We start from the raw sequence: 57,333 nt of genomic DNA, 5'->3' as shown, positions 1-57,333 counted from the left end.
CCTCGAGCGGGGCGGGCACGCCGGAGACCAGCCGCGCGGTCCACACCTGGAGCACGTAGCCGGGCGTCAGCGGCCACTCGCCCGGGATGCGCTCCAGGGGCTCCACCTCGACACCCAGCTCCTCGCGGAGTTCACGTACGAGCGCCTGCTCGCCGGTCTCCCCCGGCTCCAGCTTTCCACCGGGCAGCTCCCAGCGACCGGCCAGCTCGGGCGGAGCGCTGCGCCGCGCGGCCAGCAGGCGTCCTTGGTCGTAGACGGCTCCGGCCACCACCACGCGATCGTTCATACGCCGGAGCGTAACTCCCCGGAGACCGCGGTCAGGGGCGCGCGCTCTGCCCCATGCGCTCCACCCAATAGAGCTGCTTGTGGCCTCGGCCGTCGAGTTTGTCGGCGATCTTCTGCGCCTCGTCCTGTGTGGCATACCTGCCGACGCGGTAACGATTGCCGTTGTCGTCCTGCCTTATCACCAGCCAAGGGAGCACGGCCCCACCGTCGCTCATCGTGTCCCTCCCGAGCATGGCACCCCTCCCCTGAACGGCGTGCGCGACTCTAAAGATCCCCAGGAAACCGCAGTACGCATATGCCCGAGCGTACGCCTGACCTTCACGGAACGAGTACGTAATTACACAAAGAGATACCGATCCGGCCATCACGAAGGGGCGCATCGCTCGCGATGCGCCCTATACCCAGAACGAAAGACCCTGGCCAAGGGCTGTCCCGTGACCCCTGGCGAATCAGCGCGCGGTGTCGTATGTGGTGCATCGCAAGACGGAGGAGCGTCCTCATGCGGGGCGTACTCAGCGTTCCGACAACGCAGCGAGATGCCGCAGCTGTCGTCGTGCGCCCGCCAGGATGACGGGACAGCCCTTGGGCTTCCTGTCGGGCCGGCGGCCCGTACGGTCGGGCATCGGCACGGGAACCGGTCCGTCAGCCGGTTCCTTGCGGCAGACGTCCCCGCACTCCGCGTCCGGCGAGCAGCACAGCGAGCAGATCACCCCCGACCGGACGGGGCAGTCGGCGATGTCCGGAGGTTCGCAGGAGGTGTCGCAGACCAAGCAGGTACGGGTGGCGGTGATGTTGAACCCGATGTACCGCAGACTCAGCCCGATCCGCTCGTTGATCACCAGGTCGCCGGCGACGGCCGCGATCCAGGCGATCCCCACGTTCGAGCAGAAGCCCAGCAGCTCACTGAGGGCCGCGAACAGGTTCATCTTCATCAGCGTCAGCGCGATGGCGAGGTTGAGGAAGATATACCAGACTCGGCCCGGGTGTCTGCGAGTGATCCGCGAGAAGAAGTTCGACCAGGACAGCGAGCCGCTGTAGGCATTGGTCTCGGTCTGCGGCGCGATGGGTTCCAGCGCAAAGTTACGGGACCTGAGCAGACGTCAACCCGTCATCCCGGACGCCGGACAGGCCGTCCGAGTATCGGTCACCCGACAGGAAATCCGCGTCCCGAGACCCGAAACGCCTGGCCCGGCACGCGCGGACGCCCGTCCGACATCCGGCACCCGGCACCCGGCACCCGGCACCCGGCACAGCCAGCATTCGGCACAGCCAGCATTCGGCATTCGGCACCGAACGCCGGCGCCTGATCATCTGACAGGAAGGTGGTAGGCGATCCGGTAGCGGTCGGCGGGCACCACCACGTCCGCCGTCTCGACCGGCCGCCCCGATGCGTAGTACGTGCGCCCGATCACCATCACCACATGGCCCGGCACGCCACCGAGCGCCAGGAGCTCCTCCGCCAGCCCCGGGCGCGCGCCGACCTGTTCGACCACGTTGTCCACGACGAGATCGATCGCGGCCATCCGCTCGACCACCCCGCAGCCGCCCAACGGGCCCTCCTCCGGGAGCATCACCGGCGTGCGCCCCGTGATGGCGAGGGGCTCCCAAGAGGTGGAGAGCATCATCGGCTCCCCTGCCTCCCGAAAGATGTATCTCGTACGCATCACCCGGTCACCCGGTTCCACACCGAGGCGTTCGGCGATCTCCGGACTCGCCTCTTCCTGTTCGCTGCGCGACTCCCACGTCCCTCGTACGCCTTCCGCCGTCTGTTCCTGGCGGAACGGGCTCGCTCCGGCGTCCGACCGGTAGCCGGAGCGTGCGATCCGGCGCGGCACCGGGCGCTCTCGCACGTACGTACCCGAACCCGAGCGCCCCTCGACCAGACCCTCCGCCATCAGCACCTTGCGCGCCTCCAGCGCGACGGTGTCCGAGACCCCGTACTCCTCGCGGATACGGGCCTGCGACGGCAGCCGCGTGTGCGGCGGCAGCGAACCATTGACGATCTTCTCTCTGAGATCGCTCGCAACGCGCAGATAGGCGGGCTGCTCACCGAATGTCACAGGGCACTCCCAACAGGTTGACCGTCTGCAACAGCCTGGCAACCGTCGGTTGTGGACCGCAAGCACAGGCCAGAGTTTCACCCGAAGTGATGATCCGGCCCTGCCCTGCGCATATCCCTGCCCGGACCGGCGCAGAAATCCCGATAACCCTCAGCCTCGCCCGGCGCCTCAGAGCCTCGAGATTGCCTTCCATCACCGCAGCCCTCTTGACCCCATTTGGTCCAGACCAATAGTTTCCTCACCACACAGCACGGCTCTCGCACCTCCCAGCGCACTCCACAGGAACGGGCCCCATGCGTCGAAGAACCCTGTCCAGACTGGCCATTGCCGCTTGCGCCCTCTCGCTGGCGGCCGGAATGGCTCCCGCCGCCACCGCGTCCACCTCCCACTCCGGCTCCCACGCCTCCGCGTCCTCCGCCACCTACAAGCGTGTCGGTTACTTCACCCAATGGGGCGTCTACGGACGGGACTTCCAGGTCAAGGACCTGGACACGAGCGGCGCCGCGGCCAAGCTCACCCACATCAACTACGCCTTCGGCAATGTCAGCGCCGACGGCAAGTGCTTCACCGGCAATGTGCCCGGCGAGGCCGACGCCTGGGCGGACTATGTCCGTCCGCTGGACGCCGCAGGATCCGTGGACGGCGTCGCGGACACCGACACCCAGCCACTCGCGGGCAATTTCAACCAGTTGCGCGAGCTGAAGGCCAAGCACCCCGGCCTGAAGGTGCTGATCTCCCTGGGCGGCTGGAGCTGGTCCACCCACTTCTCGGACGCGGCCCGCACCGCCGCCTCCCGCAAGGCGTTCGTCTCCTCCTGCATCGACCTGTACATCAAGGGCAACCTGCCGGTGGACGGGACGCGTGGCGGCGAGGGCGCGGCGGCCGGCCTCTTCGACGGCGTGGACATCGACTGGGAGTGGCCCGGCTCCGCGGGTGACACGGACACGGTCTACCGCCCCGAGGACAAACGGAACTTCACGGCACTGGCGCACGAGTTCCGCACTCAGCTCGACGCCTACGCGAAGAGCACCGCCAAGACCGCGAAGGGACACGGGCACGGCGCCAAGCCCAAGCACTACGAGCTCTCGGCGTTCGTCCCCACCGCCCCGGCCAAGATCGACGCAGGCTTCGACGTCCGCCGCATCATGCGGGACTTCGACTTCGTGAACCTTCAGGGTTACGACTTCCACGTCTCCGGCGAGGCGACCACCGCGCAGCAGTCCGCGCTGTACGCGAAGGGCGACTTCAGCGTCGACCAGACCGTCCGGGAGTGGATCGAGCGCGGCGCCCCTGCCCGCAAGCTGGTGATGGGCATGCCGTTCTACGGTCAGGGCTGGACCGGGGTGACGGGTGGCGGCGACGGGCTCGGCCAGCCGGCCGCGGCCCCCGCCCCCGCCACGTGGGCCGCGGGTTACGAGGACTACAAGGCCCTCAAGAAGCTGGCCGAATCAGGGGCTTACACGATCCACCGGGACGTCAGGAACGGCCACGCGTGGCTGTTCGACGGCACGACCCTGTGGACATACGACGACCCGCAGGTGCTGCGCACCAAGACGGCGTACATCCGTCAGCACGGTCTCGGCGGCGCGATGTTCTGGTCACTGGACGGGGACACGGACGACGGCGAGCTGATGACCGCGGTCGACCAGGGCCTCGGTCAGCGCTAGCGACACACGAACAGCACGATGTGGGGGCGGCCGCCGATGCGGTCGCCCTCACGCGTTCGTCCGGTTCACCACCTCACGGAGGGCTGACGGGCACGCCATCAGAACGGCGGGCGCCAGGAGTTGCCCCTCCCGGTGTCCACCGCAGCGTTGTCGCCGACCCGCAGCGTGTGCCGCCATCCGGTCGATGCCCGCGACGACCTGCGCGGTCGCGCCGGAGCCGCAGTTGGCGAGGATGCGGACGGTGACGGCCCCGGCCCTCTGGGCGAAGCGTACGAGGAGTCGGCCACCGTGCCCGCGACGTGCGTGTCCAGCCCTCATGAGAGGCCATGAGCAGTGCCGGGCCTTCGCCGTTCGCCCGCCGGACGTCTGACATGCTCGCGGGCATGGTCACCTACCTCTGCCCCCAGGACGGTACCCGCGCCGACACCACCACCCTGACCTGGTGCTGCCCGGTCTGCCGCGGACCGTGGGACCTCGACTACGAACCCGTCGGACCACTGTCGCTCAACTCCCTGACCACCCGCGTCAATTCACTGTGGCGTTACGAAGAGGCGCTGCCCCTCTCGTCGCCCGCCACCAGCCTCGGCGAGGGCCGCACACCGCTCGTACCGCTCACCGGCACGGTCTCCGCCAAGCTCGACTTCCTGATGCCGACGCTGTCCTTCAAGGACCGCGGGGCCGTGATGCTCGCCGAACTGGCCCGCCGCCTCTCCCCCGGACGCGTCGTCGCGGACAGCAGCGGCAACGCGGGTACGGCCGTCGCCGCGTACTGCGCGCGGGCCGGGCTGCCCTGCACGGTGTACGTCCCCGAAGGCACCTCCCCGAAGAAGACCGAGCAGATCCGGGCCCACGGCGCCCGCCTGGAGATCGTCCCCGGCGGCCGCGAGGCCACCGCGCTCGCCGCCCGGACCGCCGCCGACGCTCCCGGCACCTTCTATGCCTCGCACGTCTTCAACCCGTACTTTCTGCACGGCACGAAGACCTACGTCTACGAGATGTGGGAAGAGCTCGGCGGCCGCCTCCCCGACGCCATCGCCGTACCGGTCGGCAACGGCACACTGCTCCTCGGTGCGGCGCTGGCGATCACGGAACTCCATGCCCAGGGCCTGATCGACGAACGGCCTGCGCTGATCGCCGTACAGGCCGAGGCCGTGTCGCCGCTGGCCGCCGCGTTCCGCGCCGGGGCGGACGGCCTGCTCGACGATCCCGGTACCGACGGAGCCGCCACCCCCACCCTCGCCGAAGGCATCGCCATCCCCCGACCGCCGCGGGCACGCCAGATCCTGGCTGCGGTACGGGAGTCCGGCGGCACTTTCCTCACGGTGACGGAGTCTCGGATCCGTGAGGCGCAGCTGGACCTGGCGGCCCGCGGCCTCTACGTCGAGACGACCGGCGTCGCCTGCTGGGCGGCGGTCGGCGACTGGGTGGACCGCAGCGTGGTCGTCCCGCTGTGCGGCGCGGGCCTCAAAACGGGCCTGGCGGACTGACACCAGGGCATGCCCCGTACGGCGGCCCGGTCGGACCTGCCGGACCGGTCCGCAATCGGCGATCTCGGATTTGCCGACGCTCTCCTCGGCACTTCACATATCTGCGGTACCGGTTCGAACGACGGGCGCAGTGTCACTCAACCCTCGCGAGGGAAGGAACCCGAGTTGGACCGCTTCGACGCGCCCATGGTCCCTGCGACCCCTTCAGCAGCGACCGATGCGGCACCGGTCAGCGAGCCGAGGCGGATCTGCGGTCCGCCACTCGACCGGCACACGCCCGGCGACCCTGCCGCCGAAGAACCGATCTCCGGAAGGTGACCCGGTGGACGCCATCGAAGTCGCGGCCATCGGGGCCGCGAGCATCGCCGCAGGAACGATGAATGCCGTGGTGGGATCGGGCACCCTCATCACCTTTCCCACGCTGGTCGCCTTCGGCTATCCCCCGGTGCTCGCCAATGTGTCCAACAACGTCGGGCTCGTACCCGGCGTGTTCAGCGCCGCCTACGGCTATCGGCGCGAACTGCGCGGCCAGCGGCGGCGGTTGGTCAAGTTCGGTATCGGCTCACTCATCGGCGGACTGACCGGCGCGCTGCTGCTGCTCCGGCTTCCCGCCGGGGCGTTCGACGCGGTGGTGCCGGTACTCATCCTGGCCTCCTGTGCACTCGTCCTGCTTCAGCCTCTCCTCAACGCGTGGCTGAAGAAGCGCGAGGGGCGCGGCGGCAAGGACGGTGGGGTGCCGGTGTGGTGCGGCGTGCTGTTGACAGGGGTGTACGGCGGCTACTTCGGCGCCGCCCAAGGCGTGCTGCTCATGGGGCTGTTCGGCAGTTTCCTGCGGGACGATCTGCAGCGGCTGAACGCGGCCAAGAATGTTCTCGCCACCCTTGTGAACGGTGCGGCCGCCGTGGTCTTCATCGCCGTCGCCAAGGTCGACTGGACCGCTGCGGCGGTCATCGCCGTGGGCTCGACACTCGGCGGACTGCTCGGCGCCAGGGTGGGCCGCAGACTCCCGCCCGTCGCGCTCCGCACCATCATCGTCGTCGTCGGTGTCACGGCGTCGGTGCTCATGATCGCCTTGTGACCCCCTCCGGCGCGCGCCGGGTGCCGGAGGGACCGGGGTTCCCGCCCCAGCGGGGCCGCACCCGAGGCGTCCGTCGACCACCTGATCCGGCGGTTCCACTCCGCCGCAGTCGCGCCCATCGGTCCCGTCTCGTTCATCAGGCACTCGACCAGCCGCCCGAGCGCGCCGGTCCCGTGGGCCGTCAGTGGCAAACCGGCGCGCATCCGCTTGCGCCTGCCGTCGGGTCGCCGTGCCGCGCTGAACAATCGCCCCGGTCAAGACGTACGGACTGACCTCAGCACACCGAGGGGAACGACCGATGGACAGAACGGCGCATTCGGATCGCAGAGCCCTGCTCGCCGGCGGACTCGCGGTCGCCACGGTCGCGGTCGCGGGGTGCTCGTCGACGAGCGCCACCCCATTGGTGACCAACACTTCACCGGAGGCGCGGCCGACCACGCCCGCCGCGGCGTTCACGAGACTGATGGACGGCAACAAGCGCTGGGTGAGCGGAGACCTGCACCATCCGGACCGGGATCCGACCCGGCGCCAGCTCGTGGCCCAGGAGCAGGAACCCTTCGGATCGGTCCTCTCGTGCATCGATTCCCGGGTGCCACCCGAACTCCTCTTCGACACCGGGCTGGGTGACCTCTACGTGATGCGCACCGGCGGGGAGGCCGTCGGCCCGGTGGTCACGGGTTCCGTGGAGTACGGGCCTCTGACGAGTGGCACTCCGCTCATCGTGGTCCTCGGGCATCAGCGGTGCGGCGCGGTTGCGGCGGCGTACAAGTCCATCCGCGACGGCAAACCGCTGACGGGAAACCTGCAGGCGCTCACCACGGCTCTGCAGCCGGCGTACGACCGGGCGTTCAAGGAAGGCGGCACCGACCCGGTCGAGACCATGGCCCGCGCCCAGGTCGAGCTGACGGCCGCAGATCTGCGCTCCAACCAGGACCTGGCCCCACTCGTGCGAAAGGGCGCCCTTGCCGTGGTCGGCGCGTACTACTCGCTCGACACCGGCAAGGTGGAAGTCCTGGCCGGCGCCCCTTCCTGACCGGTCGGACGAGATGTACGCGCGTCGTCCCCCAGGTCGAGGTCGACACCACGTTCGACAAGCCACCGACGTCGGCCGTGGCCACGCGGGCGGACGGGCCGTCCTCGACCGCCGCCGTGGAGGACAGCGCCGGCGGCTGGCTGCTGCCCGGGGGGAACTGGACCGCCTCGATCGACCTGCGTCATCACCAGAGCGCCTACCGGGAGCCGTGGCCGGCGCCGGGCATTGAAGCGGAATGACCCACGCTCAATCGACGGCCCTGGCGTACAGGCCCGGGGTGGTGCCGATGATCCGCTTGAAGTGCCGGGTGAGGTGGGACTGGTCGTGGAATCCTGCGGCGGCCGCCACCTCGCCCGGCGGCTGTCCGTCGAGCAGGAGACGGCGGGCCAGGTCGACGCGGCGGGACACCACGTACTGGTGCGGAGCGATACCGAAGGCGCCGCTGAAGGCACGCACGAGATGAGCGGGGTGGGCGTGGAGCGTACGCGCGGCCTCGTCCAGGGTGACACCGGCGATCAGTCGTTCGTCGAGGAGGTCGCGCAGGCTCCGGGCGACGCTGCGGCCGGGTGCTGCGCTGCCGATGGTCGCGCTGGGGCGCAAGTGCATGCGCAGTCGCTCGCCGATGAGGGCCAGGCGGCTCTCCGCCTCCAGCTCCTCGCCCCGGTTCGCGAGGACCGTGTGCAGCTGTCCGACGCGTCTGCGCAGGAGAGGGTCGGTGAGGTCCGGACCGTCCACCGCCGGCCCGATGAAACGCTCGTCCAGCTGCGTCATGTCGAGGTAGAGCACGCGCTTGCGGAAACCGTGGGGGGTGGCAGGTGAGCCGTTGTGCGGGACCTGCGGCGGAAGCAGGCTCACCGTGTCCTTCGGAGTGCCGTGCTCGTGGCGGTCCAGGTCGTAGCGGACCGCGCCGTCGTCGACGATGAGCAACGTCCAGGCGTCGTGGACGTGCATGGGGTACGCGTGCTCGGTGAAGTGGGCGTGGAACACCTCCACGACACCCGCGACCGGTGGGCGCCAGGCTGAGATCTCCTGCCTCGGCATCACGCAAAGAACGTACAAGACCGGGAAGCCGTGCACCCGGCAGTCTCACGGCATGAGAATCACGAACGAATCCGAGACCGGCGCCGGCGCCGGAACCGAGGTCGGGCCCGGGACCGGTGCAGGGAACGAGGCCATGCCTGTCCGCTTCGACACCAAGATCGCCGTTCTGCTGCGCGACGACCTTGAGTACTGGCAGCGGCTGAACGTGACCGCCTTCCTGATCAGCGGGCTCGGCACGGTGTCACCCGAGGTGATCGGCGAGCCGTACATGGACGCCGACGGCACCCCGTACCTGCCGATGTTCCGCCAGCCCGTACTGGTCTTCGAGGGAACGAAGGAGACACTGACCGCCGCACACCGTCGTGCGCTGTCCCGCTCGCTCCCCCGTGCCGTGTTCACCTCGGATCTGTTCGCCACAGGCAATGACCGGGACAACCGGGCGGCGGTACGAGCCGTGGGCAAGGACCAGCTCGATCTGGTGGGGATCGCCGTGTACGGGCCGCGCAACGCGGTGGACAAGGTGCTCAAGGGCGCGCGCATGCACCCGTGAGCAACGCGGCCTTTCCACAAAGACTTTGCCTGCGGCCGTCGACCTCCCGGTCGGCGGCCGCAGGTGGTCATCGCAAGCCCACAACCGGGCGGAGGCGGCGACAGGACGCCTCGCCGGTGGGACCGTACGGCTCCACCAGGAAGGCGGGCATTTTGAGGTCAGCCGGCGGCAAGGCCGACCGGCCCGACTCGGATGCGGTCTCCGGCCGGAGCACCTCGTCCACGTGACCGGATGCTGGTCACGCCACTCCCACTTGCAGCAACACGGTTCTGAGAGAACAGAGAGTTCGTCAAAGTCCGACACGCCGATCGCAGTCGTGCCAATCGGGCCGGAGCCGACGCCGCCGCGCCTCGCGGGGCGAGGACTCCACGCGGCCGGACACCCGTGCCCGACCCGCCGACCATCGGGCCGGGCACTTCCTTGATGGATCGTCAGACATCAAGGCGGAACGCCTGACGTGGAACCCCCGTCTGCGGAAACGCTGCCCTGTCGGGTGAGCCCACCTCCCGGCGTCGCGGCCTCGATCGCGGTCCGCGGCGTCCGCGGCATCCACGGCATCCATGGCATAGCGTTCACCGCCAATTCATTGCAATGAACGAGATAAGACGTGTTGCATTAGACGGCAAACCATTGCAACAATTTCACGCCTTTCACCTGCAATGACTGCAATAGTTCGCAACTACTTTGTTGCCAGATCCTTGAATGCAACGTAGCTTTTCCATCATCAGAAACGGCGGGCCGATGGAGGCGCGCTGCAGACAAAGGAGCGCGTGATGCAGAAGTTCGACAGCCCCGCCCCGATCTCCGCCGTCCTCGACATCCCCGCGGGGCGCATCCAGATCATCGCCGCCGACCGGGCCGACACCGCGGTCGAGGTCCGGCCCGCGAACGCCTCGAAGAGCCGCGACGTGAAGACGGCGGAGCAGACCACGGTCGCATACGGCGACGGCGTCCTGCGGATCGAGGTCCCGGCGAAGAACCAGTACCTCGGCCCCTCCGGATCCGTCGAGGTGACCGTCCAACTGCCCGCCGGTTCCCGCGTCGAGGCGAAGGCAGCCAGTGCCGAGTTCCGGGCCGTCGGACGGCTCGGCGACGTCGCCTTCGACGGCGCGTACCACCAGATCAAGATCGACGAGGCCGCGAGCATCCGCCTCACCGCGGTCGACGGCGACGTCGAAGTCGGCCGGCTCAACGGTCCCGCGGAGATCAGCACCGCGAGGGGTGACATCCGGATCGCCGAGGCCGTGCACGGCACGGTCACTCTGCGCACCGAGTCCGGAGACATCTCCGTCACCGCCGCCGCCGGAGTCTCGGCGTCCCTGGACGCCGGTACTACCTACGGCCGCATCAGCAACGACCTCAAGAACGATGGCCCCGCCGGTCTGAGCATCCACGCGACCACCTCCCAGGGCGACATCACCGCCCGCAGCCTGTGACCCGCAGCTTCCAGAAGGAGCACCTCTCATGACCAGCTTGGCCATCGCGGCGAATGGGCTGCGTAAGTCGTACGGCGACAAGACCGTGCTCGACGGCATCGATCTGGCCGTGCCGGCCGGGACGGTGTTCGCGTTGCTCGGCCCGAACGGTGCCGGCAAGACCACCGCCGTGAAGATCCTGTCCACCCTGATCTGCGCCGACGGCGGCCAGGCCCAGGTCGCGGGCCACGACCTGGCCGCCGACCCGCAGGCCGTGCGGGCCGCGATCGGTGTCACCGGCCAGTTCTCCGCCGTCGACGGGCTGATCACCGGCGAGGAGAACATGCTCCTCATGGCGGACCTGCACCACCTGCCCAAGCACGAGGGACGGCGCACAGCCGCCGAACTGCTGGAGCGCTTCGACCTGGCGGAGGCGGCGAAGAAGCCCGCCTCCACCTACTCCGGCGGCATGAAGCGCCGCCTCGACATTGCCATGACCCTGGTCGGCAACCCCCGGATCATCTTCCTCGACGAACCGACCACCGGACTCGACCCGCGCGCCCGCCACACCATGTGGGGCATCATCCGCGAACTCGTCACGGGCGGCGTCACCGTCTTCCTGACCACCCAGTACCTGGACGAGGCCGACGAACTCGCCGACCGCATCGCGCTGCTCAACGACGGCAAGATCGCCGCCGAGGGCACCGCCGAGGAACTCAAGCGGCTCATCCCCGGCGGACACGTCCGGCTCCGCTTCACCGACCCGACCACGTACCAGAGCGCCGCCTCCACGCTGGGTCAGGTGACCCGGGACGACGAAGCCCTCGCCCTGCAGATCCTCAGCGACGGCAGCCAGCGCGACCTGCGCTCCATCCTCGACCGGCTCGACTCGGCCGGCATCGAGGCCGACGAGCTGACCGTGCACACCCCCGACCTCGACGACGTGTTCTTCGCCCTGACCGGCCCGACCACCGTCCCCAACCAACCCAACCAGCCCAACCAGCCCAACCAGCCCAAGGAGAACGTCCGATGAGCACCCTGACCCTCGCCGTGCGCGACTCCTCCACGATGCTGCGCCGCAACCTCCTGCACGCCCGGCGCTACCCGTCCCTGACCCTGAACCTGCTGCTCACCCCGGTCATGCTGCTGCTGCTCTTCGTCTACATCTTCGGCAACACCATGAGCGCCGGCATCGGCGGCTCCGGCCGCTCCGCGTACATCGCCTACATCGTCCCGGGCATCTTGCTGATGACCATCGGCTCCACCGTCATCGGCGCCGCCGTGTCCGTCTCCACCGACATGTCCGAAGGCATCATCGCCCGCTTCCGCACCATGGCCATCCACCGCGGCTCCGTGCTCATCGGACACGTCGTCGGCAGCGTCCTGCAATCGATCGCCAGCGTCGTCCTCGTCGGCGCCGTCGCCGTCGCCATCGGCTTCCGCTCCACCGACGCCACCCTCGTGGAATGGCTCGCGGCATTCGCACTGCTCACGCTCTTCGCCACCGCGCTCACCTGGATCGCCGTCGGCATGGGCATGGCCAGCCCGAACGCCGAGGCCGCCAGCAACAGCGCCATGCCCCTGATCCTCCTGCCCCTCATCTCCAGCGCGTTCACCCCGATCGACGCAATGCCCGGCTGGTTCCAGCCGATCGCCGAATACCAGCCGTTCACCCCCGCCATCGAAACCCTGCGCGGACTGCTGCTCGGCACCGAGATCGGCCACAACGGATGGCTCGCCCTCGCCTGGTCCATCGCCCTGGCCGCGCTCGGCTACCGCTGGTCGGCAGCATCGTTCAACCGCGACCCGAAGTAACCGCCATGAACAAGCGGGCCACCCCCGCACCTCGTCCCACCCAAGGGGCGGCGCACACCGACACCCGTCGGCGTACGCCGCCCCACCGGCGTCCTCAGTCATCTGCCGGGCTCGCCTGCCCCGGCATCGCCCGGCGCGGAACACCCTTGACACGCAGCACCGTTCGGCCGGCACGAGCAACCGCACCACGGAAGGGGCGTCCGCCCGAGCCAGTACTGCGCACCCGGCGCCGCAGCTCCCCTACCGGCCCCACTGGCTCCGGCCGCCCGCCCACGCGTGCGCAGTCACCGCGGTTCCGAGGGTCCTCAGCGCCCAGGAATGCGCATACGGATCAGGGCCGTACAGCGGCCGGGGGCCATCCCAGCGCCATCCCGGCACCGGAAAAGCCAGGGGCCGACCCGCTACGGAATCGGCCCCTTATGAGGCGCACTGTCGCGGAACGAGCCGGACAGCGACCGCCGGCGACACCGCTGTGCAAGCTCCGGCGCGCCGTCCCACGTATGTGGCGCGGCCCGACCGCTTCCGCGGCGCGCATGCGCGTTTCGTGCAGACAGACGCGCGGATCGTGCAGGAGTTCTCGCGGACACCGTTCGCATACTCGGTGGCCAAGCAACCGACGTATCCGGATGACAGACGGAGGCAGAACTCAATGGGGACGTTCGTCTACACATCACATCCCTCGCGGGTGGTGTTCGGTACCGGCGTAGCCGAGCGCCTCCGTGCGGAGGTCGAGCGGCTCGGCTGCTCCCGGGTGCTGCTGCTGTCCAGCCAGTCCCTGGCGGCGGCCTCGTCGCGGGTCCGTGAGGCGCTCGGCGGCCTCGTGGTGGACGAGTTCGACGGCGCGGCCATGCACACACCAGTGGAGGTGACCGAGCGAGCCCTCGACGTGCTCACAAAAGCCAATGCCGACGGCATCGTGGCGGTCGGTGGCGGCTCGACGACGGGCCTGTCGAAGGCACTGGCCCTGCGCACAGACCTCCCGCAGATCATCCTGCCGACCACGTACGCGGGCTCCGAGGTGACCCCTGTACTCGGCGAGACCCGGCACGGGCGCAAGGTGACCCGGTCGTCGCCCGCGATCCTGCCCGAAACCGTCGTCTACGACGTCGACTTCACCCTCACCCTGCCGCTGTCCTTGACCGTCACGAGCGGCGTCAACGCGCTCGCGCACGCCGTCGAGGCCCTGTACTCCGCAGAAGCCAACCCGGTCACCGACCAGCAGGCCCTCGACGCGATCGCCCGCATCGGACGGGCGCTGCCCCGCCTGGCAGCCGACCCGGCCGACCGGGAGGCGCGTGCGGACCTGCTCCAGGCGGCATGGCTTGCCGGAACCTGCCTCGCCACGGTCGGTATGGGCCTGCACCACAAGCTGTGCCACACCCTCGGCGGCAGCTTCGACCTGCCGCACGCCGAGACGCACACCGTCGTCCTCCCGCACGCCATGGCCTACAACGCGCCCACGGTGCCCGATGTGATGCGCCGCATCGCCGACGCCCTGGGCGTGCCCGACGCCCCCAGTGGCGTGTACGACCTGATCGTCTCCCTGGGCGGTCCCACCTCGCTGCGCGACCTCGGCATGCCTGAGACGGGCCTCGCCCGCGCGGCCGAACTGGCCACCTCGACGCCATACCCCAACCCACGTGAGCTGACCACCGAGGGCATCGCGGAAATGCTGACCGGTGCCTGGCAGGGACGCCGCCCCGAGGGTCCCCCCACCACGGAGGCCAAGCTGGCCCGGCTCACAGAACAGGTCGTGGCGAGCTTCGGGCAGGCACCCAGCCCCCGTGTCCGCACCCTGCTGAGCGACCTCGTCCGGCACCTGCACACCTTCGTCGCCACCAACGACGTCACCGACGCCGAATGGCAGTACGCCATCGACTTCCTCACCCGCACCGGGCAGATCTGCAGCCTGAACCGTCAGGAGTTCGTACTGCTGTCGGACACCCTCGGCGTCTCCAGCGTGGTGGACCTGCTCACCAACTCCCGTACTCCCGACACCACTCCGTCCGCAGTGCTCGGCCCCTTCTATGTGGAGGGCCCGCCCGAGGCCGCTCACGGCAGCGACATCTCCGGAGGGCTGCCCGGCACCCCGCTCTGGGTGGACGTGCTGGTCACGGACACCGACGGCTCGCCGGTCAAGGACGCGGTCGTGGACGTGTGGCAGTCCAACGAGGACGGCTTCTACGACGTCCAACTCCCCGATCTGGACGGGCCGGTGCTCCGTGCCAGGCTACGCACCGACGCCGAGGGACGGATCACCTTCTGGTCCATCCTGCCTTCGGACTACCCGATCCCGGAGGACGGACCGGTCGGGCAGATGCTCGCCGCGGTCGGGCGCCATCCCTACCGCGCGTCCCACCTCCACTTCATGTTCGACGCGCCCGGCCACCGCAGGCTCGTCACCCAGCTGTTCGTGTCAGGCGGTGCCTACCTGGACAGCGACACGGTCTTCGGCGTCAAGGACGAGCTGATCGTCGACTTCGCGCCGCAGGCCGGCCCCGCCCCCGACGGCCGCCCGGTCGACGGGGAGTGGTGCCGTCTCGACTACACCTTCCGTCTCGCCCCCCAGGCCGGATGACCGAGGAGCGCCCACCCATGGCAACCACCGACGCGCACGACACGTACGACACCGACGTTCTCGTCGTAGGCAGCGGCCCCGCCGGCGGCTCGGCCGCCCTGGCACTGGCCACCTACGGCGTCCGCACCCTGCTGGTGACGAAGTACGGCTGGCTGGCCAACACCCCGCGTGCGCACATCACCAACCAGCGGACCATGGAGGTCCTGCGCGACCTCGGCGTCGAGTCCGAGGCGCTGACGTTCGGCAGTCCGTCCCACCTCATGGGGGACACGGTGCTGTGCACTGCGCTCACCGGGGACGAGATCGGGCGTATCCGCAGCTGGGGCACGGGGCCCGCGACGGCCACCGAGTACGGCTCGAAGAGCCCCTGCGAGATGATCGACCTGCCGCAGACCTACCTGGAACCGATCCTGGTGAACAACGCGGCGGCCCGCGGTGCCAAGGTCCGCTTCGACACCGAGTTCCTCAGCTTCACCCAGGACGACGACGGTGTCACCGCCCTGCTGCGCGACCGGATCCGCGGCGACGAGTTCACCGTGCGGGCCCGCTACCTGATCGGCGCGGACGGCGGGCGCAGCGCGGTCGCCGAGCAGCTCGGCCTCCCCTTCGACGGCCGCATGGCCAAGGCCGGCAGCATGAACATCGTCTTCAAGGCCGACCTCACCCAGTACTGCGCCCACCGGCCGAGCGTCCTGTACTGGGTGCTGCAGCCCGGCGCGGATACCGGCGGCATCGGCATGGGCCTGGTCCGCATGGTCCGCCCGTGGAACGAATGGCTGCTGGTCTGGGGCTACGACATAGAGCAGCCGCCGCCGGAGGTGGACGAGGAGACGGCGCGGCAGATCGTGCGCGACCTCATCGGCGACCCCGGCCTGCCCGTGGAGATCACCTCCACCTCACTGTGGACCGTCAACCACGCCTATGCCGCGGAGTACTCGTCTGGAAGGGTCTTCTGCGCGGGTGACGCCGTGCACCGCCACCCGCCGTCCAACGGGCTCGGCTCCAACACCTCCGTCCAGGACTCCTACAACCTCGCCTGGAAACTCGCCATGGTGATCCGTGGCGAGGCCGGACCCGAGCTGCTCAACAGCTACACCGTCGAACGCGCCCCCGTCGGACGGCAGATCGTCGAACGGGCCAACCTCAGCCGCGACCAGTTCGGTCCGATCTTCGAGGTGCTCGGCGTCGGCGGCGGCAGCGACGAGGCGGCCATCGCCGAGGGGCTCGCGCAGCTCAGGGCCCACACACCCGAGGGCGCCAAGAAGAGGCGGCGCCTCGAAGAGGCGGTCCAGCTCAAGAACTACGAGTTCAACGCGCACGGCGTCGAGATGGGCCAGCGCTACGTCTCCTCGGCGGTACTCCCCGACGACGGCGATGTCGAAGTCTGGGAGCAGGACCGAGAGTTGGTGCACCAGCCGACGACGCGGCCCGGCGCCAAGCTGCCGCACGCATGGCTCGTCGACGCGCAGGGCGAGCGCGTGTCCACACTGGACGTCGTCGGTAAAGGTGCCCTCACCGTACTGACCGGCCTGTCGGGCGGCGCCTGGGACACGGCCGCACGCGCGTGCCAGGAGACCCTCGGTGTGCCACTGCGGGTGGTGCGCGTCGGCGACGAGAACTCCCGTGACGCGTACGGCGAATGGAGCCGCGTCTCGGAGATCGGCGAGGACGGCGTGCTGCTGGTGCGCCCGGACGGTCATGTCGCCTGGCGGCGCGCCACCGCCCCCGAGTCCGGACAGTCGGCGCGGGACGAACTCCTCGGCGCACTCCGCCGGGTGCTGGCACGATAGGGAGAGCGGTATGGACAAGCTCGTGGCCACGGCCGAGGAGGCCCTGGCGGACGTGACGGACGGACGGTCGTTCGCCGTCGGAGGCTTCGGACTGAGCGGTGTTCCGGAGGTCCTCATCGGCGCCCTGCACGCGACCGGGGCGAGCGGCCTCACGGTCGTGTCGAACAACTGCGGCGTCGACGGCCGCGGCCTCGGCATCCTGCTGGCCGCGGGCCGTATTGCCCGGGTCACGGGCTCGTACATCGGCGAGAACAAGGAGTTCGCGCGCCAGTACCTGGCGGGTGAGCTGGAGGTCGAGCTGACACCGCAGGGCACCCTCGCCGAGCGGCTGAGGGCGGGCGGCAGCGGGATCCCGGCCTTCTACACCACGGCCGGCGTCGGTACGCAGGTCGCGGAGGGCGGCCTGCCCTGGCGCTACGCCGCGGACGGATCGGTCGCCGTGGCCTCCCCGGCCAAGGAGGTGCGGACCTTCGACGGCGTGGACCACATCCTGGAGCATGCCATCACCACGGACTACGCGCTGGTCAAGGCCGCGCGCGGGGACCGGCACGGCAACCTCGTCTTCCATCGTGCGGCGCGGAACTTCAATCCGGTGGCCGCGATGGCCGGGCGCGTCACCGTGGCCGAAGTGGAGGAGATAGTCGAGCCGGGGCAGCTCGACCCCGACGAGGTCCACGTGCCGGGGGTGTTCGTGCAGCGCGTCGTGGCGCTGACCCCGGAGCAGGCGGCCGACAAGGGAATCGAGAAGAGGACGGTGCGCGAGCGATGAGCTGGAGCAGGAACGAGATGGCGGCACGCGCCGCGAGCGAGCTGCGGGACGGCGACTACGTCAATCTCGGCATCGGGCTGCCCACCCGCGTGGCCGACTTCCTGCCACCGGGCGTCGACGTCGTCCTGCACTCGGAGAACGGGCTGCTCGGCGTCGGACCGTACCCGTCGCCCGACGAGGTCGACGCCGACCTCATCAACGCGGGCAAGGAGACCGTGACCGTCTTGCCGGGAGCCTCCTTCTTCGACTCCTCGCTCTCCTTCGGCATGATCCGCGGCGGCCACATCGACACCGCCATCCTGGGCGCCTTTCAGGTCTCCGTCCGCGGCGACCTGGCCAACTGGGCGGTTCCCGGGAGGATGATCAAGGGGATGGGCGGGGCGATGGACCTGGTTCACGGCGCCCGCCGGGTCGTCGTGCTCATGGAGCACATGACGAAGGACGGCAGCTCAAAGATCGTCGAAGAGTGCACGTTGCCGCTCACGGGCCGCGGCTGCGTGGACCGGATCATCACGGACCTGTGCGTGCTCGACATCACCCCGCACGGCCTCGAACTCGTGGAAACCGCACCCGGCGTGACGGCCGATCAGATCACTGCCCGGACACCCCTGACCGTCCACCGCCAGCCCGCTGAGGAGCCCCGATGATCGAGCGACCGCGTGACGTGTACATCGTAGACGCCGTCCGTACCCCCTTCGGCCGTTACGGCGGCGCACTGTCGGGTGTACGCCCCGACGACCTCGCCGCCGGTGTGCTGCGTGCCCTCCTCGACCGCAGTCCCGACCTGGACCCGGCGCGCATCGACGACGTGCTGCTGGGCAACGCCAACGGCGCGGGGGAGGAGAACCGCAACGTGGCCCGCATGGCCGTCCTGCTCGCCGGACTCCCGGTCAGCGTGCCCGGAGCCACCGTCAACCGGCTCTGCGGATCCGGTATGGAGGCCGTCATCCAGGCGGCCCGCGCCGTGGCACTCGGCGACGCGTCCATCGCGGTGGCCGGCGGTGTCGAGTCGATGAGCCGCGCGCCCTGGGTGCTGCAGAAGCCGGAGCGGGCCTTCCCGGCGAAGGACCAGCAGCTTCACTCGACGACACTCGGCTGGCGGCTGGTGAACCCCCGGATGCCCAGGGAATGGACGATTCCGCTCGGGGAGAGCGCGGAACTGGTCGGAGCCAAATACGGCATCACCCGCGCGGCACAGGACACATTCGCGCTGGCCAGCCATCGCAACGCCGCCCGCGCCTGGGGCGACGGTGCCTACGAGGGGGAGGTCGTCCCGGTCGAGGGCGTGAACCTGTCCCGGGACGAGGGCATCCGCGACAACACTTCCCTGGAGGCGCTGGCCGCGCTCAAGCCGGCCTTTCTCTCGGACGGCACGATCACAGCGGGCAACGCCTCGCCCCTCAACGACGGGGCGTCCGCGCTGTTGCTCGCCGACGAGGAAGGACTCGCGGCGATCGGCCGCGAGCCGCTGGCACGGGTACGGGCGGTGGCAGTGACGGGCATCGAGCCGCAGCACTTCGGACTCGGCCCGGTCGACGCGATCCGCAAGGTCCTTGCCAAGGCAGCGGTCGCTCCCGACAGTCTGCACACGATCGAGCTGAACGAGGCCTACGCGGCCCAGGCCCTCGCCTGCTTGGCCGCCCTGCCGGCACTCGACCCGGGGGTCGTCAATCCGCGGGGCGGCGCCATCGCCATCGGGCACCCGCTGGGCGCGTCGGGCGCCCGCATCACCGGCGCGGTCGCCCACCAGCTGGCCGCGGCGGGTACGGGTAAGGGCCTGGCGGCGCTGTGCATCGGGGTGGGCCAGGCGCTGGCCCTGGTACTGGAGCGCTGAGAGCCCGCCGGGTGGCCCTCGATCGAGAGGTTGACGGGGTCTGGCGCATGCGATCACAAGGCGCCGGGATGTCCTCGGATGGCGCCTCCCCTGCTCCTTGAGAGCTTGAGGAAGGAACTGCCAGGAGATTTCGGCAACGCGGCGAGCATGCGTGTCAGGGCCCGGGCGCCCGATCAGAGGCCACCGGCAGGCTCTGGGAGGAGCTCACAAGATGGGAGCCGGGCGCCCATCTTGTGAGCTCCTCCGAGGACGGTCGATCCACCCTGGCCCGCTCCTGCCCCCGCGCCGACGCTCAGCCGGCTCGGCGGAAGGCGGCCGGGGTCGTGCCGAGCCGGGCGCGCATCACCCGAGTGAGGTGTTCCTGGTGGGAGAACCCGGAGGCGATGGCCACCTCCGGGATCGGGGCGGTACCGGTGCGCAGCAGCCGGCATGCCTGTTCAAGGCGCAGCCGCAGCAGGTACTGGTGCGGTGACTGGCCCGTGCTTGCCCGGAACTGCCGGGTGAACTGGCTGCAGCTCAGTGCGGCCGCGGCGGCGAGGTCCGCGATCGGCAGTGGTTCGCCGCGCCGCTGCTCCATGAGCTCGCGTACGGCGGTGAGTTGCCGGGCGGACAACCCGCACGGCGCGGGCAGGGGCGGGGCCGTGCCGACGTGGTGCCCGTACACGAGCTGAGCGGCCAGCATGTCGGTCAGGTGGTCGGTGTAGGTGCGGGCCGACGGCTCCCACGAGCGCACCGCGCCCTCCAGGGCGATCATGAGCTGCTCGGCGAGCGGATCCGTTGTGCCGAACTCCTCCGAGAGCTCCACGGGCCGCCCGTCGTTCGCGTCACGCAGCGCCTCGTCCGTGAGGTAGGCGTGGATCGTGTCCAACTTGCCGCCGAGCTCGACGGCGAGCGTTCGGCCGGCCGGCTGCAGAAAGAGCCCGCCGGCCCCGATCGTGCGTGACCGCGCACCCGCTCCATTCCCGCGTCGCACGGTGACGGGGCCGCTGCGGTGCAGGATCAGCAGATGCGTGCGGGCCGGATCGAACGCGGCGCGATACGGCTGCTCCTCCTGAGCGGACAGATACAGACGTTCCCAGCCCAGCCCGGAGCTGCTGCGCCGTGTCCGTATGCCGGGTCGTCGCAGGATGCCGACCGTGTCGGCCAGACCCAGTTCCGCCATGGCATGACCTCCTCGTAGCACCATTTATCGTTGAACAACAAATCATAAATTGGCATTCCGAGAAGAACCCTTGGCGAACGACGTGAGCCGTCGCCCACCGCTTCCGAGATCGGGAAGCCCCCCCCATGCCGATACCGACATGCGCCGCGTACTGCGCGTGGTGGCCGCCACCCTGGCTACTGCTGTGCGGCGGCAGCCGCACCGACCGCGACCCTTGGTCGGCCATCACCGCAGCCGGGCTCACCTCACGCGACGGCCGCCAGACCGGTGCCCTCCGCCTTTGTCGACGCCAGCCCACGATTCTCGCGCGGGGAAGCGACGCGACCCCTCAGCCATGACACCAGGTTGTCCACGCCCTGGTCCACCAGAGCTCGCATGTACTCGTTTCGCTCCCCGACGAGACTGACCCCGTACCACTGGTCGCAGATGAGCTGCCTCACGTGTCGCTCGGGGAGCTCTAGCACTGTGGCGATGCCAGCGATGTACTTCGGCTCGGGCGGAGGGGGCATCTCGCCGATGGCCACCTTGTTCCACCATGCCGAGGACAAGGTTCCCTCCTTGCCCCCTGTCTCCCGAGTCTTCGCCTCCATCTGGCCGTAGGTCATTCCTTCACCGATACGCCGGAGTACTTCCCTGCTGAACGAAGCGCTCGCCTGGTCGGATGCGTACGGCCGGGACGCGAAGAGTGTGTACTTCACGCGCCAGGAGACCTGGCTCCTGGAGGAGCTCGCCGGCCGGAAGCGCGGCATCACCTCGGTGGGGGTTCCGCGCGGGCACGAAGCGCCACCCCGACCAGCCCGCCCACGTGCCGGTCGACTACTCGCCCGACTCGCCGCTCCCGATGTCCTCGGACGAGGTGAGTCCCTGATGAGCGTGCAGCGCAGGCGCGGGCAGACGGCCCGCGTGTGGGTGACGAGGGCGGTTCTCGGTTCGGCCGTCGTCGACCTCATGGCCCGGACCTCTCTGAGTCGCTACGGTTGAACCATGACCGCACTGCCCGACTGGATGCGCCCGCCCCGCGCGGAAGGCTGGTTCGCGGAGGACCTGGACCGCCTCCCGGAAGCACCGCGCCACACCGAGCTGATCGACGGAGCCCTCGTATTCATGATGTCCCCGCAGCGGTGGTGGCACGGCCATCTCGTCACGATGCTCACCGTGGCTCTCATGGAGCAGGCACCGGCCGACGTAAGGGTCGGACGGGAGATGACCATCAAACTCGATCAACGCAATCGGCCCGAGCCGGATCTGCTGGTGACGACGGCCGACTTCGACGGTGACCGCACCTGGTTCGCACCGGATGAAGTACGACTCGCCGTCGAGGTGGTCTCCCCCGAGTCCGCACACCGGGACCGCACGGTAAAGCTTCACAAATACGCAGAGGCCGGCATCCCGCACTACTGGCGCATCGAGGACGAGGACGGAGCACCCATCGTCCACGTCTACGAACTTGACGAGCCAACCGCCACCTATGTACCCGTTGGCATCTTCAGGGGCTCGCTCAACCGTCCGGTGCCCTTCGAGATCAACCTCGACCTGGAGAAGCTCGCTCCACCCCGCCGCGGCTGAGTCAGCACCAAGTCAGTACGGAAATGCGGTAGGGGCCGGACTCACCCAAGTCCGACCCCTCTGACCAGCATTCTGACGAAATAGCCAGCTTGCGCTACACGTTGAAGCGGAACTCCACCACGTCGCCGTCCTGCATCAGGTAATCCTTGCCCTCCATGCGGGCCTTGCCCTTCGCGCGGGCCTCGGCGACCGAACCCGTCTCGACCAGGTCCTCGAAGGAGACGATCTCCGCCTTGATGAAGCCCTTCTGGAAGTCGGTGTGAATGACACCGGCCGCCTCGGGGGCCGTGGCGCCCTTCTTGATCGTCCAGGCACGGGCTTCCTTCGGGCCTGCCGTGAGGTAGGTCTGGAGGCCCAGGGTGTCGAAGCCGACGCGGCCGAGGGTGGCCAGGCCGGGCTCTTCCTGGCCCATGGACTGGAGGAGTTCGAGGGCCTCGTCGTCATCGAGCTCGATCAGTTCGGACTCGATCTTGGCGTTGAGGAAGATCGCCTCGGCGGGGGCGACCAGGTCGCGCTGCTCGTTCTTGAAGTCCTCGTCGACCAGCTCGTCCTCGTCGACGTTGAAGACGTAGAGGAAGGGCTTGGTGGTGAGCAGGTGCAGCTCGTGCAGGAGCCTGCCCTTCTCCGTGCCGGCGGTGATGCCGGCGTGGAAGAGGGTGTCGCCCGCCTCCAGGATCTTCTGGGCCTCCTCGACCGCGGCGAGGACCGCGACCTTGTCCTTCTGGAGGCGGGACTCCTTCGTGAGGCGCGGGATCGCCTTCTCGACGGACTGGAGGTCGGCGAGGATCAGCTCGGTGTTGATCGTCTCGATGTCGTCCTTGGGCGAGACCTTGCCGTCGACGTGGACGACGTTCTCGTCCTTGAAGGCTCGGATGACCTGGCAGATCGCGTCCGACTCGCGGATGTTCGCGAGGAACTTGTTGCCCAGCCCCTCGCCTTCGCTCGCGCCGCGGACGATGCCCGCGATGTCGACGAAGTCGACGGTCGCCGGGAGCAGGCGCTGCGAGCCGAAGATCTCGGCCAGCGTGTTCAGGCGGGCGTCAGGGACGCCGACGACGCCGACGTTCGGCTCGATCGTGGCGAACGGGTAGTTGGCCGCCAGCACGTCGTTCTTGGTCAGGGCATTGAACAGGGTCGACTTGCCGACATTCGGCAGACCGACGATTCCGATCGTGAGCGACACGTTGGCGACTTCCTGGAGTAAGGACGGGTGATCCGACTCTCCAGTTTACGGGCGGGGGCAAGCGGGCAGTCACGCGTGCTGTCGCGGGCCGGCCCGGTTCCTGTTCGGCCATGTGGCATCGAACTCACCGCCAAGGTCATTCAAAGGGCGTGTCCAACGCCTGTCCAGTCCCGTCCCGCGACCTACGTTGTCCCGGTGGAGCAGCCCAGAACACGTCCCCCTCAGAACCGGCAGTCGTCGCAGCAGACCCCGCTGTCCCCGCAGGGCACCCTCGACGACGCATCCACCGTCTACCGGGTGGTGCGCACACCCGGCGGGCGCACACGACCGGTGCCGCCCGCTGTGCTCGCCCTGCGCAGGCTGCCCAATCCGCGGCTCACCGGCATCGGTGCGGGACTGTTCGCCGCCGCCGTCATGTTCGCGCTGGCCTGCCTCGACTGGCTGCTGTTCGATGGCTCGTCGATCCTGTACGGGGTGCTGTTCCTGCCGGTCAGCGCCCTGACCGCACTCTGGGTGCGGCCCGCGGACCTGGTGACGGCGCCGATCAGTGTGCCGATCGCGTTCACCGTCGGTGTGATTCCCATCGCGGGTGGCACGGGCGGCTTCGGCGGTCAGACGATGGCGGTCGTCACCGCACTCGCCGTCCATGCCGGCTGGCTGTACGGCGGCACGCTCATCGCGGGGGTCATCGCCAGCGTGCGCAAGGTCCGGCTGATGCGGCAGCGCCGTCGGAGGCGGCTGCTGGCAGCCCAGGCGGCACGCGCCGCACGGACCGAGCCCCCCGCCCGGCCTCCCCAGCGGCCCCAGGCGTGACGCACGAGGGCGGGGGCGGGACCGTTATCGGCCTGCCGCCGCCATGGCCGCACCCACGATGCCCGCGTTGTTCTGCAGCTCCGCGGGCACCATCTCGGCCCGTACGTGCTCGATCAGCGGCAGGAACTTGTCGGCCTTGCGGCTCACTCCGCCGCCGATGATGAACAGCTCGGGCGAGAACAGCATCTCCAGATGGACCAGATACTTCTGCACCCGGTGCGCCCAGTGGTGCCAGCTCAGGTCCTCGTCCTCCTTGACCTTCGTGGAGGCGTGCTTCTCCGCTTCGTGGCCGCCGAGCTCCAGATGCCCGAGCTCCGTGTTGGGCAGGAGCTGCCCGTCGATGAAGACCGCGCTGCCGATCCCCGTACCGAGCGTCAGTACGATCACGGTCCCCTTGCGGTCGCGCCCCGCGCCGAACCTCATCTCGGCGATTCCCGCCGCGTCGGCGTCGTTGAGGACGGTCACCGGAAGACCCAGCCGTTCGCCGAGCAGCCTCCGGGCGTCCTGGTCGATCCAGCCCTTGTCGACATTGGCCGCGGTGCGGGTGACGCCACCGGTGACGACACCCGGGAAGGTGACGCCGATCGGGCCCGACCAGTCGAAATGACCGACGACGTCGGCCACGGAGTCGGCCACGTCCTTGGGCGTGGCCGGCTGCGGTGTCAGTACTTTGTGGCGCTCCTGCGCCAGGTCTCCGCGGTCCAGGTCCACGGGAGCACCCTTGATCCCGGATCCGCCGATGTCCACGCCGAAGATCTGCATGCGATCCACGGTACGGGCTGGCGCCGCGCCCCGCTCCTCTTCCTGGAGCGTGCACCGGTCACCCCGGAGCGAGCGGAACTCGCTCCGGAGCGTACGGAAACGCGTTACTCCGCGGCGAGCGCTGCCGCCTCCGCGCGCAGGTCACGGCGGAGCTCCTTGGGCAGCGAGAAGGTGATCGACTCGTCGGCCGTCTTCACCGTCTCCACGTCGCCGTAACCACGCTCGGCCAGCCACTCCAGCACGCCGTCCACGAGCACGTCGGGCACCGAGGCACCGGAGGTGAGGCCGACCGTGGTGACACCCTCCAGCCAGGCCTCGTCGATCTCGCTCGCGAAGTCCACCAGGTGCGCCGCGGGGGCGCCCGCGTCCAGGGCGACTTCGACCATGCGGATGGAGTTCGAGGAGTTCTTGGAGCCGACGACGATGACCAGCTCGGCGTCCTCGGCCAGCTTCTTCACCGCGATCTGGCGGTTCTGCGTGGCGTAGCAGATGTCGTCGCTGGGCGGCGAGACCAGCTGAGGGAACTTCTCCTTCAGCGCGTCCACCGTCTCCATCGTCTCGTCGACCGAGAGCGTGGTCTGCGACAGCCAGACGACCTTCGACTCGTCGCGCACGGAGACATGGGCGACGTCTTCGGGGCCGTCGACCAGCGTGATGTGGTCGGGCGCCTCGCCGCTCGTACCGATGACTTCCTCGTGGCCCTCGTGACCGATCAGGAGGATGTCGTAGTCCTCCTTGGCGAACCGCACGGCTTCCTTGTGGACCTTGGTCACCAGCGGGCAGGTCGCGTCGATCGTGGCGAGCTTGCGCTCGGCGGCCTCGGCGTGGACGGTCGGCGCGACGCCGTGCGCGGAGAACATCACGATGGAGCCCTCGGGGACCTCCGCGGTGACGTCGACGAAGATCGCGCCCTTCTTCTCCAGGGTCTGCACGACGTACTTGTTGTGCACGATCTCGTGGCGGACGTAGATCGGGGCCCCGTACTGCTCCAGGGCCTTCTCGACGGCGATCACGGCACGGTCCACGCCCGCGCAGTAACCACGGGGCGCGGCGAGCAGGACACGGCGCGTGGCGCCCTCGCTCGGGGCGGCGGCGGGTGACGGGCTGGACGAAGCAGTCATGCGTCCCATCGTAAGGCCGTACCGAACAGGCGAGGCTTCGGCCGGGTCGACAGACTGATCCGTACGCGACGTCCGCCACGTGTACGCCCCGTACGTCACGTATGCCACGTACGCGACCGTGTCCATGCGAGCGACGGAGGGGCGATGGCCGACGGCGGTACGACGGGCCGGGCGACATTGCGGCGCACGCTCGGGTTCCGGGACCTCGTCGTCTACGGGCTGCTGTTCATCGCCCCCATGGCGCCCGTCGGCGTCTTCGGCACGCTCGACGCGAAATCGGACGGCGCGGTCGCGCTCGTGTATGTCGCGGCGACCGTCGTCATGGCCTTCACCGCGTTCAGTTACGCCCAGATGGTGCGCGTCGCCCCACAGGCGGGTTCGGTCTTCGCGTATGCGCGCAAGGGGCTCGGGGAAGGGCCCGGGTTCGTCGCCGGATGGATGGCGATGCTCGACTATCTGCTGATCCCGGCGGTCGCCTATCTCTTCTCCGGGATCGCGCTGAACGCGCTGGTCCCGGAGATCTCACGATGGGTGTGGACGGCGCTCGCGGTGCTCGTGACGACGCTGCTCAACCTCTGGGGGGTACGGGCCGCCGCCCGGGTCGGCTTCGCGGTGCTCGCCATGGAGATCGTGGTGCTGGCGGTGTTCCTGGTGTCGGCCGTGGTCGTTCTCGTGCGGGACGGGGCGCAGCGCGGCTGGTGGACGCCGTTCACCGGTGACTTCGGCTTCTCGCTCGAAGCGGTGCTCGGCGCGGTGTCGGTGGCCGTGCTCTCGTATCTGGGGTTCGACGCCATCGCCTCGTTCGCGGAGGAGGTCACCGGCGGCTCGGAGAAGGTCGCGCGGGCCGTGCTGTTCTGTCTGGTCCTCGCGGGGGTGCTGTTCGTGGCGCAGGGCTATCTGGCGGCGCTGCTGGAGCCGATGACGTCGGCGGAGCTGGCCGCCGAGCCGGCCAGGCAGGGGTCGGCGTTCTACGACACGGTCGACTCCGCGGTCGGCACGTGGCTGCACGACCTGGTGGCGCTCAGCAAGGCGATCGGGGCGGCGTTCGCGGCGCTGGCCGGGCAGGCGGCCGCGGGGAGGCTGCTCTTCGCGATGGCCAGGGAGCAGCGGCTGCCCTCGCTGCTGGCCCGGGTCGACCCGCGGTCCGGGGTGCCGCGGACGGCGATCCTGATCGCGGCGGCCGTGACGCTGGTGGCGGCGGTGTGGGCGGCCCGCCGCGACGACGGCCTCGACCATCTGGTGTCCGTGGTCGACATCGGCGCGCTGACGGCGTTCGTGCTGCTGCACGCGTCGGTGATCGGCTGGTTCGCCGTGCGCCGGATGAACGGGCCGCCCAGCTGGTGGCGGCATGTGCTGGTGCCCGTGGTGGGTGCGGGAGTGCTGGTCGCGGTGATCCTCGCGGCGACGGCCAGTGCGCAGGTGGTGGGGGTCTGCTGGCTCGGGGTGGGGCTGGTGGTGCTGGCGTTCCAGTGGGGGCGGCACCCCCCTGCACAGCACCGGTGAGCGGCGGAGGGCACCCGGCGGTGCGGAGCCTCCTCGTTGTCGGTGGGGGCCGATACGCTCGCTCGCATGGCTCTCAATACCTCCGCGGAAGCTCCGCTGCCCGTCGGTGAGGTGTCACGGCTCATCGGCGGATGGATCGACCGGCTCGGGGCCGTCTGGGTCGAGGGGCAGATCACCCAGCTGTCGCGGCGCCCGGGTGCCGGCGTGGTGTTCCTGACGCTGCGCGACCCGTCGCACGACATCTCGGTGAGCGTGACCTGCTTCCGGCAGGTCTTCGACCGGATCGCGGATGTGGTGACGGAGGGCGCCCGCGTCGTCGTCCTCGCCAAGCCCGAGTGGTACGCGCCCCGGGGCCAGTTGTCCCTGCGGGCCACGGAGATACGGCCGGTCGGCATCGGGGAGCTGCTGGTCCGGCTGGAACAGCTGAAGAAGTCCCTGGCGGCGGAGGGGCTCTTCGCCCTGGACCGGAAGAAGCCGCTGCCGTTCCTGCCGCAGCTGATCGGCCTGGTCTGCGGGCGTGCGTCGGCGGCCGAGCGGGACGTTCTGGAGAACGCACGGCGGCGCTGGCCCGCCGTCCGGTTCGAGGTGCGGAACACGGCGGTGCAGGGCGTGCACGCGGTGAACCAGGTGGTCCAGGCGGTGAAGGAGCTGGACGACCTGCCCGAGGTCGACGTGATCATCGTGGCGCGCGGCGGCGGCAGCGTGGAGGACCTGTTGCCGTTCTCGGACGAGCAGCTGATCCGTACGGTGGCCGAGTGCCGTACGCCGGTGGTGTCGGCGATCGGGCACGAGCCGGACTCCCCGCTGCTCGACCTGGTCGCGGATCTGCGGGCGTCCACGCCCACGGACGCGGCGAAGAAGGTCGTGCCGGACGTCGGCGAGGAGCTGGACCGCGTGCAGCAGCTGCGGGACCGTGCTCTGCGGACCGTACGGGGTCTGCTCGACCGGGAGGAGCGGGGGCTGGCGCACACCCTGGGCCGGCCCTCCATGCAGCAGCCGGAGCGGATGGTGGACGAGCGCGCGGCGGAGGTCGACGCACTGACCGGGCGCAGCCGCCGGGTGCTGGGGCATCTGCTGGACCGGGCGGATTCGGAGCTCGCCCACACCCGGGCGCGGGTGGTCGCGCTCTCGCCCGCGGCGACGCTGGAACGGGGGTACGCGGTGCTGCAGCGTCCGGACGGACATGTGGTGCGCTCCCCCGCGGAGGCCGGGGCGCCGGGCGACGAGCTGCGGGCGCGGGTGTCGGAGGGAGAGTTCACCGTGCGGGTGGCCGAGTGACCCCTGCGCCTGCTGCCGGTGCCCTCTCCGCCCCTCCCCGGCTTCTTCTCTGCGGCTCGGAACCTGTCCGGACCTGGCTGTCGTAGCCCACACATAAGGTGGATCACATGACGGACGACGCGACAACGGCAGCTGCCGCCACGGACACGCTCGGATACGAGCAGGCGCGCGACGAGCTGATCGAGGTTGTACGGCGCCTGGAGGCGGGCGGCACGACGCTGGAGGAGTCGCTCGCGCTGTGGGAGCGGGGCGAGGAACTGGCCAAGATCTGCAGGCACTGGCTGGAGGGCGCCCGGGCCCGCCTGAACGAGGCCCTTGCACAGCCCGGGAAGGACGAGCCGGGCGACGCCGGCTGACCTCGGAGGACGAACCGGGCGCCGGCTGACCTCGGGTCCGGGGCTCTTGGGGCCCCGCGAACCGGCCCGGTCCGGAATGAATCCTGCACGCGCGGCCGTTGACGCGCTCGTCCGTGGTCGGCGCGGCCGGTCACGGCATCTGCACACACCTGTGGAGTGGATCACTCCGGTCCGGTTTTAGTTGAAAGTTAACCTACCTCTCGGTTACGGTCGCCGTATCGCTTGATCCGCATTTCGTTCGGAAGGTAATCCGCAAGATGTCCCTCGCTCTTGACGCCGCCGCCCAGGACCTCCTCTTCCGTGAGGCTCGCACCGCCAACACGTTCACCGACGAGCCGGTCACCGAGGAGCAGATCCAGGCGATCTACGACCTGGTCAAGTACGGCCCGACCGCCTTCAACCAGTCGCCGCTGCGCATCGTGCTGGTCCGCTCCGACGACGCCCGCGCGCGCCTCGTGAGCCACATGGCCGAGGGCAACCAGCCGAAGACCTCCACCGCCCCGCTGGTCGCGATCCTGGCCGCCGACAACGAGTTCCACGAGGAGCTCCCGGTCCTGTTCCCGCACTTCCCGCAGGCCAAGGACGCGTTCTTCTCCGAGCGCCCGGTCCGCGAGTCGAACGCCGCCCTGAACGCTGCCCTGCAGGCCGCGTACTTCATCATCGGCGTCCGCGCCGCCGGCCTGGCCGCCGGCCCGATGACCGGCTTCGACGCCGCAGGCATCGAGAAGGAGTTCCTCGACGGCGACCACAGCGTGCTGATGGTCGTCAACATCGGCAAGCCGGGCGAGGACGCCTGGTTCCCGCGTTCGCCGCGTCTCGCCTACGACGAGGTCATCACGACCGTCTGATCCTTCCGGTCACACGGAGAAGGGCCCTGGAGCACTCGAGTGCTCCAGGGCCCTTCTCCGTCTGCCGTACGACCGCAATGCCGTACGGCCGTATGCCATGCGCCCCGCTCAGGAGGTCTTGAGTGCGGCGACCATCTCCGCCAGCCGCCGGGGCGACGCCGAGCCCGTGACGACCGTGGTCGCACCGTCGCCGTGGCGCACCAGGGCGTCGTACTTGGGGCCCTCCCAGTGCTGCCACGTCTCGCCCGCGACCTGCTGCGTGCGTCCGGTGTTCTTCGCGTCCTGGCTGACCTCGGGGACGTACTTCTTCGCCGGCGCCGTGGACTGCTCCACCGCGACGTACTTGCCGTCCGGGTCGAGGAAGCCCAGGTGCCAGCCGTTGCCCGACTCACGCTCGTAACTGACCGAGGTGGGCTTCCAGTCCTTGGACAGACCCGCCGGAGCGGCCACCGGATACGGCGCCGCGCGCCGCGCCGTCAGGAGCTCCACCCGGTAGTCGACCGCCTTGACCGGGTTGGCCTTGTCGTCGTGCGGTACGAAAATGTAGACACCCCCGGCGACGGCGGAGATCACCGCCATCGACAGGAACATGTCCCGCACTGTCTGCTTGCCTCGCTTGCTTGCCACGGGTCCATGTTCGCATTAGGCCCGGCGGACCCGTCCCAGGGGCAGGTACCCGCGACAACCGGCCACTGGGCCGCTCAAACGTGACCCGGTCTGCTCATATTGTCGTCCTGGCGATAGAGTCACATCACCCTCTTCCGGTCGTCGTCGTACAGAAAGGTGCGCTCCGATGTCCGAACATCACCTGCCGTCTCAGCTCGAGGTCTCCCCGGAGGCCCCCGACCGCAACCTGGCCCTTGAGCTGGTCCGGGTCACCGAGGCCGCCGCCATGGCCGCCGGGCGCTGGGTGGGCCGCGGCGACAAGATCGGCGCCGACGGCGCCGCCGTCAACGCCATGCGGACCCTCGTCTCCACCGTCTCGATGAACGGCGTCGTCGTCATCGGCGAGGGCGAGAAGGACGAAGCCCCCATGCTGTTCAACGGCGAGCGGGTCGGCGACGGCACCGGCGCCGAGGTCGACATCGCCGTGGACCCGATCGACGGCACGACCCTGAACGCCAAGGGCATGCCCAACGCGATCGCCGTGCTGGCCGCCGCCGACCGCGGCACCATGTTCGACCCTTCCGCGGTCTTCTACATGGACAAGCTGGTCACCGGTCCCGAGGCCGCCGACTTCGTGGACATCAACGCCCCGGTGTCGGTGAACATCCGCCGGGTCGCGAAGGCGAAGAACTCCGCCCCCGAGGACGTCACCGTCGTCATCCTGGACCGCCCGCGCCACGAGGGCATCGTCAAGGAGATCCGGGAGACCGGCGCCCGGATCAAGTTCATCACCGACGGCGATGTCGCCGGCTCGATCATGGCCGCCCGCGAGGGCACCGGCGTCGACCTGCTGATGGGCATCGGCGGCACGCCCGAGGGCATCATCTCGGCCTGCGCCATAAAGTGCCTCGGCGGTGTCATCCAGGGCAAGCTCTGGCCGAAGGACGAGGCGGAGCGGCAGCGCGCGCTGGACGCCGGGCACGACCTGGACCGGGTGCTGTCCACGAACGACCTGGTCAGCGGCGACAACGTGTTCTTCGTCGCGACCGGCATCACGGACGGCGAGCTGATGCGCGGTGTGCGGTACCGCAGCGAGACGGCGACCACCGAGTCGATCGTGATGCGGTCCAAGTCCGGCACGATCCGCAAGATCGACTCGACCCACCGGCTGTCGAAGCTGCGCGCCTACAGCGCGATCGACTTCGACCGCGCGAAGTAGCGCAGACGTCGGCGCAGGTGTGGCACCGCGTGAAGCGGCGCCACACCCCGACAGGCCACGCGCAGGCCGCATGCAGGCCGCGCGACAGCCGCCGAACGCGGAGAGGCGCCCCCCATGTGCGGTGGGGGCGCCTCTCCGCGTCGGTGCGGAACCGTGCGTGCCGGGAGGTCAGCCGGCCGCGGCGATGCGGTCCGCCGAGGCGGCCGCCTTGAGCTCCATCTCGCGCCGTCTGCGGCGGGCGAGCACCACACGGCGTTCGGCAGCGGTCAGGCCGCCCCACACCCCGTACGGCTCGGGCTGCATCAAGGCGTGTTCGCGGCATTCGATCATCACGGGACAGCGCGCGCAGACCCGCTTGGCGGACTCCTCGCGCGACAGGCGGGCAGCAGTCGGCTCCTTCGAGGGGGCGAAGAACAGCCCGGCTTCGTCCCGGCGGCACACCGCCTCCGAGTGCCAGGGGCCGGCCTGGTCCTCCCGAGCAGGAGTGCGCTGGGTGGGAACGGCGGCGACCTGCAGGGGCTGATGCGGCAGTTGCAGCACGGTCTACTCCTGACGACGGCTTCGCGAGCGAGAGACGATGCAGCACTCCCTACCCGTTGTGCGCGCGCCTAAGCACTGAGTGGCACGGGGTTCCGGGTGACGGAATTGCGGTCGAGCGGAATTTTGGCCGGATCCGGGGCGGTGCGGACCGTTGCGCGGCGACGCGGTGCGGGATCAGTGACCGAGGTGTTTGCGCAGCTGGTCGCGGAGATCCGTAATGAGTTTCCCGCGCTTCGGCTTTGCCTCGACGTTTCCGAACACGGAATAGCCGTTGACGACGACCACCGGCGCCTCCGGGTCCGCGGAATCCAGGGTGACGACTTCGAAATTGCCGAAGACGCCCGTTCCGCTCCCTCTCAGCGAGATGTTCTCCGGAACCTTGATCTCGATGCTTCCGAAGAGGGAGGTCGCATTGATGACGGTGAGCCGCTGGCCGAAAAGGGCCTCGGTCAGATCGATCTCCACGCTGCCGAAGAGCGCGAACGCGTTCGTACGTCCACCGACCCGCCAGCGCCCCTTGCGGGTGGAACTGCTGAAGACCGCGACCAGGCTCTCGGCCGGGCCCGCGGGGGCCTCGGGGCCGTACGCGTACGGCGTGCCGGACGACGGGCGGGTGGAGCCGCCGGGGACCGGCAGATCCCCTACCAGCGGCTCGAGTTCGCCCACGGTCTTGGCACGGTAGACGGCGTCGACCCGCTCGGCGTGCTCCTCGGCCGTCAGCCGGCCCTCCGCCATGGCGTCCCGCAGGATGTCCGCGAACCGGTCCCGGTCTGCGTCGGAGGCGCGGATACCGGCGGGCGCGGGCTGCGCCGGGGCGGCGGGCTGCTGAGGGTGCTTTTCGAGGTCCACCGGCCCAGCGTACCCAAACGCGATAGATCGCGACAGGCCCGGGATGGCAGGCGCCGGCGGACCCCGAACTGAGCCTTACCTCACAGGTTCGGCGCACTCACGGCGTTCTACCCTGGTGGGTGCGCTGCCCAAGGGTGGACAGCCGCTGTCGCCGAGTGAGGAATGGCCGTAATGCCAGAGTTTGCGTACTCCGATCTGCTCCCTCTGGGAGAGGACACCACGCCGTACCGGCTGGTGACCGCCGAAGGCGTCTCGACCTTCGAGGCCGACGGCCGTACGTTCCTCAAGGTCGACCCGGAGGCGCTGCGCACCCTGGCCGCCGAGGCGATGCACGACATCTCGCATTATCTGCGCCCCGCCCACCTGGCGCAGCTGCGGCGGATCATCGACGACCCCGAGGCGTCGTCCAACGACAAGTTCGTCGCGCTCGACCTGCTGAAGAACGCGAACATCGCCGCCGCGGGTGTCCTCCCCATGTGCCAGGACACCGGCACCGCCATCGTCATGGGCAAGCGCGGGCAGAACGTGCTGACTTCGGGCGGTGACGAGGAGGCCCTGTCGCACGGCATCTTCGACGCGTACACCAAGCTCAACCTGCGCTACTCGCAGATGGCCCCGCTGACCATGTGGGACGAGAAGAACACCGGCTCGAACCTCCCGGCCCAGATCGAGCTGTACGCCACCGACGGCGGCGCGTACAAGTTCCTCTTCATGGCCAAGGGCGGCGGCTCGGCCAACAAGTCGTTCCTCTTCCAGGAGACGAAGGCCGTTCTCAACGAGGCCTCCATGATGAAGTTCCTGGAGGAGAAGATCCGTTCGCTGGGGACCGCGGCCTGCCCGCCGTACCACCTGGCGATCGTCGTCGGCGGTACGTCGGCCGAGTTCGCGCTGAAGACCGCCAAGTACGCCTCCGCGCACTACCTGGACGAGCTGCCCGCCGAGGGCTCCCCGACCGGTCACGGCTTCCGGGACAAGGAGCTGGAGGAGAAGGTCTTCGAGCTGACGCAGAAGATCGGCATCGGTGCGCAGTTCGGCGGCAAGTACTTCTGCCATGACGTGCGGGTGGTGCGTCTGCCGCGCCACGGTGCCTCGCTGCCCGTCGCGATCGCCGTGTCCTGCTCGGCCGACCGCCAGGCCGTCGCGAAGATCACCGCCGAGGGCGTGTTCCTGGAGCAGCTGGAGAAGGACCCCGCGCGCTTTCTGCCGGACACCACCGACGAGCACCTCGACGAGGCGGGCGACGTCGTCGAGATCGACCTGAACCGGCCGATGGACGAGGTCCTCGCCGAGCTGACCAAGTACCCGGTCAAGACCCGGCTCTCGCTGACCGGCCCGCTGGTCGTGGCGCGCGACATCGCGCACGCCAAGATCAAGGAGCGGCTGGACGCGGGCGAGGAGATGCCGCAGTACCTGAAGGACCACCCGGTCTACTACGCGGGCCCGGCGAAGACGCCCGAGGGGTACGCCTCCGGCTCCTTCGGACCGACGACGGCCGGCCGCATGGACAGCTATGTCGCGCAGTTCCAGGCGGCGGGCGGCTCCAAGGTGATGCTCGCCAAGGGCAACCGGTCCCAGCAGGTCACCGACGCGTGCGACGCGCACGGCGGCTTCTACCTCGGCTCGATCGGCGGCCCGGCGGCGCGCCTCGCCCAGGACTGCATCAAGAAGGTCGAGGTCGTCGAGTACGAGGAGCTCGGCATGGAGGCGGTCTGGCGGATCGAGGTCGAGGACTTCCCCGCGTTCATCGTCGTCGACGACAAGGGCAACGACTTCTTCGCTCCGCAGCAGCTGTCCCAGCCGACGTTCACGCACATTCCCACCAGGAAGGCGTAGTCGTCCGGGGCACAGCCCCTGACCACCCGGAGACGGCAGAACGGCCCGGCACCCGTGAGGGAGGCCGGGCCGTTCCGTGTACGCCCGCACCCGTCCCCGGAAGCGTCGCCCCCGCACCCCATCTCTCCATGAGCCACGGATAGCCTCCCGCCATGGACACCTCACAGAGCCGAGAGACCGACATCCGCAGGCTCCAGGGGCCGCCCCGCGCCGCGGCCCTCGACGGGCTCATTACGGACCTCCGCTCCCCCGACCCTGTCGTGCGCGACGATCTGGCGTACCGCACGGCCAGGCGTTGGGTCCCGGTGCTCGAGCCGTCGGAGCTGCGGTACGTGGGGGACCGCATGGCGGCACATTTCGCTTCGCCCGCCATTCAGGCCCGCACCTTTGCGCCGCTCGTCCTCGCCCTCATCGCCGACGGGGGCGAGTGGAAGCAGGAGTGGTGGAGCGCCTTCGCCGACTGGTTCCCTGCCGAGACCGACCTGCGGGGGCATGACCCCGAGCTCGGCTGGTTGCATGCTCCCGCACACGGGGCCGACCTGCTGGCCGCCCTCTCCCGCCATCCCCGGCAGGACCCGTACCCGCTGGCCGAACTGGCGGTCTCCCGGCTGCTGGCAGCCACGGACCACCTCTTCGACGCGCAGGAGGACGACCGCCTGGCCTTCGCCCTCGCCCAGATCCTCGGCCACCCCGGCCTCACCACCGCCCAGTCCGCGCAGTGGCTGGATCCCGTCGCTGCGGCCTTCCGCACAGGAGAGCCGGGGCCGGTACCCGCCTGGGCCTCCAACACCATGCGCACGCTGCGCATGCTCTACATCCTGGCCGACCGCGGCTTTCGCGGTCCCGGCGCGGAAGCGCTGCGTACACCCACCCATCGAGCCGTGGTCCTCGACTCCCTCGCCGAAACCCTGGCGATCGTGGCCCCGTACGCCGGGTGACGCACCTGTGCCCGCCGCTCGCGGGCCCCGGCGCCCGCGAGCGGGGTGGCCGCACCCGGCGACCGCCCCGCCCCTCGTCGTGACGGCTACGCGAATCGCTGCTTCGCCGTCCCGTCGCACACCTGCAGCTTCAGCGGGTCCTCGGCCGCGGCCAGCGTCAGACACAGTCCTGTCGAGGCCGCCGGGCGCACGGTCCCCGACTCCCGGACGAACTGCTGGTTCGCAGCGCCCGAGCAGTTCCACACGATGAGCGTGGCGCCCGCCCTGTAGTCGGCACCCGGCACATCGAGGCACCGGTCGTGGCTCAGTTGCGTACGGATGGTCTTCGTGCCCGCGTCGTACCACCAGCCCTGGTTGCGGCCGCCGTGGCAGCCCCAGCCCGCGATCTTCGTGTTGTTGCGGGTCACCGAGGCCGGGACGTCCACGCAGGTGCCCGTGGCCTCGTTCCTCAGGGGCTTGAAGACGTCGTCCCACGCGAAGGGCCGGAGCACCGGCTGTCCCGTGCTCGCCGGGTCGGCGCAGCTCGCCTCGCGCAGACCCGAGTCGTAGATCTGGGTCAGGCAGGAGGCGAAGGCCGCGTGGCCGCGCGTGTTCGGGTGGAAGGACTGCCGGACGGAGTTGGCGTCCGGCGGGAAGTGCGACAGGTCGATGAAGAGGCCGCGGGCCCAGGTGTTCTCGCTGCAGACCTCGTGGCCGTGGAAGAGCCGGGAGTTGTCGAGGTAGACGGCTCCGGTGTCGGCGGCCGCCTTGCGCATGCCGCGCTCGAAGACGGGGACCGCGACGTTGCGGCCCCAGGCGGCGTCGGAGTCGTATCCGGCACAGCCGCCGGGGAGCTTGCCGGGGAAGTCAGGGTTGTCGTAGATGTCCGGGCCGATCGGGCTCGGGTAGCCCATGACGACGAGCTTGTAGCCGTCGGTGCCGTACCCGGCGTCGGACATGACGGTCCTCAGGTCGCGCACCGTTTTCTCGACCTTGGGCACGAGTCCGTCGACGCGCGCCTGCCAGCCGCCCTCGTACGTCGGCCGGCACGCACCCCGCAGGAGGACCCAGCGCTCCACGCAGTCCGTCATGACCGGACCGAACTGGAGGTCGTCGTTGGCTCCCACCACGAGCACGATCATCTTGATGCGGGTGTTCCGGGCCTTGATGGCGAGGTTGTCGCTCTGCACGAGTTCGTCGGCGTACTGCTTCGATCCGCCGATCACGATGTTGCCGGTGTACGCACCGGAGCAGGAGACGTTGTACGTGACGTCGGCGGGGATCCCGGTGCGGTGGATGGCGGCGTCGGGCGAACGGTGGCACCAGTTGCCGGGGCCGTCGGTGCCGGCCTCGTACGTCCCGACGCCCTCGCCGGATATCTCGCTGTCGCCGAGCGAGATCAGTCCGGTCCTGCGGTCGGCGAGCGGACGCTCGGCCGGATCGCCGTACAGCCGGGTGGCCTCGGCGGCGCGGACGGCCTCCAGCTCGGGCGGGAGAGGGGTGGATGCGGTAGTGGTGGAACCGGACCTGGCGGCCGCGCCTGCCGGCCCGGCGGCAGCGGCCGTTGCGCCCCATGCGGCCGCCACGGCCGCGGCGGCCGCGACCGCACAGCGGAGTCTGTGTCTGGTGCGCGTCATTGCGCCTCCCCGGGTTGTGGGTACTCCCCGGTATTTACTGGCCGGTAGGAGACTTGGGAATACACGGAACCGGACAAGTGCTCAACTTTTTCAGGAGGTTGAAACCCATGGACGACGCACAGAACCCCGCCGACGGCACGGAATTCCGCATCGAGCACGACTCGATGGGCGAGGTGAAGGTCCCCGCACACGCCCACTGGCGGGCACAGACCCAGCGCGCCGTGGAGAACTTCCCGATCTCCGGCCAGCGCCTGGAGCGGGCCCATATCGAGGCCCTGGCCCGGATCAAGGCCGCGGCGGCCAAGGTCAACGCCGAACTGAAGGTCCTCGACCCCGACATCGCCGCGGCGATCCAGGACGCGGCCGCCGAGGTCGCCGGGGGGCGCTGGGACGCGCACTTCCCGATCGACGTCTTCCAGACCGGCTCCGGTACGTCGTCCAACATGAACATGAACGAGGTCGTGGCCACCCTCGCCACCCGGAGCCTCGGGCGCGAGGTCCACCCCAACGACCACGTCAACGCCTCGCAGTCGTCCAACGACGTCTTCCCGTCCTCCATCCACGTCGCCGCGACAGCGGCCGTCACCGGCGAGCTGATCCCCGCACTGGACCATCTGGCGACCGCGCTGGAGCGCAAGGCCGTCGAGTTCGCGGAGGTCGTGAAGTCGGGCCGGACGCATCTGATGGACGCGACACCGGTGACCCTGGGTCAGGAGTTCGGCGGATACGCGGCGCAGATCCGGTACGGCATCGAGCGGCTGAACGCGTCCCTGCCCCGCCTCGCCGAGCTCCCGCTGGGCGGCACGGCCGTCGGCACCGGCATCAACACCCCGCCCGGCTTCTCCGCGGCGGTGATCGCCGAGGTCGCCCGCGCCACCGGACTGCCGCTCACCGAGGCCCGCGACCACTTCGAGGCGCAGGGCGCGCGCGACGGACTCGTCGAGACGTCGGGCCAGCTCCGTACGATCGCCGTCTCCCTCACCAAGATCTCCAACGATCTGCGCTGGATGGCATCCGGACCGCGCACCGGACTGGCCGAGATCAGCCTTCCGGACCTCCAGCCGGGCTCGTCGATCATGCCGGGAAAGGTGAACCCGGTCATTCCCGAGGCCGTCCTGATGGTCGCCGCCCAGGTGATGGGGAACGACGCGACGGTCGCCGTCGCGGGCGCGGCGGGCAATTTCGAACTGAACGTCATGCTGCCGGTCATCGCCAAGAACCTGCTGGAGTCGGTGCGGCTGCTGGCCAACGTCTCCCGGCTGCTCGCGGACCGAACGGTCGACGGCATCACGGCCGACGTGGAGCGGGCCCGGGAGTACGCGGAGTCCTCGCCGTCCGTCGTCACCCCGCTGAACAAGTACATCGGCTACGAGGAGGCGGCGAAGGTCGCCAAGAAGTCGCTCGCCGAGCGGCGGACGATCCGTGACGTGGTGCTGGCCTCGGGGTATGTCGAGCGCGGCGACCTCACGGTGGAACAGCTCGACGAGGCGCTCGACGTGTTGCGTATGACCCGCCCGTGACGTGGATCGCAGCGACCCGCCCGGCGCATCCGTAAGATCTCTTCATGCCAGGTACCGGAGACACCGCGCGCGCAGAGACCGAGCCCTCGGACATCGCGTTCTGGGCGCCGGGCGATCAGATCCTGTGGCGCTACCGGGGCAACGGCCCCCGGGCGCGCGGCGCCACCCGGAAGCCGGTCCACATCTGCCGGCCGGTCACCGTCGTGCAGGACACCGCCGAACTGCTCGCCGTGTGGATGGCGCCCGGCACCCAATGCGTCAGGCCGATCCTCGCGGACGGCACCAGCGTGCACGCCGAACCGCTCGCCACCCGATACACCGCACCGCGCACCACCGCCCGGTCGACGTGGTTCGGCACGGGCGTGCTGAAGCTCGCCCGGCCCGGTGAGCCCTGGTCGGTCTGGTTGTTCTGGGACCGCGGCTGGAGCTTTCGCAACTGGTACGTGAACCTGGAGGAACCACGCACCCGCTGGGCGGGCGGCGTCGACTCGGAGGACCACTTCCTCGACATCGCCGTGCACCCCGACCGCAGTTGGCGCTGGCTGGACGAGGACGAATTCGCCCAGGCGCAGCGGGTCGGCCTGATGGACCGTGAGACCGCGCGAAGGGTACGGGAGGCGGGCCGCGCGGCCGTCGGCGTGATCGACGCCTGGGGCGCGCCGTTCCGGGACGGATGGGAGAACTGGCGTCCCGATCCGCGGTGGCGGGTTCCCGCGCTGCCGGATGACTGGGACCGTACGCCCTCGCATATGCCGTCGTGAGACCCTTGATGCACCCCAGGGGGGCAAACGTAGGATCGTCCTCCGGAGGGCTGCTCCGCTTCAACCGGCGGGCGCGGCGCAGGACCTGACCGCAAGTCATCGCACGAGTTGCACGATCTTCATGAGCCGCTTCAGTTGCATGAGCGGCAAGAACCGCAGGAGTCACTACGAGGGGGTGGAAAGGTGCACGCTCTCCGCCGCCCCGACGCCGGAAACGTCGTCACCTGCCCACTCTGCGGGCATACGGTTTCGGCCCGTCGAAGCCGGGCATGCGGTGACAGCCGTTGTCATCACCGCTCTTCCCGGGGCACAGTGGCGCTCCACAAGGTGATTGCCTCATACAACCGGCCCGGACGGACGGAACCCCACGCGTGACGGAGCATCCCACCTCCCACGAAGGCCGGCAGCCTCTCGCCGCCCGGCCGCAGGAACGCGCCCGGCCGCGGCAGCAGGACGCCGCGGCGATCCCCGGCCAGGCCGCGACGCCGGCCCCCGGCCCGAAGCCGTCGGCGTCGGGTCCCGGCTCGAATCCGGGGCCGGTTCCCGGCCCCGCCACGGCATCGAACCCCGCCGCGGCGGCCGGCCCCACCTCCGCGGCGGGACCGGACCCGCAGACCGTGGCCCGCCGCGAGGGCGACCGGCTGCGTTTCGTGGGCGCCGCGACCCGCCGGATCGCCCGCGGCATAGACCTGGACGAGATCGTCCTCGGCCTGTGCCGGGCCAGCGTGCCGACGTTCTCCGACGCCATACTCGTCTACCTCCGCGACCCGCTCCCGGTCGGCGACGAGCGTCCGGTCGCCCCGTTCATCCTGCGGCTGCGCCGGTCCGACCGGCTGCGTTTAAACGACGAGGAGACCGAGACCGCAGCCATGGAGACCGATCGGCTGCGCCCGCCCACCATCGACCCGCACGCCGATCTGACGCCCGCGGCAGAGCTCTGCGAGGTGCGGGCGGGCGGTGCGCTCGCCGAGGTGCTGCGTGGAGTACGGCCCGTCTTCGGGGACTCCGCCGCGGCCCGCGTCGCCCTGCCCGAACTGCTGGGTGCCGGGCGCACCGTCCCCTCCGGCCACCGGGCGATCCTCGCCCCGCTGCGCGGCCGCCGACGGGTGATCGGCGCCGCCGTCTTCCTGCGCGGCACCGAACGGCCGCCGTTCGAGGCCAACGACCTGCTGGTCGCCGCCCAGCTGGCGACGCACACCGCACTCGGCATCGACAAGGCCGTGCTGTACGGGCGCGAGGCGTACATCGCCGACGAGCTGCAGCGCACCATGCTGCCCGACTCGCTGCCGCAGCCCACCGGCGTCCGGCTCGCCTCCCGCTATCTCCCGGCCGCCGAGACGGCCCGGGTGGGCGGCGACTGGTACGACGCGATCCCGCTGCCCGGCAGCAGGGTCGCCCTGGTCGTCGGCGACGTCATGGGCCACTCCATGACCTCCGCGGCGATCATGGGCCAGCTGCGCACCACCGCCCAGACCCTCGCCGGGCTCGACCTGCCGCCGCAGGAGGTGCTGCACCATCTGGACGAGCAGGCGCAGCGGCTCGGCAGCGACCGGATGGCCACCTGCCTGTACGCGGTGTACGACCCGGTCTCGCACCGGATCACCATCGCCAACGCGGGACACCCGCCGCCGGTGCTGCTCCACCTGGGCGGCCGCGCCGAGGTGCTGCGGGTGCCGCCCGGCGCCCCGATCGGCGTCGGCGGCGTGGACTTCGAGGCCGTCGAGCTGGACGCGCCCTCGGGCGCCACGCTGCTGCTGTACACCGACGGCCTGGTGGAGTCCCGGCTGCGGGACGTCTGGACCGGGATCGAGCAGTTGCGGGAGCGGCTCGCCGCCACCGCCCAGCTCACCGGGCCGGACCATTCGCCACCGCTGGAAGCGCTCTGCGACGACGTGCTCGACATGCTCGGCCCGGGCGACCGGGACGACGACATCGCCCTGCTCGCCGCCCGCTTCGAAGGGATCGCACCCAGCGACGTCGCGTACTGGTTCCTGGACCCGGAGGACTCCGCCCCCGGACGCGCCCGCCGGCTGGCCCGCAGGGCACTCAGCCGGTGGGGCCTCGACGAGCTCTCGGACTCGGTCGAGCTGCTGGTCAGCGAGGTGGTGACCAATGCGGTGCGGTACGCGGAGCGGCCGGTGACGCTGCGGTTGCTGCGCACCGACATCCTGCGCTGCGAGGTCGGCGACGACGCCCCCCAGCTGCCCCGGCAGCGCCGGGCGCGCGACATGGACGAGGGCGGTCGCGGCCTGTTCCTGGTGAACCGGCTGGCCAGACGGTGGGGTGCGACCCGGCTGTCGACCGGCAAGGTCGTCTGGTTCGAGATGCCCACCCGCAGCCAGTGAGTGGGCATGACAGCTCGGGGCGAATAAGCCCATATATGGACAAGGTCTACATGTTGCCGACCTCTCGTCGTCGGAGTTGACTCGGTCGTGACCGGGCGCCGTCTGCCTGGGCAAGCCCGACCGACACCCCGCACCGACGGGAGGACGCTCGTGACCGAGGAAACCAAGAACGCGCCTTACACCACGAACAACGCCGGGATCCCGGTGGAGAGCGACGAACATTCGCTCACCGTCGGCTCCGACGGCCCGATCCTGCTCCAGGACCACTACCTCATCGAGAAAATGGCCCAGTTCAACCGTGAACGGGTCCCCGAACGGGTGGTCCACGCCAAGGGTGCCGGCGCATACGGCACCTTCGTCGTGACCAACGACGTCAGCCAGTTCACCAAGGCGGACCTCTTCCAACCGGGCAAGCAGACCGCCATGCTGGCCCGCTTCTCCACGGTCGCCGGTGAACAGGGCTCCCCCGACACCTGGCGCGACCCTCGCGGCTTCGCGCTGAAGTTCTACACGGAGCACGGCAACTACGACATGGTCGGCAACAACACGCCGATCTTCTTCGTGCGGGACCCGATGAAGTTCCAGGACTTCATCCGCTCGCAGAAGCGCCGCCCGGAGAGCGGGATCCGCGACCACGACATGCAGTGGGACTTCTGGACCCTCTCCCCCGAGTCCGCGCACATGGTGACGTGGCTGATGGGCGACCGGGGCATCCCGAAGACGTACCGCAACATGAACGGCTACAGCTCGCACACCTATATGTGGGTGAACGCGGGCGGCGAGCGGTTCTGGATCAAGTACCACTTCAAGACCGACCAGGGCATCGACTTCTACACCCAGGCCGACGCCGACGACATGGCCGGTACCGACGGCGACGTCCACCGCCGCGACCTGTTCGAGTCGATCAAGCGCGGCGACCACCCGAGCTGGACGCTGTACGTCCAGGTCATGCCGCTCGACGACGCACCGGACTACCGGTTCAACCCGTTCGACCTGACCAAGGTGTGGCCGCACGGCGACTACCCGCTGATCGAGGTCGGCCGGATGACGCTGAACGAGAACCCGGAGGACTTCTTCGTCCACATCGAGCAGGCGGCCTTCGAGCCCTCGAACCTGGTGCCCGGCGTCGGCCCGTCGCCCGACAAGATGCTGCTCGGACGGCTCTTCTCGTACCCGGACACCCACCGTTACCGGATCGGCCCGAACTACGCACAGCTGCCGCCGAACCGTCCGCGCTTCTCCCGGAACTCGTACGCGAAGGACGGCCCGATGCGCTACGAGCCTTCGCGTACCGGAGCGGTCTATGCACCGAACTCGTACGGCGGACCCGCCGCGGACACCGAGCGCTTCGGCGACCCGGCGGGCTGGGCCTCGGCGGGCGAGATGGTGCACGAGGCGTACAAGCTGCACCGCGAGGACGACGACTGGGGTCAGGCGGGCACGATGGTGCGCCAGGTGCTCGACGACGCGGCGCGCGACCGGCTCGTGTCGAACATTTCCGGCCATCTCCTGGACGGGGTGAGCCGCCCGGTGCTGGAGCGGGCGCTGCAGTACTGGCGCAACGTCGACAAGGACCTCGGCGACCGGATCGCGAAGGAGGTCAACGGCGGCTGACCGCGAACGGCGGACGGAGAGCGGAGGGTGCCACGGAACATCTCCGTGGCACCCTCCGGCCGCTGCGTCAGTTGCTGTTGTTCACTCGGGTGCCGTCCCGCCCGTCCCCGGGGAGCGGGGGGTCGATGGAGGCCGACGGGTCCGGCTCGACCGGAGGCTCGCTCGTCTCCCCGTCCGTCGGCGGCGTCACCGGCGGCGTCGACGGGGGCTCGCTCTCCGTCGGCGGCTCGGACGTCGACGGCTCCTCGGTCGGCTCCTCCGTAGCGCTGGGCTCGTCGGAGGGCTGCTCGCTCGGGTCCGGCGACGTCGAGGTCGGCGGCGGGGTGATCGCGGCACCCAGGTCGGTGTCGAGATCGAACTCGGCGGGCTCGCCCATCACCTGGAACGTGTAGTCCGCCCAGATCCGGGCCGGGAAACCGCCACCGTTGACCCTGCCTCCTCCCGCCGCACCCCTCAGGCTGACCTGCGAACCCTTTTGGATCACCTTGCCGTCGGCCGTCCTGTGGGTCTGGGCGGCCTCGCCGAAGAGACCGACCGAGGTCACCAGGTTCGGCGTGTAGCCGGAGAACCAGGCCGATTTGTTGTTGTCCGACGTACCCGTCTTGCCGGCGACCTGCTGACCGTCCCGCGCCGGGGCGTCGCGGACCGAGGCACGGGCCGTACCGTCGTCGACCACTCCGGTCAGCACCGAAGTCACCTCGTCGGCGGCCTGCCGGCTGATCACCTGCTCGCCGATCGGGTCGGGCAGCTCGATCGGGGCCGCACCCTGCCGGGTGGCGGACTTCACGATCTGCGGGGTGACCTTCCTGCCGTGGTTGTCGAGGGTCGCGTAGATCCCCGCCATCTCCATGGGGCTCGCACCCATCGAGCCGAGCGTCTGCGCGGGCACGACCGGAAGGCCCTCCACGTCCATGCCCAGCTTGCCCGCGGTCTGCATCACCTTGTCCATCTGCACGTCCACGCCCATCTGCGCGAAGACGGAGTTGATGGACTTGTTCATCGCCGTCTGGACGGTGACCTGGCCGTAGTCCGCCTCGTCCTCGTTCGGCGGCGCGAAGGCGATGTCGCTGCCCACGACCGGGCGGCGGTTGCTGCCGTCGTAACGGGTGTTGGCGTTGATCGGACGGCCGTCCTGCGTCTGCGCCTCCTCGTCGAGGGCCGCGGCGAGGATGATCGGCTTGAAGGTGGAGGCGGGCTGGTAGTCGCGCCGGGTGGCGTTCGACGTCCAGTGCTCGGTCAGGCCGGTGCCGCCGTAGAGGGCGACGACCGCGCCGGTCTTCGGGTTCACCGAGACCGCACCGGCCTGCACGTCCTTGTCGACGGCCCGGTCCTTCGTGTCCAGCTTGCCGGTCAGCTGGTCCTTGACCGCGCGCTCCAGCTGCTTCTGCTTCTTCTTGTCGATGCTGACGGTGATGGTCCAGCCGCCGGCGTCGAACTGCTCGTCGCTGAGGTGTTCCTGCTTCTGCACCGCCGCCCGCGCCGCGTTGACGATGTAGCCCTTCTGGCCGCTGAGGCCGTCCGCGGGCTTGGGGTCGTGCGGCACCGGGAACTGCAGGCCCTGGCGCGTACCGGCGTCCAGCCAGTGCTCCTCGGCCATGTTGTCCAGTACGTAGTTCCAGCGCTCCTTGACCAGACGCCTGCCGGTGGGCGTGGCGACAGCCCAGTCGTACTGGCTCGGCGCCTGGAGCAGAGCAGCGAGGTACGCACCCTGGGCGACGTCCAGGTCCCGGGCGTCCTTGCCGTAGTACGCCTGGGCCGCCGCCTGTATGCCATAGGCGCCGCGGCCGTAGTAGCTGGTGTTGATGTACCCCGCGAGGATGTCGTTCTTGCTCTTCTGCCGGTCGACCTTGAGAGAGATCACCAGCTCCTTGAGCTTGCGGGTGACCGTCTGGTCCTGGTCGAGGTAGTAGTTCTTGACGTACTGCTGGGTGATGGTCGAACCACCCTGCTTGCCCTTGCCGGACAGCGTGTTGATCAGGCCGCGCGCAGTGCCCCTGATGTCGACGCCCTTGTCCGTGTAGAAGGACTTGTTCTCGGCGGCGACAAAGGTCCGCTGCACGTCCTTGGGCACCTCGGAGAGGCCCACGATCTCCCGGTTGACCTTGCCGGTCCGGGCCAGCAGCGAGCCGTCGGAGTACTTGTACACGTTGCTCTGGAGCTTGGCCTGGGCATTGCCCTCGGGCACGTCCACGATCGCGTACAGCACGACGAACGCACCCATGCCGAGCAGGCAGAAGCCGAAGAACGTTCCCAGCAGTTTCTTCCAGGTGAAGAGTCTGCGTATGCCGCCGCTCTTCCCAGCCCGCCGCGCACCGCGCTGCTGGGCTCGTCGCGCATCCGCTCGACCCATCGCTGTATCGCTCCCGTTTCTCTGCTCGGCCGGATCGCCTCAGCCTCGCCAGCTAACACTGTCGGCAAGGACAAAAGGCAAGCGATCCGGCCTTTTCCGGACGTGACAATCAGCACCCGTTCCTTAGGGAACCGACTCCCGAGAGGTGCGCAAGGTTGCGAACTCGCTTAATGTGTAATCACATTGATAGCACCGTGCTGGACATGTACAGAGGGGGAACCATGACCGATCAACTGATAACGGGGCAGATCGACGACGCGCCGGAGATGCCCGAACCGCAGGTCCGGGAGACCACGGCCCACTCCATTCCCGGCGGCCTCGGCCTGCTCCTGACGGTCCTCGGCGTACTCCTCGGCGTCGGCCTGGCGATCACCGGCGGAGCCCTGGGCGCCAACGGACACAACGGGCCGGGGATCGCGCTCCTCGTGGTCGGTGTGCTCCTCGCCATCGCCTCCTTCTTCTGCATGAGCGGCGTCAAGATGGTGGCGCCCGGCGAGGCCCGCGTCATCCAGCTCTTCGGCCGGTACGTGGGCACGATCCGCGCCGACGGACTGCGCTGGATCAACCCGCTGACCAGCAGCCGCAAGATCTCCACCCGGGTCCGCAACCACGAGACCGCGGTCCTCAAGGTCAACGACGCCTACGGCAACCCGATCGAGCTCGCCGCGATCGTCGTCTGGAAGGTCGAGGACACCGCGCAGGCGCTCTTCGAGGTCGACGACTTCCAGAAGTTCGTCGCCACGCAGACCGAGGCGGCCGTCCGCCACATCGCGATCGAGTACCCGTACGACGCCCACGACGAGGGCGGCCTGTCGCTGCGCGGCAACGCGGACGAGATCACCGAGAAGCTGGCCGCCGAGCTCACCGCCCGGGTGCGGGCCGCCGGCGTACAGATCATCGAGTCCCGCTTCAGCCACCTCGCGTACGCCCCCGAGATCGCCTCCGCGATGCTCCAGCGCCAGCAGGCGGGCGCGGTGGTCGCGGCCCGTCAGCAGATCGTCGAGGGCGCGGTCGGCATGGTCGAGATGGCGCTGACCCGGATCGCCGAGCAGGACATCGTCGAGCTCGACTCCGAGCGCAAGGCGGCGATGGTCAGCAACCTGATGGTGGTGCTGTGCGGTGACCGCGCGGCGCAACCGGTCCTCAACACGGGCACGCTCTACCAGTGACGGAAGAAACCCCTAAGCGCAAGCAGATGCTGCTGCGGCTGGACCCCGCGGTGCACGACGCGCTCGCCCGCTGGGCCTCGGACGAGCTGCGCAGCGCGAACGCCCAGATCGAGTTCCTGCTGCGCAGGGCACTGGCGGAGGCGGGCCGCCTGCCGAAGTCGACGTCCCCCCTCCCCCGCCGAGGCCGCCCCCCGAAGTCCCCGCCGCAGTAGACGGCGGACGAACGGGTGCGAGCCCCCGCCGCTCGGCGCCGGGCGGGCCGGTACATCCGGCCCGTCCGGCGCTTGCGGACGCGCAGCGGCCGTCGCCGGCGGGCACCACCGCCCGGGGCCTCTCCGTCCCGACGGGCCGCTCGCGGTCAGGGCGACGAGGAGAAGCCAGGCCGACGGAGCCCCGGCTGCAGGTTGTTCCTTCTTCGGATACCTCTCGTTCACGACGGGTACCGCACCCGCACCTACGTTCGCACGTGAAGACTTTGCAATTCACGAGGAGCTGTTGTGAACAGACGCGTGCGTAGTGCGCGATGGGGAGCACCCGTCGCTGCGGCCGTTGTGGCCGCTGTCGCCACGATGGTGCTCAATCCGACGCTCGGTGCATCGGCCACTGCTCCGCAGTCGGCGGCGAAGGCGAAGGCCCCGACGGCGAAGAACGTCATCTTCATCAACGGTGACGGCATGGGTGCCTCGATGCGCGAGGCGGCGAGGCTCAACCTCTCGGGTCTGGACGGCCAGTTGGCGATGGACCGCCTCACGGCGTCCGGCCAGCTCACCACCACCCCGCACGACCCGAAGGCCGTCGTGACGGACTCCGCCGCGGCGGCGACCGCGTGGGCCACGGGCGAGAAGACCTACAACGGCGCGATCAGCGTCGATGTCGACGGCAACCCGCTGGCGACCCTCGGCCAGCAGGCCAAGGCGGCCGGCAAGGCCACCGGCCTGGTGACCACCGCGCAGGTCACCGACGCGTCCCCGGCGGCGTTCTTCGCCAACACCGCGGACCGCGGGCAGCAGGACGAGATCGCCCGTCAGTACCTGGACGTCAGCAAGCCCGACGTCATCCTGGGCGGCGGCGAGGACTGGTGGCTGCCGGCCGGTACGCCGGGCGCGTTCAAGGACAAGCCGGCGGAGGACACGAGCGAGGGCAGCCGCGGCACCAAGGGCGACCTGATCAAGAAGGCCGAGAAGGCCGGCTACTCGTACGTCAACAGTGCGAGCGGCCTGAGCAAGGCCAAGGACGGCAAGATCCTCGGTCTGTTCAGCAACGAGGAGATGTTCCAGCAGCGCCCCGAGGGCCAGGGCGACGTCTACAGCCCGGTCGTGGACCTCGGCACGATGACCAGCAAGGCCCTGACCAGCCTGGACAAGAACAAGAAGGGCTTCTTCCTCATGGTCGAGGAGGAGGGGACCGACGAGTTCGCGCACTCCAACAACGGCACGCGCGTCCTTCAGTCGATGCAGCAGCTGGAGAAGGCCGTCGCGGTGGCCCGCGCGTACATCGCGACGCACCCCGACACGCTGCTGGTCGTCACCGGTGACCACGAGACCGGCGGTCTCTCGGTCGAGGAGGTCGACGCGGCCGACGAGTCCGGGGACGCCATCTCCGCCGAGGACGGTCCGTTCTCGATCCGTGGCAGCGACCGCAAGTTCATCATCGACTGGACCACGTCGGGGCACACCAGCGTGGACGTACCCGTGACGGCGAGCGGTCCGCTCTCCGACAGCTTCACGGGCAAGCACCCGAACACGTACGTGCACGACGTGCTCAAGCAGGTGCTGGCACCGCGCCGCTGAACGCGGTGACGACGGAACGGGCCCCGAGAGTACGCTCCCGGGGCCCGTTCCCGCATGCGGACGCGATGCCGTCGGACCGTGACGGCCCAGGCCCGAAGCGCGCTCGGGGCGACGCCGAGCCGTACCGGTCGGCGTCCCGCCCATCTCGGAATGGACAGCTCCACCCGGGTATACATGCGAGGTATACACACCGTGTACAGTGCCGCACATGTCTATCGGCCACACCCTCCTCGGACTCCTCGAGTCCGGCCCCCGCCACGGCTACGACCTCAAGCGCACCTTCGACGAGAAGTTCGGCCACGACCGCCCCCTGCACTACGGCCAGGTCTACTCGACCATGTCCCGCCTCCTCAAGAGCGGCCTCGTCGAGGTCGACGGCATAGAGAGCGGGGGCGGCCCCGAGCGCAAGCGGTACGCCATCACCGAAGCCGGTGTCACCGACGTCGCCACGTGGCTCGCACAGCCCGAGAAGCCGGAGCCGTACCTCCAGTCGACGCTGTACACCAAGGTCGTCCTGGCCCTGCTCACCGGCCGCAGTGCCGCAACCCTCCTGGACACGCAGCGCGCCGAGCACCTGCGCCTCATGCGGATCCTCACCGACCGCAAGCGGGGCGGCGACCTCGCGGATCAGCTGATCTGCGACCACGCCCTCTTCCACCTGGAGGCCGACCTCCGCTGGCTGGAACTGACCGCCGCCCGGCTCGACCGCCTCGCCCGCGAGGTGGTCGCATGACCCCCGCCAGCCCCCTTCTCGTCGCCCACGATCTTCACAAGTCCTACGGCTCGACACCCGCACTGGACGGCGCCTCGTTCTCCATCCACCCCGGCGAGGTCGTCGCCGTGCTGGGCCCGTCCGGCTCCGGCAAGTCGACCCTGCTGCACTGCCTCGCCGGCATCGTCACCCCCGACAGCGGCACGATCACCTACGCGGGCCGCGAGCTCTCCGCGATGTCCGACGCCGAACGCAGCGCACTGCGCCGCAGCGAGTTCGGTTTCGTCTTCCAGTTCGGACAGCTCGTCCCGGAACTGACCTGCGTGGAGAACGTCGCCCTGCCGCTCCGCCTCGGTGGTGCCAGGCGCAAGGACGCCGAGCGCACCGCCCTCCGCTGGATGGAGCGCCTGGAGGTGGACGACCTCGGCGCCAAGCGTCCCGGCGAGGTCTCCGGGGGCCAGGGCCAGCGCGTCGCCATCGCCCGCGCCCTGGTCTCCTCCCCGAAGGTGATCTTCGCGGACGAGCCGACCGGCGCCCTGGACTCCCTCAACGGCGAGCGGGTGATGAACCTGCTCACCGAGGCCGCCCGGTCCGCCGACGTCGCCGTGGTCCTGGTGACCCACGAGGCCCGCGTCGCCGCCTACTCCGACCGTGACGTCACCGTCCGGGACGGCCGGGCGCGCGATCTGGAGCACGCCGCATGAGGCTGCTCGACCGGAGGACGGTCCCGCAGACCGAGGAACTCCGGCCCACCGGGCCCTCCCGGGCTACCGGCCTGCTGCACGATCTCGGCCTCGGCATCCGGTTCGCCGCCTCCGGCGGGCGCGAGGGCTGGACCCGCACCGTGCTCACCGCGGTCGGTGTGGGCCTCGGTGTGGCACTGCTGCTGTTCGCCTCCTCCGTACCGCATCTGCTCGAACAGCGTTCCGCCCGCGACCAGGCCCGCGCCGAGGCCCGCGTCTCACGCGACCACACCGTCCCGAAGTCGGACACCACAGTGCTTCAGATGAGGGTGCTGTCCGAGTACCGCGGCCGCTCCGTCGAGGGCTCCCTGATGCGCCCGGAGGGGGCGCATCCGGTCACCCCGCCCGGTGCGGCGCACTTCCCCGGCCCGGGCGAGATGGTCGCCTCACCCGCCCTGAAGGAATTGCTGGGCTCCCCGGAGGGCAGTCTCCTCAAGGAGCGGCTGCCGTACCGGATCACCGGCACCATCGCCGACCCGGGCCTGATCTCCCCGGGCGAACTGCGCTACTACGCGGGCAGCGCCACCCTGACCCCCGCCGCCGGCGGCCATCGGCTGGCCGGTTACGGCACCCAGGACCCGCCCGAACCGCTGTCCCCCATCCTCGTCGTGCTGATCATCATGATCTGCGTCGTCCTGCTGGTGCCGGTCGCGATCTTCATCGCGACCGCCGTGCGCTTCGGCGGGGACCGCCGCGACCGCAGGCTCGCGGCGCTGCGCCTGGTCGGCGCGGACATCCGGACGACCCGCCGGATCGCGGCCGGTGAAGCCCTCTTCGGCACGGTGCTCGGCCTGCTGGCGGGGCTGGTGTTCTTCCTGGTGGGACGCCAGTTCATGGGCGCCGTCAAGGTGTGGGACGTCAGCGCCTTCCCCGCCGATCTGGTCCCGGTCCCCTGGCTGGCGGCGCTGATCGCGGTGGCGGTACCGGTGGCGGCCGTGCTCGTCACCCTGACCGCCCTGCGCTCGGTGGTGATCGAACCGCTCGGCGTCGTACGCCACAGCCGCAGCCGCCGGCGCCGGCTCTGGTGGCGGCTGCTGATGCCGGTCGCGGGAGTGGCGGTACTCGCGCAGACCGGAACGGTCGACGAGTACGCCCCCGTCAATCCGTATCCGATCGCGGGCGGCGCCGTGCTGGTCCTGGTCGGGCTCGCGCTGCTGCTGCCCTGGCTGGTCGAGGCGTGCGTGAACCGGCTGCGCGGCGGCCCGGTCCCCTGGCAACTCGCGATCCGCAGGCTCCAGCTGAGCAGCGGGGCGGCATCCCGCGCGGTCAGCGGCATCACGGTCGCGGTGGCGGGCGCGGTGGCGCTGCAGATGCTCTTCGCAGCGGTGAACGACGACTTCAACCGGGTGACGGGGCAGGATCCCGCACGCGCCCAGTTCACGGCATCCTCCGAGAACGTGACCGGTGACGCGGCCACACGCACCATCGAGGAGTTCCGGGCCACCAAGGGCGTGAAGGCCGTCATCGGCACGGTGGAGGTGTATGTCACCCGGCCGGGTCCGTACGAGGGCGACATCCAGCCCACCACGTCGCTGACCGTCGGTGACTGCGCGACCCTGCGCGAGCTCGCCCGGATCGGCTCCTGCAAGGAGGGCGACGCCTTCGTCGTCCACCCCGGGAACGACAAGGACCAAGCCGCCTGGGTCGACCAGACGGCCCGCAAGGGCAAGGAGGTCGAGATCGCCTCGCTCGGCTCGCAGTCGAAGCGCTGGACCCTGCCCGCCGACGCCCGAACCGTCGTCTCCCGCCGCGATCCGATGGGCGAGGACCACTGGGGCATCATGGCCACCGTCGGCGCGGTCGATCCGAGCACGCTGCCCGGCGCGACCGTCGTCGCGCAGATCAAGGTCGACGAGAGCGTCGCGGACGTCTCCGAGTACGTACGGAACGCGGCGGCCAGGATCGACCCCGGCATGGACGTCCGCTCCCTGCATTCGGTGACGCGCGACCGCCAGTACGCGAGCGTGCAGACCGGCCTCCAGGTCGGCGCGACCGCGACCCTGCTCCTGATCGCCGCCTCGATGCTGGTCTCCCAGCTCGAGCAGTTGCGGGAGCGCAGGCGCCTGCTGTCGGTTCTGGTCGCCTTCGGCACCCGGCGCACGGCCCTCGGCTGGTCGGTGCTCTGGCAGACCGCCGTGCCGGTGGTCGTCGGCCTGGTGGTGGCGGTCGCGGGCGGGCTCGGGCTCGGCGCGGTGATGATCAGGATGGTCGCCAAGAAGGTGACCGACTGGTGGCTGTTCCTGCCGATGGTGGGGGCGGGCGCGGCACTGATCCTGCTGGTCACCCTGGTCTCGCTGCCACCGCTGTGGCGGCTCATGCGACCGGAAGGCCTGCGGACCGAATGACGACGGCGCAGCGGTGACACCAGGGGTACGGTCCCTCCTCAGAAGTCCAGGAGGGACCGCACCTCTTTTCACGCGTGTGACGTGCCCGTGGTCACCCGTACCGGCAGCGTCCGCATCGCCTCACGCAGCGCGGCAGCGAACTCCTCGAACTCGCCGTGCCGCGCCGCCCCGGTCCGCATCCCCAGCGCCACCCGCCGCGACGGCGCGGGCTCCGCGAAGTACCCGGTGGTCAGCGCGTCGTTGCGGGCGGTCTCCACGGTGACGGCGGTACGCGGCAGCAGTGTCACCCCGAGCCCGCCGGCCACCAGCTGCACCAGCGTGGAGAGCCCGGCCGCTGTCGTGGTGACCGGCGCCCCCTCCGTACGCCCCGCCTCGCGGCAGATGTCCAGTGCCTGGTCGCGCAGGCAGTGCCCCTCGTCGAGCAGCAGCAACGGCAGTTCGCGCAGCGCCTCGCGCGGAATGTCGGCGCGCCCGCCCAGCCAGTGGCTGCGTTCCATGACGAGCACGAAGTCCTCGTCGAAGAGCGGAAGTTCGGTCACCTGCGGCATCCCGAGCGGCACGGCGAGCAGCAGCAGGTCCAGTCGGCCGGCGGCCAGCCCCTCCAGGAGCGACGAGGTCTGCTCCTCGTGCACCTGGAGGTCGAGATCCGGGTACCGCTCGTGGGCCAGCCGCAGCACGGCCGGCAGCAGATACGGGGCAACGGTGGGAATCACTCCGAGCCTGAGGACACCGGTGAACGGCGCCCGGACCGCCTCGGCCTCCTCCATCAGCTCACCGACGGCCTCCAGCACCACCCGGGCCCGAACCGCCAGCCGCTCCCCGGCCGGCGAGAGCAGCACCTTGCGCGTCGTACGCTCGATGAGCTGGACACCGAGTGTCTCCTCCAGCGCGGACACGGCGCCGGAGAGCGCGGGCTGGCTCATCCCGATTGCTGCCGCCGCGTCCCTGAAGTGCAGATGTTCGGCGACGGCCGCGAAGGCGCGCAGCTGCGACAGGCTGGGCTGTTTGGGCCGGTTACCCGGATTGCTCTGCGCCACTGATAGGCACCTCCGATCATCACGACCGAGTGTAGCTATTTCTTTGATCAATGCACTCTGTGCCAAGGTGGACGTCGTCCAACCCTCAGGAAATCCCGCAAAAGGGAATTCCTACGCTGCAAGGAGAGCGCGTGCTCACTGTCGGTGACAAGTTCCCCCCGTTCGACCTGACTGCTTGCGTTTCGCTGGAGAGCGGCAAGGAGTTCGAGCAGATCAACCACAAGACCTACGAGGGTCAGTGGAAGGTCGTCTTCGCATGGCCGAAGGACTTCACCTTCGTGTGCCCCACCGAGATCGCCGCCTTCGGCAAGCTGAACGACGAGTTCGCCGACCGTGACGCGCAGATCCTCGGCTTCTCCGGCGACTCCGAGTTCGTGCACCACGCCTGGCGCAAGGACCACCCGGACCTGACCGACCTGCCTTTCCCGATGATGGCCGACTCGAAGCACGAGCTCATGCGTGACCTCGGCATCGAGGGCGAGGACGGCTTCGCGCAGCGCGCCGTCTTCATCGTCGACCCGAACAACGAGATCCAGTTCACGATGGTGACCGCCGGTTCCGTGGGCCGTAACCCCAAGGAGGTCCTGCGGGTCCTGGACGCCCTGCAGACCGACGAGCTGTGCCCGTGCAACTGGACCAAGGGCGAGAACACCCTGGACCCGGTCGCGCTCCTCTCGGGCGAGTGAGCTGACACCGACATGGCACTCGACGAACTGAAGGCCGCCATCCCGGACTTCGCCAAGGACCTGAAGCTGAACCTCGGTTCGGTCATCGGGAACAGCGCGCTTCCGCAGCAGCAGCTCTGGGGCACCGTCCTCGCCTGCGCGATCGCCTCGCGCTCGCCGAAGGTGCTGCGCGAGCTGGAGCCGGAGGCCAAGGCCAACCTCTCCGCCGAGGCGTACACCGCGGCGAAGTCGGCAGCCGCCGTCATGGCGATGAACAACGTCTTCTACCGGACCCGGCACCTGCTGTCGGACCCGGAGTACCAGACGCTCCGTGCGGGCCTGCGGATGAACGTCATCGGCAAGCCGGGCGTGGAGAAGGTCGACTTCGAACTGTGGTCGCTCGCCGTCTCCGCGATCAACGGATGCGGCCAGTGCCTGGACTCCCACGAGCAGGTGCTGCGCAAGGCCGGCGTGGACCGTGAGACCATTCAGGAAGCCGTCAAGATCGCCTCGGTGATCCAGGCGGTCGGCGTGACCCTCGATGCCGAGGCCGTGCTCGCCGAGCAGTAACAGCACCACCCCTGTACGAGAAGGGCCCCGAGGACGACCGACCGTCCACGGGGCCCTTCTTATATGTCGCTCCGGCTCACTGCGCCGGCGGCTGTTCGCCGTCCTCCTCGCCCTTCTCGGGCGGGGAGGACGGCGCCGGGGGCGAGGCCGGGGGCGGCGCCGGAGCCGAGGCCGGGGTGGGGGCGACGCCGATCGCCGTGGCGCCGCGCGGCTGCGGTGCGTGGCGCAGGGCGGCCTCCTGCCCGTACGTCCGCAGGTAGCCGACCACCGTGTTGGTGACCGCGACCAGTGGCACCGCGACGACCGCACCGCCGATGCCCGCCACCATGCCGCCCGCGGCGACCGACAGGACGACGGCGAGCGGGTGGACCCGTACCGCACGGCCGAGGATGAAGGGCTGCAGCACATGGCCCTCGATCTGCTGCACGGCCAGCACCACGACCAGCACCATCAGCGCGGTGAACACGCCCTCGGTGACCAGCGCGACGACGACCGCGAGCGCTCCGGAGACCACCGCGCCGACCAGCGGGATGAAGGCGAAGAGGAAGATGAAGACGGCGAGCGGTACCGCCATCGGCACGTCGAGGAACCAGATCCCGAGCCCGATGAAGATCGCGTCGATCAGGGCGACCAGCACGGTGCCCCGCACATAGGCAGTCAGTGTCCGCCAGGCGCGCGGCCCGGCGCCCGCGACACCCGGCCGGGCCTGGGCGGGCACCAGCTTGAGTACCCACTGCCAGATGCGCTTCCCGTCGTACAGCAGGAAGAGCGTCGAGAACATCGCCAGCAGTATCCCGGTGAGGACCTCGACCATCACGGTGACGCCCTGGAGCCCGGCGGAGGTGATCTCTTCGGTGTTGGTGCCGATGGTGTCGCTGAGGTTCTTCGCGACGTCGTTGATCTGCTGCTCGGTGACGTGGAAGGGGCTGTCGAGCAGCCATCGCTTCAGCTCGTCGATACCATCCCGCACCTTGTCGGAGAGGGTGTCGAGGTTGTCCATGACCTGCCAGACCACGAACCAGCCGACGAGGCCCATGATGACGAAGCCGAGGATCGCCGTGACGGCGGTGGCCAGGCCGCGCGGCAGCCCGTGCCGCCTGAGCCGGGTGACGGTGGGCTGCAGCATCGCGGTGACGAGCAGCGCGGCGACGAACGCCAGCACCACCAGCTGTACGGCGCTGATGATCCTCATCAGCACCCAGAGCGTGCCCGCGAGGACGAGGAGGCGCCAGCCGGCCTCGGCCGCGACCCGCATCCCCCAGGGGATCGCCGCGACCGGATCGGGCCGGGCGGCGACGAACGGGGCGTACGAGGGCGGCGCGGGCACCCGGCCGGAGGTGGTCACGTGGTCGTCGGGGGCGGACACGGTGGCCGGGACCAGCACCGGCACCGGCACCGGCACCGGCAACCCGGCCCGGGCGTCCTGGTCCCCCTCGGCGTCCTCTTCGGCCTCGGCCGCGGCGCGGCGTTCCTCCAGGCGCTCGCCCAGCTCGGTCAGTTCGGCGCCCAGTCGGCCGAGCCACCCTGGCAGTTTCGACATATAGGTCCCTCTTCCCCCGAGTTCTCTCCCCACCGCTCCCCCCGGAGTCGTCCGGACGACGGTACACGCGCGAAGCCCCCCACCGTAGGACGGTGGGGGGCTTCGCAGGGTTGAGACGGAACCTCGGAAGGTTCTAGTACCAGCCGTTGGCCTGCCAGAACGACCAGGCCGCACACGGGCTGCCGTAGCGGGAGCTGTTCATGTAGCTGAGGCCCCACTTGATCTGGGTGGCCGGGTTGGTCTGCCAGTCGGCGCCGGCGGATGCCATCTTCGAACCGGGCAGCGCCTGCACCAGCCCGTAGGCACCGGAAGACGGGTTGCTCGCACGGTAATTCCAGCTGGACTCGTGGTCCACGATGTTGCTGAAGCACTGGAACTGGTCGGCGGGCATCATCTGACGCGCCATCGCCTGGACTTCGGCCACGGTGTACGAGCTCTGCGTGGCGAACGCGGAGGCGCTGCGAACCTCGTCACGGCTGGCGCGCTCGGCCTCCTTGGCCTGACGCTCCTTCTCCAGCTTGTCCTCGGCCGCCTGCTTCTTCGACTTGGCGTCCTTGGCTGCCTGGATGCGGGCCGC

General features: G+C 69.8%; 52 protein-coding genes and 1 pseudogene (2 of these 53 running past the window's edge). 35 read left to right on the top strand and 18 right to left on the bottom strand.

Going from position 1 to position 57,333, the window contains the following annotated elements:
* The 4 genes and pseudogenes from LRD69_RS21345 to LRD69_RS21330 all read right to left on the bottom strand — a co-directional run.
* On the bottom strand, positions 1-286 hold the 5' portion of the coding sequence (locus tag LRD69_RS21345; protein WP_277328151.1) for a (deoxy)nucleoside triphosphate pyrophosphohydrolase. It extends 209 nt beyond the left edge of the window; 286 of the gene's 495 nt are visible here — the first part of the coding sequence; its start codon is at positions 284-286; its stop codon lies beyond the left edge, outside the window.
* Between the two features lie 31 nt (positions 287-317).
* The gene (locus tag LRD69_RS21340; protein WP_277328150.1) at positions 318-500 is read right to left on the bottom strand and encodes an SPOR domain-containing protein; all 183 of its coding nucleotides are present in this window, start codon (positions 498-500) and stop codon (positions 318-320) included.
* A gap of 402 nt (positions 501-902) precedes the next feature.
* Positions 903-1,331 (bottom strand): annotated as a pseudogene (locus LRD69_RS21335) (hypothetical protein); the annotation flags it as partial.
* A gap of 261 nt (positions 1,332-1,592) precedes the next feature.
* Entirely contained in the window at positions 1,593-2,345 is a 753-nt protein-coding gene (locus tag LRD69_RS21330; protein WP_277328149.1) for a GntR family transcriptional regulator, read from the bottom strand.
* 293 nt (positions 2,346-2,638) lie between these two features.
* On the opposite strand from LRD69_RS21330, the gene LRD69_RS21325 reads away from it, so the two are divergent.
* From LRD69_RS21325 to LRD69_RS21305, 5 genes are all read left to right on the top strand, one after another.
* Positions 2,639-4,012: a glycoside hydrolase family 18 protein gene (locus tag LRD69_RS21325; protein WP_277328148.1), complete on the top strand. Its 1,374-nt coding sequence runs from the start codon at positions 2,639-2,641 to the stop codon at positions 4,010-4,012.
* 371 nt (positions 4,013-4,383) lie between these two features.
* The gene (locus LRD69_RS21320; RefSeq protein WP_277329824.1) at positions 4,384-5,499 is read left to right on the top strand and encodes a threonine synthase; all 1,116 of its coding nucleotides are present in this window, start codon (positions 4,384-4,386) and stop codon (positions 5,497-5,499) included.
* Positions 5,500-5,821: 322 nt separating this feature from the next.
* Entirely contained in the window at positions 5,822-6,577 is a 756-nt protein-coding gene (locus LRD69_RS21315) for a sulfite exporter TauE/SafE family protein (RefSeq protein WP_277328147.1), read from the top strand.
* A gap of 298 nt (positions 6,578-6,875) precedes the next feature.
* The gene (locus LRD69_RS21310; protein ID WP_277328146.1) at positions 6,876-7,610 is read left to right on the top strand and encodes a carbonic anhydrase; all 735 of its coding nucleotides are present in this window, start codon (positions 6,876-6,878) and stop codon (positions 7,608-7,610) included.
* A 77-nt stretch (positions 7,611-7,687) separates the two neighbouring features.
* Positions 7,688-7,849, top strand: coding sequence for a hypothetical protein (locus LRD69_RS21305; RefSeq protein ID WP_277328145.1), 162 nt, complete (start codon positions 7,688-7,690; stop codon positions 7,847-7,849).
* Positions 7,850-7,856: 7 nt separating this feature from the next.
* Here LRD69_RS21305 and LRD69_RS21300 read toward each other — a convergent pair whose 3' ends face one another.
* The gene (locus tag LRD69_RS21300) at positions 7,857-8,651 is read right to left on the bottom strand and encodes an AraC family transcriptional regulator (protein WP_277329823.1); all 795 of its coding nucleotides are present in this window, start codon (positions 8,649-8,651) and stop codon (positions 7,857-7,859) included.
* 133 nt (positions 8,652-8,784) lie between these two features.
* Between LRD69_RS21300 and LRD69_RS21295 the strand changes: the two genes are divergently transcribed.
* From LRD69_RS21295 to LRD69_RS21255, 9 genes are all read left to right on the top strand, one after another.
* Positions 8,785-9,201, top strand: coding sequence for a DUF2000 domain-containing protein (locus LRD69_RS21295; RefSeq protein ID WP_277329822.1), 417 nt, complete (start codon positions 8,785-8,787; stop codon positions 9,199-9,201).
* Between the two features lie 773 nt (positions 9,202-9,974).
* Positions 9,975-10,637 carry a DUF4097 family beta strand repeat-containing protein gene (locus LRD69_RS21290; protein ID WP_277328144.1) on the top strand — a complete coding sequence of 221 codons (663 nt, stop codon included), beginning with the start codon at positions 9,975-9,977 and terminating at the stop codon, positions 10,635-10,637.
* Between the two features lie 28 nt (positions 10,638-10,665).
* Positions 10,666-11,649 carry an ATP-binding cassette domain-containing protein gene (locus LRD69_RS21285; protein ID WP_277328143.1) on the top strand — a complete coding sequence of 328 codons (984 nt, stop codon included), beginning with the start codon at positions 10,666-10,668 and terminating at the stop codon, positions 11,647-11,649.
* Positions 11,646-12,431 (top strand): ABC transporter permease, encoded by a 786-nt coding sequence (locus tag LRD69_RS21280; protein WP_277328142.1) that lies wholly within the window; start codon positions 11,646-11,648, stop codon positions 12,429-12,431. The genes LRD69_RS21285 and LRD69_RS21280 overlap by 4 nt, the downstream gene beginning before the upstream one ends.
* Before the next feature lie 649 nt (positions 12,432-13,080).
* Positions 13,081-15,009 (top strand): maleylacetate reductase and hydroxyquinol 1,2-dioxygenase domain-containing protein, encoded by a 1,929-nt coding sequence (locus LRD69_RS21275; protein ID WP_277328141.1) that lies wholly within the window; start codon positions 13,081-13,083, stop codon positions 15,007-15,009.
* A gap of 17 nt (positions 15,010-15,026) precedes the next feature.
* Positions 15,027-16,799, top strand: a complete 1,773-nt coding sequence (locus LRD69_RS21270; RefSeq protein WP_277328140.1) for an FAD-dependent monooxygenase — start codon at positions 15,027-15,029, stop codon at positions 16,797-16,799.
* A 10-nt stretch (positions 16,800-16,809) separates the two neighbouring features.
* On the top strand, positions 16,810-17,568 hold the full coding sequence (locus tag LRD69_RS21265; RefSeq protein ID WP_277328139.1) for a CoA transferase subunit A: 759 nt from the start codon (positions 16,810-16,812) through the stop codon (positions 17,566-17,568).
* Positions 17,565-18,215, top strand: a complete 651-nt coding sequence (locus LRD69_RS21260) for a CoA transferase subunit B (RefSeq protein ID WP_277328138.1) — start codon at positions 17,565-17,567, stop codon at positions 18,213-18,215. Before LRD69_RS21265 ends, LRD69_RS21260 begins: the two co-directional genes overlap by 4 nt.
* Positions 18,212-19,402: an acetyl-CoA C-acyltransferase gene (locus tag LRD69_RS21255; RefSeq protein ID WP_277328137.1), complete on the top strand. Its 1,191-nt coding sequence runs from the start codon at positions 18,212-18,214 to the stop codon at positions 19,400-19,402. The genes LRD69_RS21260 and LRD69_RS21255 overlap by 4 nt, the downstream gene beginning before the upstream one ends.
* Positions 19,403-19,694: 292 nt before the next feature.
* Here the strand turns inward: LRD69_RS21255 and LRD69_RS21250 are convergent, their stop codons facing one another.
* Both LRD69_RS21250 and LRD69_RS21245 read right to left on the bottom strand, forming a co-directional pair.
* Complete coding sequence (locus LRD69_RS21250) at positions 19,695-20,564, bottom strand: helix-turn-helix domain-containing protein (RefSeq protein WP_277328136.1); 870 nt, start codon at positions 20,562-20,564, stop codon at positions 19,695-19,697.
* Between the two features lie 245 nt (positions 20,565-20,809).
* Positions 20,810-21,262: a hypothetical protein gene (locus LRD69_RS21245; protein ID WP_277328135.1), complete on the bottom strand. Its 453-nt coding sequence runs from the start codon at positions 21,260-21,262 to the stop codon at positions 20,810-20,812.
* Positions 21,263-21,548: 286 nt separating this feature from the next.
* On the opposite strand from LRD69_RS21245, the gene LRD69_RS21240 reads away from it, so the two are divergent.
* On the top strand, positions 21,549-22,130 hold the full coding sequence (locus tag LRD69_RS21240; RefSeq protein ID WP_277328134.1) for a Uma2 family endonuclease: 582 nt from the start codon (positions 21,549-21,551) through the stop codon (positions 22,128-22,130).
* A 94-nt stretch (positions 22,131-22,224) separates the two neighbouring features.
* On the opposite strand, the gene ychF is transcribed toward LRD69_RS21240, so the two are convergent.
* Positions 22,225-23,313 carry a redox-regulated ATPase YchF gene (gene ychF / locus LRD69_RS21235; protein ID WP_277328133.1) on the bottom strand — a complete coding sequence of 363 codons (1,089 nt, stop codon included), beginning with the start codon at positions 23,311-23,313 and terminating at the stop codon, positions 22,225-22,227.
* A gap of 297 nt (positions 23,314-23,610) precedes the next feature.
* On the opposite strand from ychF, the gene LRD69_RS21230 reads away from it, so the two are divergent.
* Positions 23,611-24,126 carry a DUF6542 domain-containing protein gene (locus LRD69_RS21230; protein WP_277329821.1) on the top strand — a complete coding sequence of 172 codons (516 nt, stop codon included), beginning with the start codon at positions 23,611-23,613 and terminating at the stop codon, positions 24,124-24,126.
* A 24-nt stretch (positions 24,127-24,150) separates the two neighbouring features.
* Here LRD69_RS21230 and ppgK read toward each other — a convergent pair whose 3' ends face one another.
* A complete protein-coding gene (ppgK, locus tag LRD69_RS21225; protein WP_277328132.1) occupies positions 24,151-24,888 on the bottom strand; it encodes a polyphosphate--glucose phosphotransferase in 738 nt (245 codons plus the stop codon).
* A 104-nt stretch (positions 24,889-24,992) separates the two neighbouring features.
* Entirely contained in the window at positions 24,993-26,009 is a 1,017-nt protein-coding gene (locus LRD69_RS21220) for a 4-hydroxy-3-methylbut-2-enyl diphosphate reductase (RefSeq protein ID WP_277328131.1), read from the bottom strand.
* 144 nt (positions 26,010-26,153) lie between these two features.
* Here LRD69_RS21220 and LRD69_RS21215 point away from each other — a divergent pair, with 144 nt between their 5' ends.
* The 4 genes from LRD69_RS21215 to LRD69_RS21200 all read left to right on the top strand — a co-directional run bounded on the left by LRD69_RS21215 (position 26,154) and on the right by LRD69_RS21200 (position 29,994).
* Complete coding sequence (locus LRD69_RS21215) at positions 26,154-27,512, top strand: APC family permease (RefSeq protein WP_277328130.1); 1,359 nt, start codon at positions 26,154-26,156, stop codon at positions 27,510-27,512.
* 66 nt (positions 27,513-27,578) lie between these two features.
* Positions 27,579-28,790, top strand: coding sequence for an exodeoxyribonuclease VII large subunit (xseA, locus tag LRD69_RS21210; RefSeq protein WP_277328129.1), 1,212 nt, complete (start codon positions 27,579-27,581; stop codon positions 28,788-28,790).
* A gap of 107 nt (positions 28,791-28,897) precedes the next feature.
* Positions 28,898-29,146: an exodeoxyribonuclease VII small subunit gene (locus LRD69_RS21205; RefSeq protein ID WP_277328128.1), complete on the top strand. Its 249-nt coding sequence runs from the start codon at positions 28,898-28,900 to the stop codon at positions 29,144-29,146.
* A 257-nt stretch (positions 29,147-29,403) separates the two neighbouring features.
* Positions 29,404-29,994, top strand: a complete 591-nt coding sequence (locus tag LRD69_RS21200; protein WP_277328127.1) for a malonic semialdehyde reductase — start codon at positions 29,404-29,406, stop codon at positions 29,992-29,994.
* Between the two features lie 108 nt (positions 29,995-30,102).
* On the opposite strand, the gene LRD69_RS21195 is transcribed toward LRD69_RS21200, so the two are convergent.
* On the bottom strand, positions 30,103-30,621 hold the full coding sequence (locus tag LRD69_RS21195; protein WP_277328126.1) for a DUF4245 domain-containing protein: 519 nt from the start codon (positions 30,619-30,621) through the stop codon (positions 30,103-30,105).
* Positions 30,622-30,787: 166 nt separating this feature from the next.
* On the opposite strand from LRD69_RS21195, the gene glpX reads away from it, so the two are divergent.
* Complete coding sequence (glpX, locus tag LRD69_RS21190) at positions 30,788-31,819, top strand: class II fructose-bisphosphatase (protein ID WP_277328125.1); 1,032 nt, start codon at positions 30,788-30,790, stop codon at positions 31,817-31,819.
* 168 nt (positions 31,820-31,987) lie between these two features.
* Here the strand turns inward: glpX and LRD69_RS21185 are convergent, their stop codons facing one another.
* A complete protein-coding gene (locus tag LRD69_RS21185) occupies positions 31,988-32,359 on the bottom strand; it encodes a WhiB family transcriptional regulator (protein ID WP_277328124.1) in 372 nt (123 codons plus the stop codon).
* 174 nt (positions 32,360-32,533) lie between these two features.
* Positions 32,534-33,208 carry a DUF1707 domain-containing protein gene (locus tag LRD69_RS21180; protein WP_277328123.1) on the bottom strand — a complete coding sequence of 225 codons (675 nt, stop codon included), beginning with the start codon at positions 33,206-33,208 and terminating at the stop codon, positions 32,534-32,536.
* Between the two features lie 171 nt (positions 33,209-33,379).
* Here LRD69_RS21180 and LRD69_RS21175 point away from each other — a divergent pair, with 171 nt between their 5' ends.
* A complete protein-coding gene (locus LRD69_RS21175; protein WP_277328122.1) occupies positions 33,380-35,041 on the top strand; it encodes a fumarate hydratase in 1,662 nt (553 codons plus the stop codon).
* A 152-nt stretch (positions 35,042-35,193) separates the two neighbouring features.
* Complete coding sequence (locus LRD69_RS21170) at positions 35,194-35,979, top strand: DUF2785 domain-containing protein (RefSeq protein WP_277328121.1); 786 nt, start codon at positions 35,194-35,196, stop codon at positions 35,977-35,979.
* Positions 35,980-36,065: 86 nt separating this feature from the next.
* Here LRD69_RS21170 and LRD69_RS21165 read toward each other — a convergent pair whose 3' ends face one another.
* A complete protein-coding gene (locus LRD69_RS21165) occupies positions 36,066-37,595 on the bottom strand; it encodes a ricin-type beta-trefoil lectin domain protein (RefSeq protein WP_277328120.1) in 1,530 nt (509 codons plus the stop codon).
* Positions 37,596-37,702: 107 nt separating this feature from the next.
* Between LRD69_RS21165 and LRD69_RS21160 the strand changes: the two genes are divergently transcribed.
* The 4 genes from LRD69_RS21160 to LRD69_RS21145 all read left to right on the top strand — a co-directional run bounded on the left by LRD69_RS21160 (position 37,703) and on the right by LRD69_RS21145 (position 43,835).
* Entirely contained in the window at positions 37,703-39,115 is a 1,413-nt protein-coding gene (locus tag LRD69_RS21160) for a class II fumarate hydratase (protein WP_277328119.1), read from the top strand.
* A 44-nt stretch (positions 39,116-39,159) separates the two neighbouring features.
* Positions 39,160-39,876, top strand: coding sequence for a DUF402 domain-containing protein (locus tag LRD69_RS21155; RefSeq protein WP_277328118.1), 717 nt, complete (start codon positions 39,160-39,162; stop codon positions 39,874-39,876).
* 371 nt (positions 39,877-40,247) lie between these two features.
* Positions 40,248-42,221 carry a SpoIIE family protein phosphatase gene (locus tag LRD69_RS21150; RefSeq protein ID WP_277328117.1) on the top strand — a complete coding sequence of 658 codons (1,974 nt, stop codon included), beginning with the start codon at positions 40,248-40,250 and terminating at the stop codon, positions 42,219-42,221.
* A 150-nt stretch (positions 42,222-42,371) separates the two neighbouring features.
* Positions 42,372-43,835, top strand: coding sequence for a catalase (locus tag LRD69_RS21145; protein ID WP_277328116.1), 1,464 nt, complete (start codon positions 42,372-42,374; stop codon positions 43,833-43,835).
* 67 nt (positions 43,836-43,902) lie between these two features.
* On the opposite strand, the gene LRD69_RS21140 is transcribed toward LRD69_RS21145, so the two are convergent.
* Entirely contained in the window at positions 43,903-46,185 is a 2,283-nt protein-coding gene (locus LRD69_RS21140; RefSeq protein ID WP_277328115.1) for a transglycosylase domain-containing protein, read from the bottom strand.
* A gap of 221 nt (positions 46,186-46,406) precedes the next feature.
* Here LRD69_RS21140 and LRD69_RS21135 point away from each other — a divergent pair, with 221 nt between their 5' ends.
* The 6 genes from LRD69_RS21135 to LRD69_RS21110 all read left to right on the top strand — a co-directional run bounded on the left by LRD69_RS21135 (position 46,407) and on the right by LRD69_RS21110 (position 52,944).
* Positions 46,407-47,354 (top strand): SPFH domain-containing protein, encoded by a 948-nt coding sequence (locus LRD69_RS21135; protein ID WP_277328114.1) that lies wholly within the window; start codon positions 46,407-46,409, stop codon positions 47,352-47,354.
* 26 nt (positions 47,355-47,380) lie between these two features.
* Positions 47,381-47,566, top strand: coding sequence for a hypothetical protein (locus LRD69_RS21130; protein WP_277329820.1), 186 nt, complete (start codon positions 47,381-47,383; stop codon positions 47,564-47,566).
* A 285-nt stretch (positions 47,567-47,851) separates the two neighbouring features.
* Positions 47,852-49,144: an alkaline phosphatase gene (locus tag LRD69_RS21125; RefSeq protein ID WP_277328113.1), complete on the top strand. Its 1,293-nt coding sequence runs from the start codon at positions 47,852-47,854 to the stop codon at positions 49,142-49,144.
* Between the two features lie 208 nt (positions 49,145-49,352).
* A complete protein-coding gene (locus LRD69_RS21120) occupies positions 49,353-49,877 on the top strand; it encodes a PadR family transcriptional regulator (protein WP_277328112.1) in 525 nt (174 codons plus the stop codon).
* A complete protein-coding gene (locus LRD69_RS21115; RefSeq protein ID WP_277328111.1) occupies positions 49,874-50,560 on the top strand; it encodes an ABC transporter ATP-binding protein in 687 nt (228 codons plus the stop codon). The genes LRD69_RS21120 and LRD69_RS21115 overlap by 4 nt, the downstream gene beginning before the upstream one ends.
* Positions 50,557-52,944: an FtsX-like permease family protein gene (locus tag LRD69_RS21110; protein ID WP_277328110.1), complete on the top strand. Its 2,388-nt coding sequence runs from the start codon at positions 50,557-50,559 to the stop codon at positions 52,942-52,944. The genes LRD69_RS21115 and LRD69_RS21110 overlap by 4 nt, the downstream gene beginning before the upstream one ends.
* Before the next feature lie 68 nt (positions 52,945-53,012).
* Here the strand turns inward: LRD69_RS21110 and LRD69_RS21105 are convergent, their stop codons facing one another.
* Complete coding sequence (locus tag LRD69_RS21105) at positions 53,013-53,981, bottom strand: hydrogen peroxide-inducible genes activator (RefSeq protein WP_277328109.1); 969 nt, start codon at positions 53,979-53,981, stop codon at positions 53,013-53,015.
* A 131-nt stretch (positions 53,982-54,112) separates the two neighbouring features.
* Here LRD69_RS21105 and LRD69_RS21100 point away from each other — a divergent pair, with 131 nt between their 5' ends.
* Together LRD69_RS21100 and LRD69_RS21095 are read left to right on the top strand one after the other, a co-directional pair.
* Positions 54,113-54,667, top strand: coding sequence for a peroxiredoxin (locus tag LRD69_RS21100; RefSeq protein ID WP_277328108.1), 555 nt, complete (start codon positions 54,113-54,115; stop codon positions 54,665-54,667).
* A 12-nt stretch (positions 54,668-54,679) separates the two neighbouring features.
* Entirely contained in the window at positions 54,680-55,216 is a 537-nt protein-coding gene (locus LRD69_RS21095; RefSeq protein ID WP_277328107.1) for an alkyl hydroperoxide reductase, read from the top strand.
* A gap of 76 nt (positions 55,217-55,292) precedes the next feature.
* On the opposite strand, the gene LRD69_RS21090 is transcribed toward LRD69_RS21095, so the two are convergent.
* A complete protein-coding gene (locus LRD69_RS21090) occupies positions 55,293-56,756 on the bottom strand; it encodes an AI-2E family transporter (RefSeq protein WP_277328106.1) in 1,464 nt (487 codons plus the stop codon).
* 133 nt (positions 56,757-56,889) lie between these two features.
* Positions 56,890-57,333, bottom strand: the 3' portion of a protein-coding gene (locus tag LRD69_RS21085) for a lytic transglycosylase domain-containing protein (RefSeq protein WP_277328105.1). Its footprint extends 258 nt past the window's final position; 444 of the gene's 702 nt are visible here — the last part of the coding sequence; the start codon falls outside the window, past its right edge; the stop codon is at positions 56,890-56,892.

Origin of the sequence: Streptomyces sp. JH14 (assembly GCF_029428675.1) — a bacterium.
GTDB lineage: Bacteria > Actinomycetota > Actinomycetes > Streptomycetales > Streptomycetaceae > Streptomyces.
The sequence above is the reverse complement of the archived record's forward strand: the minus strand, read 5'-3'. Positions and strand labels throughout refer to the sequence as shown.

Coding starts and splice junctions, on each gene's coding strand:
- LRD69_RS21340 (WP_277328150.1), bottom strand. CDS start 500: ATGAGCGACGGTGGGGCCGTGCTCCCTTGGCTGGTGATAAGGCAGGAC.
- LRD69_RS21325 (WP_277328148.1), top strand. CDS start 2,639: ATGCGTCGAAGAACCCTGTCCAGACTGGCCATTGCCGCTTGCGCCCTC.
- LRD69_RS21320 (WP_277329824.1), top strand. CDS start 4,384: ATGCTCGCGGGCATGGTCACCTACCTCTGCCCCCAGGACGGTACCCGC.
- LRD69_RS21310 (WP_277328146.1), top strand. CDS start 6,876: ATGGACAGAACGGCGCATTCGGATCGCAGAGCCCTGCTCGCCGGCGGA.
- LRD69_RS21300 (WP_277329823.1), bottom strand. CDS start 8,651: ATGCCGAGGCAGGAGATCTCAGCCTGGCGCCCACCGGTCGCGGGTGTC.
- LRD69_RS21295 (WP_277329822.1), top strand. CDS start 8,785: ATGCCTGTCCGCTTCGACACCAAGATCGCCGTTCTGCTGCGCGACGAC.
- LRD69_RS21290 (WP_277328144.1), top strand. CDS start 9,975: ATGCAGAAGTTCGACAGCCCCGCCCCGATCTCCGCCGTCCTCGACATC.
- LRD69_RS21285 (WP_277328143.1), top strand. CDS start 10,666: ATGACCAGCTTGGCCATCGCGGCGAATGGGCTGCGTAAGTCGTACGGC.
- LRD69_RS21280 (WP_277328142.1), top strand. CDS start 11,646: ATGAGCACCCTGACCCTCGCCGTGCGCGACTCCTCCACGATGCTGCGC.
- LRD69_RS21275 (WP_277328141.1), top strand. CDS start 13,081: ATGGGGACGTTCGTCTACACATCACATCCCTCGCGGGTGGTGTTCGGT.
- LRD69_RS21270 (WP_277328140.1), top strand. CDS start 15,027: ATGGCAACCACCGACGCGCACGACACGTACGACACCGACGTTCTCGTC.
- LRD69_RS21265 (WP_277328139.1), top strand. CDS start 16,810: ATGGACAAGCTCGTGGCCACGGCCGAGGAGGCCCTGGCGGACGTGACG.
- LRD69_RS21260 (WP_277328138.1), top strand. CDS start 17,565: ATGAGCTGGAGCAGGAACGAGATGGCGGCACGCGCCGCGAGCGAGCTG.
- LRD69_RS21255 (WP_277328137.1), top strand. CDS start 18,212: ATGATCGAGCGACCGCGTGACGTGTACATCGTAGACGCCGTCCGTACC.
- LRD69_RS21250 (WP_277328136.1), bottom strand. CDS start 20,564: ATGGCGGAACTGGGTCTGGCCGACACGGTCGGCATCCTGCGACGACCC.
- LRD69_RS21240 (WP_277328134.1), top strand. CDS start 21,549: ATGACCGCACTGCCCGACTGGATGCGCCCGCCCCGCGCGGAAGGCTGG.
- ppgK (WP_277328132.1), bottom strand. CDS start 24,888: ATGCAGATCTTCGGCGTGGACATCGGCGGATCCGGGATCAAGGGTGCT.
- LRD69_RS21220 (WP_277328131.1), bottom strand. CDS start 26,009: ATGACTGCTTCGTCCAGCCCGTCACCCGCCGCCGCCCCGAGCGAGGGC.
- LRD69_RS21215 (WP_277328130.1), top strand. CDS start 26,154: ATGGCCGACGGCGGTACGACGGGCCGGGCGACATTGCGGCGCACGCTC.
- xseA (WP_277328129.1), top strand. CDS start 27,579: ATGGCTCTCAATACCTCCGCGGAAGCTCCGCTGCCCGTCGGTGAGGTG.
- LRD69_RS21205 (WP_277328128.1), top strand. CDS start 28,898: ATGACGGACGACGCGACAACGGCAGCTGCCGCCACGGACACGCTCGGA.
- LRD69_RS21200 (WP_277328127.1), top strand. CDS start 29,404: ATGTCCCTCGCTCTTGACGCCGCCGCCCAGGACCTCCTCTTCCGTGAG.
- glpX (WP_277328125.1), top strand. CDS start 30,788: ATGTCCGAACATCACCTGCCGTCTCAGCTCGAGGTCTCCCCGGAGGCC.
- LRD69_RS21175 (WP_277328122.1), top strand. CDS start 33,380: ATGCCAGAGTTTGCGTACTCCGATCTGCTCCCTCTGGGAGAGGACACC.
- LRD69_RS21170 (WP_277328121.1), top strand. CDS start 35,194: ATGGACACCTCACAGAGCCGAGAGACCGACATCCGCAGGCTCCAGGGG.
- LRD69_RS21165 (WP_277328120.1), bottom strand. CDS start 37,595: ATGACGCGCACCAGACACAGACTCCGCTGTGCGGTCGCGGCCGCCGCG.
- LRD69_RS21160 (WP_277328119.1), top strand. CDS start 37,703: ATGGACGACGCACAGAACCCCGCCGACGGCACGGAATTCCGCATCGAG.
- LRD69_RS21155 (WP_277328118.1), top strand. CDS start 39,160: ATGCCAGGTACCGGAGACACCGCGCGCGCAGAGACCGAGCCCTCGGAC.
- LRD69_RS21140 (WP_277328115.1), bottom strand. CDS start 46,185: ATGGGTCGAGCGGATGCGCGACGAGCCCAGCAGCGCGGTGCGCGGCGG.
- LRD69_RS21135 (WP_277328114.1), top strand. CDS start 46,407: ATGACCGATCAACTGATAACGGGGCAGATCGACGACGCGCCGGAGATG.
- LRD69_RS21130 (WP_277329820.1), top strand. CDS start 47,381: ATGCTGCTGCGGCTGGACCCCGCGGTGCACGACGCGCTCGCCCGCTGG.
- LRD69_RS21120 (WP_277328112.1), top strand. CDS start 49,353: ATGTCTATCGGCCACACCCTCCTCGGACTCCTCGAGTCCGGCCCCCGC.
- LRD69_RS21115 (WP_277328111.1), top strand. CDS start 49,874: ATGACCCCCGCCAGCCCCCTTCTCGTCGCCCACGATCTTCACAAGTCC.
- LRD69_RS21110 (WP_277328110.1), top strand. CDS start 50,557: ATGAGGCTGCTCGACCGGAGGACGGTCCCGCAGACCGAGGAACTCCGG.
- LRD69_RS21095 (WP_277328107.1), top strand. CDS start 54,680: ATGGCACTCGACGAACTGAAGGCCGCCATCCCGGACTTCGCCAAGGAC.
- LRD69_RS21090 (WP_277328106.1), bottom strand. CDS start 56,756: ATGTCGAAACTGCCAGGGTGGCTCGGCCGACTGGGCGCCGAACTGACC.